This window comes from Hydrogenophaga sp. L99, assembly GCF_058731905.1.
Map to the genome: position 1 here is coordinate 2172449 of NZ_CM178972.1, position 56394 is coordinate 2228842.

Here is a 56394-nt window from a genome sequence, read left to right on the forward strand (position 1 = left end):
GACCCCTTCCTCGTGGAGGAACGGGAAGAGGTTCGCGTCGGGTTCAAACGGCGGCCGCGATGCAAAGTACGAGGAGAGCGCCTGATGCACTTCGGGACGCATCGGGACATCTCGATAAGAAATCTTCCCACGCCACTGCTTGGTCTCCTTAGCATGGATCACCTTGTTCTGCATGTCAATCTGGCCCCTGGTCAGTGTGTACGCCTCCCTGAGCCGCAGTCCCGTGTTCAGGATCAGCAGGTACAAGGTCAACAGCGCATCGCCTCCCTTGAGTTCGAGGCCGCGCGAGCGGTCCGGCCGCTCATAGCCCGACAGCACCGCCACAATCTTCTCGTGCTCCCCTGGCAGCAGGCGCCTGTCGCGCGCCACGTTCACCTTCACCTTGCCTCCCTTGGCTTTCGCCATCTGGGCATCGACGTCGGTATAAGTCGAGTAGCCCTTGGGCAGCAGCTTCACGGGGTTGCTTATCTTGACGTTCACGTTGTGCCGCAGGTACTCGTCAATGGCCCGGCTCAGCGCCTGAATGCGGTGCTTGATAGACGAAGGGGACAGGTTCTTCTCCACCTTCAGGAAACGGAGATAGCCGGTCAGCCATTTGTAGCTGGCGTCCGAGAACCGCACCGAACCCACCTCGCGTGTCAGCGTCTTGAGCGTGAGTATTTGCGAAGGCGCCGCGAAGCCGCTGTCCGACCACTCACCAAGAATGCGCAGCAAGCGCACGCCGTCGCCGGGAGACGTGGGGGCAGTCAGTTCTGCCGGCGGCGGGATGTCCGCGTGCTTCATCAGCTTCCACTGCTGCCCGTACGCAATGGCTTCGGCCTCGGTGTCGAAGGTGAAGTACTTGCGCCCGTTCGGAATCGATGGGTGCCTCAGCCCTATTTCCCACTTCCCGGATGGCTTGAGTCGGGGTTTTGCCATGCCACATCTCCATCATGTCAACGAGATGGATCATCGCATGATCTGATCGAGTTTCAGCCGCCATTTTGTGGCGTCTACAGGTGCTTTTGAGACGCTCCTCAAGTACCGAACTATCTGTAAGTTATTGATCTATAAAGATTTCAAAAACTACAGCAAACACAAAAATCAGCTACAAGATCGAACTGATTCAGCGGGCCGATACCCAGACCGGCCAAGGCCTGCGCTGAACACCCACCGAAACCCATTCATTCCCCATAAAAAACCCGGCAACGCCGGGTTTTTTGTTCGGGAAACCGTGCCAGTTACTCGGCAACCATCACTTCGACGCGACGCGCTTCGGCGTTGCTGCCCACGCTGTCCAGCATTTGCTCGGGCTTCTTGAGCTCCAGGCTGCTTTCGGCCACACCGGCACCCACCAGCGCGTCACGCACCGAGAAAGCGCGTTGTTTGGCCAGCTCGGCGTTCATGGCGGGGTCGCCCGTGGCGTCGTGAAAGCCCGACAGCACCAGCCGCTTGCCCGCCTTGGCCGCGGCAATGGCATCGCTCAGCGCGTCCAGAGCGCCGGTCGCGAGTTCGGCTTTGCCCGAGGCAAAGTAGAACTTGACCACACCGTTGTCCACCACCACGCTGGCGTCGTCAGCCGCGGGGGCCGGGGCCGCCACAACAGCCTCCACCGCTGGCGCAGTGGCGGCTGCTGCGGGCTCAGCACCGCTGCGGGCTTTGTGAATACCAATGCCGAGCGCCAGGCCAACCGCCAGCAAAATCGTGGCAACCAACACCACCGCTACTACGCGAACATCCTGGTCGTTATCTTGGGAAGACATGGGCAACACTCCGTGAAGAATAATAAAGAGAAGAAAACCGAAATGGATTTGAAGCCCGCCAGCCAACGGAATACACGTTAATCCAAACGACTGACAAGAACAGCCCGCGATTGTAAATGGCCTACCCTGACACCCGTCTTGCCCGCACACGGCCCACCACGCGGCCACCAGCCACCTGGGACCCTGCCCTGCGTGATGGCGCCCAGATGATGGCCACCACCCTGGCGCAGTGGCGTGCCCAAGGACCCCAACCCGATCTGTGGGTGTTTGCCTACGCCTCGCTGGTGTGGCGGCCCGAGTTTGAAGCGGCCGAGCAGCGGCTGGCTCGCGTTCATGGCCACCACCGCAGCCTGCAAATGTGGAGCCGCATCAACCGCGGCACGCCAGAGCGCCCGGGTTTGGTGTTTGCCTTGGTGTCGGGCGGCAGCTGCACCGGGCTGGCACTGCGGGTGCCCCACCACCAGGTCGAAGCCATGATGCCCACCCTGTGGGCGCGTGAAATGCCCAACCCGGTGTACGACCCCAAATGGTTGTCCTGCCAAACGGCCCAGGGCACGGTGCTAGCGCTGGCGTTCACGCTGTCGCGCCGCAGCCCGAGCTACACCGGCACGCTGGACGCCGCGCAATACCGCGACATTTTCAAACACGCCGTGGGGCGCTATGGCAGCACGGTGGACTATGCGCGCCAAACGCTGGATGGACTGCAACGGCACGGCATTCAAGACCCTGCGCTGCGCGCCTTGCTGCAACTGGCCGATTGACCCAGCACAAGACGGCGCACGAAGCGCACTTCTATACTGACTGCATGAACATTGCAGACCTCCGCAAAAGCTACGAAAAAGCCGAACTCAGTGAGTCGGCCTCACACACCGACCCGCTGCAACAGTTTGCGAAATGGCTGCAAGAAGCCATCAGCAGCGAAGTGCCCGAACCCAACGCCATGACCGTGGCTACCGTGGGCTCCGACCTGCGCCCCAGCACCCGCGTGGTACTGATCAAAGGTTACGACGAACGCGGCATCGTCTGGTACACCAACTACGCCAGCCGCAAAGGCCAGCAACTGGCCGGCAACCCCTATGCGGCGTTGCAATTCCATTGGGTGGAGCTGGAGCGGGTGGTGCGCATTGAAGGCACGGTTGAAAAAGTGAGCGACGAAGAAAGCGACGAATACTTTCACAGCCGCCCCCTGGACAGCCGCATCGGCGCCTGGGCCAGCCCGCAAAGCGAGGTGATTTCTGGCCGTACCGTGCTGGTGGCCAACGCCGCCCGCTACGGCGCGCAGTTCATGCTGCAGCCGCCGCGCCCACCCCACTGGGGAGGCTACCGGCTCAAGCCCGAGCAGTGGGAATTTTGGCAAGGCCGCAAAAGCCGCCTGCACGACCGGCTGCGCTACACCGCCCAGGCCGACGGTGGCTGGCTGCGCGAGCGCCTAGCGCCCTAATCACAGCAAGAAAACGTCAGGCCAGCAGTTCGATGGTTTGATCCGCGACCGCTTGCAACTGCACGGCGCTCACAAGCTGCGGCGCAATTTCAGCCAGCGGCACCAGCACAAACGCCCGCTCCAACATGCGGGGGTGCGGCACGGTTAGTGTGCGTGAATCGACGCGCGCAAGGCCATAAAGCAGCAAGTCCAGGTCCAGCGTGCGCGGTGCGTTGCGGTAGGGGCGCTCGCGGCCAGCAACGTTTTCAATCGCCTGCAGCGCGGCCAGCAAGCCCGGTGCGCTGAGCGTGGTCGCAACTTCGGCCACCGCGTTGATGTAATCGGGGCCTGTGGAATCGACCGGCGCTGTGCGGTACAGGCTGGAGCTGCGCACCCGCTGCACACCCGGCACCTGGCCCAGCGCCACCAGCGCAGCGCGCACAGTGTGCGCGGCATCGCCCAGGTTGGCGCCCAACGCAACAAAGGCCGTGACAGCGTCACGGCCTTCGGTCTGGGCATTGGCTGCGCGGTGCACCGCCAGGCTCAATCTGCGGTCGGGCTCTCGCTGCCCTGTCCGCCTTCGCCGTTGGGCTTGCGGCGGCGCCGACGGCGTTTTTTGGCCGGGGCAGACTCGCTTTCGCTGTCGGATGAAAACGCACTGCCAAAACCCACACTTGCCGGTGCTCTGTCGGCGTCTTGAGCGCCCTCACGGTCATCGCCGTCTTGGGCTGGCGCACGAAAGCGGGGATCAGGTGCCAACGCGTCCGCAGGCTCAGCGGCGGGCGATACCCCGCTGGCTTGGGCGGGATGATCGGCATCGGTGCGCTTCACGCGGCGGGCCTTGCCCGGCCCCGGTTTGGCCAGGCTTTCGCGGCGCTGGGCATCCACCATGTCTTCACGCACCTCGTCAGAAGCGTGCTGGAAAGTTTCCCACCAGTGAGCCAGTTCTTCTTCCACTTCGCCCACCTGGGCGCGCAGGCGCAAAAAGTCAAAACCAGCGCGGAAACGCGCCTGGTCGACCAGGCTGAACGGCGAGGTGCCCACGCGCTTGTCAAACCGCGGCTGCATCATCCAGATTTCACGCATGTCCGCGCCGAGCTTGCCGCGGCCCGACACGTCGCCAATGCGGGCGTCAAACGCTTCGTCCACCGCCTCTTGCAGCGCAGCAAACGGCGGTGGCGGGCGCTGGCCTGGGCGCGCATTGAGGCGCTGGCTCCAGCCCTTGCGCACGTCGGCCCAGAGCACGCAGGCCAGCAAGAAGCTGGGCGCCACGGGCTTGTTTTCGCCCACGCGGCGGTCGGTGTCTTGCAGCGCAAGCTTCACAAACGGGTCTTCGGCGCGCTGCACCACGACGTCGAGCAGTGGGTAAATGCCGGTGTTCAACCCCACCGCTTTCAGCTGGTCCACGCTGGCCAGCGCGTGGCCGGTTTGCAGCAGCTTGAGCATTTCGTCAAACAGGCGGCTCTGCGGCACATCGGCCAGCAGGTTGCGCGACGAGGCCAGTGGCTCCAGCGTCTTGGCGTCAAACTTGAAGCCCAGGCCGCTGAGCTTGGCGGCAAAGCGCACGGCACGGATGATGCGCACCGGGTCTTCGCGGTAGCGCGTGGCGGCGTCGCCAATCATGCGCAGGGTAAGCTTCTTGGCGTCGCGAATGCCGTTGTGAAAATCAACCACAACCTGCGATTCCGGGTCGTAGTACATGGCGTTGATGGAGAAGTCGCGCCGCGCGGCGTCGTGCTCGATCGGGCCCCACACGTTGTCGCGCAACACACGGCCGCTGGCGTCTACCGCATGCGTCATGCCGGCCAGCGCACCCTTGGACGTGCGCTCGTTGCCCGCCACCTGCTCGGCGTCGGCGCTGTCGAGGTAGGCGCGGAAGGTCGAGACTTCGATCATTTCGTGCTCACGGCCGCGGCCATAGACCACGTGCACGATGCGAAAGCGCCGCCCGATGATGAAGGCGCGGCGGAACAGGCCTTTGACCTGCTCGGGGGTGGCGCTGGTGGCCACGTCAAAGTCTTTGGGCCGCAGGCCCAGCAACAGGTCGCGCACGGCGCCGCCCACAATGTAGGCCTCAAAACCGGCTTGCTTGAGGGTGTGCACCACGTCGAGCGCGCGCTGGTCCACCAGGCTGCGGTCGATGCCGTGGACCGACACGGGCACGTCTTCGCGCTTGCCAAATGGGCTGGCCTTGCGGCTGGAGGCGCTGGATTTGCCCAGCAGCTTGTCGATGAATTTTTTGATCATTCGAATAGATTCAATATGCGCCAGCCCCGCTCGGTAGCAATGGCCTGGAGCCGGGCGTCCGGGTTGGTGGCCACGGGCTCGTGCACTTTTTCCAGCAGCGGCAGGTCGTTGATGGAGTCGCTGTAGAAGGTGCTGTGCTCAACGCTGGACCAATTCAGTCCACGCGCGGACAGCCATTGTTCCACACGCGCGACTTTGCCCTCGCGAAACGACGGTGTGCCGCGAATGGCGCCGGTGGGATTGCCCTGGGCATCGTGCTCCAGATCTATCGCAATCAGCTCGTCCACGCCAAAGGCTTTGGCGATGGGGCGGGTCACAAATTCGTTGGTAGCGGTGACGATGACGACCTCGTCACCCGCCGCCTGATGCGCCCGCACCAGGTCCAGCGCCGGCTCGCGCAGCGCGGGCAAGATGACGTCTTGCATGAAACGGTGGTGGGCTTCCTCGGCTCGCTGGCGGCCGTGCTCGCGGACCGCGCCGGTGGCAAAGCGCACGTATTCGGCGATATCGAGCGTGCCGGCTTTGTAGTGGGCGTAAAAAGTGTCGTTGGCGCGGGTGAAGCTGTCGGCATCGCGCCAGCCCAGACCCACCGTGAACTGGCCCCAGGCGTAGTCGGAATCCAGCGGAATCAGCGTGTGGTCCAGGTCAAACAGGGCCAGTCGAACGCGCTGGGCGGCAGGGGGGGTGGCAGTCAAGGCTTGGGTCGGTCGGTTCATTCGTTTTCGAGCATCGATTTGATCAGCGGTATGGTGATGGCCCGCTGGGTGCGCAAGGCGTAGGCGTCGAGCTGGTCCAGCAACAGCATGAGGCTGGAAAGGTCTCGGGAAAAACGGGTGAGCATGAAGTCCATCACCTCGTCGCCCAAAAACACACCACGTTCGTCGGCAGCCCGGCGCAACACCGAGCGCCGCTCGGCCTCACCCAGGGCGTGCAGTTGAAACACATGGCCCCAGCCCAGGCGGGTGCGCAGGTCTTCGCGCAGTTGCAGGTCGGCAGGCGGCCGGTCGGCTGTGGCCAGCACCCAGCGGGCCGGGCCGTGGGCCGGGTTCTGTGCATTGATAAACCAGTTGAACGCCGCGGCCTGCTGCTCGGCGGTGTAAAGGTGGCAGTCGTCCAGCAGCACCGCGTCCCAGTGGTCGTCGTATTCGCCAGGGTGCAGGCGGGTGGCGTCGATCCAGCCCACGCGGCTGCCATGCTCGCGCAGGGCTTCACGCACCGCGCTCAGCAGGTGCGTTTTGCCGCTGCCGCCCTCACCCCACAGAAAGGTGGGCACGGGGGAGCGCAACGGGTTGTCGGTCCACAGGCGCAGGTGCTCCAGCGCAGCTTCGTTGCCCGCCACGGCAAAGTTGGCCAGGGTAGGCACCGGTGCGAGACCAATGTCCAGCGCCATTTGTTTCATGGGAACGGGTGCGGCGCTCAAACGTCAGCCTTCGAAGATGCGGTGGCAGGCGGCGACTGGTCCAGATACAGCTTGCTGGCCATATAGCCGTGTTTGGCGCGCCGCATGGCCACCAGCAGCACGGCGCTGGCGGGCAGCGCAATGAGTACGCCCACGAAACCAAACAGATGGCCAAATGCGAGCAACGCAAAGATGACGGCAATAGGGTGCAGCCCAATGCGCTCGCCCAGCAGGCGCGGCGTGAGGTACATGCTTTCAATCACCTGCCCCACCAGGTACACAGCGCCCACCAGCGCCACACCCAACAGGCTTTGAAACTGCAACAAAGCCGCCAGCAGCGCCAGCACCAGCCCCAGACCAAAACCGAGGTAAGGCACAAACACCGCCAAGCCGGTGAACACCCCAATGGGCAGCGCCAGCTTGAGGCCTACCAGGGCCAAGCCCACGGTGTAGAGCACCGCCAGCACCCCCATGACGAGCAACTGACCCCGCAAGTATTGGCCGAGCACGCCGTCGGTTTCATCCAGAAAACTTTGCACACCCATGCGCCAGCGAGGGGGAATAAGCGTCTTGGCGCGCTCCACCAGGTTGATCCAGTCCAGCAGGAGGTAATAGGCCACGATGGGCATGAGGAACAAATTGCCAAACACCGCTGCGAGCGCACTGCCACCAATGCGCAGGGACGACAGCAAGCCTTCGACGAGTTCGCTTTCGTGGCCGGTGATGAGTTTGCCAAGCCATTCGCGCACCAGGCTCACGTCCACCTGTAGGTCAATGCCGAAGCGGGCGGCCACCGGCAGCAGGGCGGTGTTCAGCCCCTCCAGCAAGGCCGGCACTTGCTCCCGCAGCAGCGGCACTTGCTTGGTGATCACGGGCACGATCAGCAACAGCACCGCCAGCAGCACCAGCATCAGCGCTGCAATGGCCAGACCGGCGCCAAGCCAGCGCGGCACACGCTTGGCGTGCAGCCGCTCCACCAAGGGGTGCAGCGCATAGGCCAGCACACCCGCCAGCAGAAAGGGCATCAGCACCGGCGCCAGCAGCGACAGCAGCAGCCAACTCACGACGGCGATCACGGCCCAGAGTGCGGCGCGGATCTGGTTGGGGGTCAATGACATGGGTCGGTGCGTCGGGGTTGAACGGGTCGCGGGGGCAAACCCTTAAAATCTGGGGCAAATTCTATCGGGCCGCATTCAGGGTACCCGAAAGTCTTGCCCATTCTGTCCCAACGACCCGCCCGGCTCTCCCGCCGTGCCCTGCCCTTCATGACCCAAAGCACCACCCCCCTTTCGTACAAAGACGCCGGCGTTGACATTGTTGCTGGCGACGCGCTCGTCGAACGCATCAAGCCGCTGGCCAAAAAGACCATGCGCGAAGGCGTGCTGGCCGGCATCGGCGGCTTTGGCGCGCTGTTTGAAGTGCCCAAGCGCTACAAGGAACCGGTGCTGGTCAGTGGCACCGACGGCGTGGGCACCAAGCTCAAGCTGGCGTTTGAATGGAACATGCACGACACAGTGGGCATTGACCTGGTGGGGATGAGCGTGAACGACGTATTGGTGCAGGGCGCCGAGCCCTTGTTTTTCCTGGACTACTTCGCCTGCGGCAAGCTGGACGTGGACACCGCTGCCGCCGTGGTGGGTGGCATTGCCCAAGGCTGCGAGCTGTCCGGCTGCGCGCTGATTGGCGGCGAAACCGCTGAAATGCCCGGCATGTACCCCGCCGGCGAGTACGACCTGGCCGGTTTTTGCGTCGGTGCGGTCGAAAAAAGCAAGATTCTGACCGGTCAAAACGTGACCGCTGGCGACGTGGTGCTGGGTCTGGCCTCGCACGGCGTGCATTCCAACGGCTTCTCGCTGGTGCGCAAATGCATCGAACGCGCTGGCGCCAGCCTGCCAGAAACGCTGGACGGGCAGCCGTTCAAGCAGGCCATCATGGCCCCCACCCGCCTGTATGTGAAAAACGTGCTGGCCACGCTGGCCAAGCACCCCGTGAAGGCGCTGGCCCACATCACAGGTGGCGGCCTGCTGGAAAACATCCCGCGCGTGCTGCCCGAAGGCACCGCCGCCCACCTGACCAAGGGCAGCTGGCCCCAGACCGAGCTGTTCGCCTGGCTGCAAGCCACGGCCGGTATTGATGATGTGGAGATGAACCGCACCTTCAACAACGGCATTGGCATGGTGGTGGTGATCGCCGGGGAGGAAGCGGCCGCCTGTGCCGCCACGCTGCGCGAGCTGGGTGAAACGGTTTACGAGATCGGGGCCATCGGCGCGCGCGGCGAAGGCGCGGCCGTAACGGTGGTCTGACGCCAGGGCAGCTGGTTAGACCAGTTGCTCAGACATCAGCACCCGCACACCGGGTGTGCCTGCCAGCGCCGCCTGCAGCAGGTGGTGGGCAATACGAGCTGCGGGCACCACGCGGTAACGCCTGGGCAGCAAGGGCTGCAGCAGCGTTGACAGCCGCACCGCCAGCTGCTCGGCGGGGCGTTCTTGCTGGCGCTCGCCACCGATCAGGCCTGGCCGCGCACACGTGAGCGATGGGTAGCCCAGTGCTTGTAAATCCCGCTCCAGTTCGCCCTTGGTGCGCGAATAAAACACACGCGATGCCGGGTCAGCCCCCAAGGCTGAGTTGAGCGCGTAGGCCTTTGCGCCATGGCGCTGAGCCAGACGCGCCACCTGCAGCGGGTAGCCGTGATCCACACGGTAAAACGCAGCCTGTGAGCCTGCCGCCTTGATGGTCGTGCCGAGTGTGCAGATCACCGCCTCCACCGCCCACCAATCTGCGTCCTCCGGCAAGTGGTCAAAGTCCACCAGCGGGTTGAGCAGCTTGGGGTGTGGCGCCAGCGCGCGGCGCGTGGGCGCCACCACCTGGTGCACCCGCGCGTCTGCCAGCGCCTGCTGCAGCACGCAATGCCCCACCAGACCCGTGGCGCCCACCAGCATCAAACGTGACATAACGTGCTTCCTTGTGCAAAACGCCCATTGTGGTGCCGGCAAAAAAATCGGCAGCGGTCACCGGCGCTGGGCGTCGATCTTGTCCAGCAATGCGCGGTACCCCGGCAAACGGGGACCGCCCAGCGCCACGGCCTTCGAGGCCGCCTGGTGTGCCGCGCCCAGCTGTCCCGACTCAAGGCGCACCTGCGCCAGGTTGTTCCACGCGTCGGCGAAGTCTGGGTGAGCCTGGGTGGTGGACTCAAACGCGCGCGCGGCGTCTTCGCGGCGGCCCAGCGCGTAAGCGGTGTTGCCCAGGCCCAAGAGGCTGATGCGGTGCCCAGGCCAGGCAACCAGCGCCGTGGCGTAAGCGGTTTCGGCGGCTTGCGCGTCCACCCGCTCCAGCGGCGCCACGGCACTGGCCCAGGCGTCGGGTTGTGCGGTGGCCGGCAATTGGGTGGGTGGGCTGACCCGGAAAGCCCAGTGGTCCGACCGCGCCCAGGTGTGCTCGAAGGTCGACAAGGGCATGGCCATGCGAGCCGTGGTCCCCGAATGCAGCAAGATCTCGCGGCGATCGCGGTCAAAGCCCACCACCACCGCGTAATGCCACATGGGCGAGATAGGCAGCGACAGGTTTTGCAGCACCAGCACCGGATGGCCACTGGCCACTTCGGTCAGCACAGCCTGCAAGCTGGGCGCCAGCGGGTAGGCCACCAAGCCCTGGCGGCGCGCAGCCGCCAGCATTTCCAGCTGCAAGGCACCCTGGCGCCCAGGCAGGTAAACCTGCGGCGTGAGCTGTTCGGGCGTGACCGACTTGCCGGCCGCCTGCGCCACCATGGCCAAGGTGGCCGGACCACAGAGGTTGTCGTCTTGCGGGTGAAAAGGCACCCGATCCAACAACACGCGCTCGGGGAGTTGCGTGGGCCACTGCCGTTCCAGCTGCGCCAGTTGTGGGGTGGCAGCACAGCCGCCCAACAAGAGCGACGCACAAAGCAGAACCCCCGCCAAAGCGGGGGCTGCGTGGGGAGATCGACAGACGCTCATCGAATGCTGCGTGTGAACGGGAACACTTTGGTGAGGCCCATGATGTCGGTCACCAACAGGATCAGGAACACCGTGAACAGCACGCCTACCACGCCAGCACCAGCAGGCGCCTGGTCCACGCGGTCGGCCAGTTGGGCTACTTCGGCGTCGGACAAGGCCTGCACACGGGCAATGGCGTCGCTGGCGCTCACACCTTGCGCTTGCAGCGAGGTTTGAACGTCGTCCCGCGAGAAGAACGCCGTGACGCGCTCACGGTCGGCGTCGCCAGCAGCGGTCACCATGGCTTGCTCGGTGGACACCATGGAGGCTTGGGCCGTGAGGGGAACACCCGCCAGCATGACGCAAGGAATCATGACGGCGGCGACGAGGCGGTAGAGTTTTTTCAGCATGGTGGTGGTTCTCGTTGGGTTGGACTTTGCTGCAAAAAATGACAGCGCCAATGGCATTGTTGAAGGGCTTGGGGTGGCAGGTCAACCCCGGTTACACCCCCACACATGAGGCGCTCAAAATGTAAAAAAGTCTGTTCGCTGGCGCACAGAGCGCAGGTAAAACACAGCACCGCCCGCGCTTGCGCTGCGGTCATCAGCTCAGGGCGCGGCGCAGCTCCTGCAGGCGCTGGCCAATCGCATCGCGGTCCAGCGCGTCGTCGGTTTGCGCCAGGTAGGTGTCCAGATCGGCCACAGCAAGCCGGTTGTCACCCATTTCGGCCCATGCCAGGCCGCGGTCTCGGTATTCGGTCCAGGCATCGGGCAGCAAAATAAGCAGCCGGTCCAGCACCGCAATCAGACGCAGCCAGTCTTCTTGCGTGCGGTGCACTTCCTTCAGATTGCGCAACATGCGCGCCAAAATATCGCGCGGTGTCGCCGCCTGCAGGTAAAGCCCGACCGGCACGTCGAAATCGTCCACGAGACCGTTGCGGCGCTTGTAAGGCTCCAGCCGCTCAGACAGGTCTTCCCGGCTCAACGACTGCCCGGTGAACGGGTCGATCACCGCCTGGCCATTGGGCAAATTCACCTTGACCATGAAGTGACCCGGAAAATTGACACCCCGCGCCTTGAGCCCCAGACCCTGGGCCAGTTCCAGCCACAACACGGCCAGCGCAATGGGAATGCCGCGGCGCGTGCGCAGCACCACGTTGAGATAGCTGTTGTCGGGGTCGTAATAGTTGTTGACGTTGCCGCCAAACCCCATGTCCCGAAAGAAAAACTGGTTCAAGACGCGTAGCCGCTGCAGCGGGTCGGTCACATCCCCACAGCGCCGGCGAGCACGGGCCAGCAGTTGGTCCACGTCGCCCAGCACCTGCTGCACATCCAGGTCGGGGTACTCGTCTTGCGCAATGGACGCAGCAGCCTCCAACAGCGGCAAGCTGTCGTCATCACCCACCAGAGCAGCGAAATAACCCAGAGGCGTGGGCACAGAAAAGTCAAAGGCAGAGGACATGAGTTGCAACGCCAGTCAGCGCCATGAAGCGGCAATGGACCTTATTTTCTGACGAACTGGCGCAGATTCAAACCAGCCAGCAACAAGGCCAGAAAATACACCAGCACCCCGCCCCCCACACAAAGGGCCAGCAGGCCCACACGCTGCAAGGCTTGGCCCTCAAAGCCCAGCCAGGCGAAGCGGGCCGCAGCCCACATCAGAAACACCGCCAGCAGCGCGCTGGCCGCCACCACCTGCAAGCCAAAACGCGCCCATCCCGGGGTAGGCATGTAGGCACCGCGGCGCATCAGACCAATCAACAGCCACAAGGCATTGACCATGGCACCCAGACCAATGGCCAGCGCCAAACCCGCGTGGGCGAAATACGGCACCAGCAAAAAGTTCAGGCACTGCGTCAGCACCAGCACCACAATGGCGATCTTCACCGGCGTACGAATGTCCTGCCGAGCGTAAAAACCGGGCGCCAGCACCTTGATGGCGATCAAACCGATCAAGCCCGCGCCGTAGCCCATCAGCGCCACCGACGTCTGCTGCACATCGGCCGCCGTAAAAGCACCGTAGTGGTAAAGCACAGCCACCAAGGGCTTGGCAAAGGTCAGCAAAGCCACCGCACAGGGCACCGCCAGCAACACCACCAACCGAAGTCCCCAGTCCAGCAAGCCGCTGTAGCGCACAGCATCGTCAGCCGCCTTGGCCGCAGCCAACTGGGGCAGCAGCACCACACCCAGTGCTACACCCAGCATGGCCGTGGGGAACTCCATCAACCGGTCGGCATACGTCAGCCAGCTGACACTGCCGGTCACCAAATGGGACGCGATCTGGGTGTTGATCAGCAAGGAAATTTGGGCCACGCTCACGCCCAGCAGCGCTGGCAACATCAACGTGGTGACGCGCCGCGTACCCGGGTGGTTCCACGCCGCTTTCAGCGAAGACCAGCGCAACCGGACGTGAGGCAGCATACCCAACCGATGCAAAGCCGGGATCTGCACCGCCAGCTGCAGCGCACCACCCAGCAGCACGCCACCCGCCATGGCGTAAATCGGCTCGATACCCAGGCTTTTAAACCAAGGCGCGCCCCAGTAGGCGGCGGCAATCATCGCCACATTCAGCAACACCGGCGTGGCAGCCGGTACGGCAAAGCGCTTCCACGTGTTCAAAATGCCGGCCGACAACGCCACAAACGACATGAACGCGATGTAGGGGAACATCCAGCGCGTCATGAAAACAGCGGCCTCAAAGCCCTGCGGGCTTTGCTTCAAACCGCTGGCCATGGCCCACACCAACACCGGCGCGCCGGCGACCCCCAACACACAGGTGATGGTCAAGGCCCAGGCGAGCACCGTCGCAATCTGGTCCACCATCTGACGGGTCGCTTCATCGCCCTCCTTTTCACGCACACCGGCCAGCACAGGCACAAAGGCCTGGCTAAACGCCCCTTCCGCAAACAGGCGGCGCAGCAAATTGGGAATGCGAAAAGCAACGTTGAACGCATCGGTCAGCGCACTGGCACCAAACGTGGCGGCCATCAACAGCTCACGCACCAAGCCAGTGATGCGTGAAACCAGCGTCAACAAAGAAACGAGGGAGGCGGATTTGAACAGGGTCACCGGAGAAGTGTACCCAGCGCCCATGGAAGCAGTTTGAGCACGCCTCAGCCCAAAGAGGCACCAGACCCATCTGAGCTCGGCGGAGTGCTGCGAGACTGCGACTTAGAACATGCTAAAATCGCGGGCTTTGCTGGCATCATCTCCAAACATTTGAAGGAAAATTACCATGGCAACCAAGCCGAAGAAAAAAAACCCCCGTCTGGCGTCTGGCCGTAAACGCGTCCGCCAAGACGTCAAGATCAACGCCGCCAACACCTCGCTGCGTTCGAAGTACCGCACCGCCGTGAAAAACGTCGAAAAGGCCGTTTTGGCCGGCGACAAGACCAAAGCCACCGAACTGTTTGCCAAAATGCAAAAAGTGGTGGACATCGTTGCCGACAAAGGCATCTTCCACAAGAACAAAGCAGCTCGCGACAAGAGCCGTTTGTCCAGCAAGGTCAAAGCACTGGCTCTCGCCGCTGCCTGATCACACACCGGCCTGAACATTCAGGCCACAGCCCAGACCCGAAGGGTCTGCCGTTTGAAACCGGTGCGCTGCCAGCGAAAAAAAAGCAAACAACCGCCTTCGGGCGGTTTTTTGTTGTTCAAATGCCTTTCATAAAACGCCGCCTCCGGCTCAACCACGCAAAAGCCAGCCCTCGCGCAATCCCCCGCCCTATTCGGCGCACCTGGATGTGTGCGAAGGGCAACAAGTTGGTTGTCCCCGTGCGGCCAAAGAAAAAGGCCGCTAGGAGCATTTCCTAGCGGCCTTTGTCACAGGGTATGGTGGTGGAACACGGAACCGAACCCGCGTCCGTAATCCGAACTAAATAGTAACGCCTTGGCCTTGAGGACGTGGATTCGATGATTTGGCCAAAATCGTCCTGCGCTGCCACTGGGCTTCTTGGGTAGCGCGATCCGCAGCGACGACTGGGCCATTCCGCACATTGGCCTGAGCAGTCTCGGGGAAATCGTCGGCTGGGCGCGCACAGACGAGTTTCCGCCAAGGAACATGCGCACGAGCAAGGGGCTGCGGGCGCTCGGTTACAACGTGAGGATCGGTGTTTGATCTGCGGCCGTGGGCGGCGCCCGCAAGGTCCCGATCAACCCACCGTCCCCTGCGCCGGACCGGCCCGCCCTGGCATACCGTCCTTGAAGATTTGAGTCACATCAATCGGCCAGCAGGTCGCTGGATGTTGACTCTTGACTTTCGGCATGTTAGGCGCAATATCTTGCAAAGTCTTGCAAGAATTTCCTCGAGCGAGGCCGCGTGACGACGGAACTTGTGGGGGTGGTATGACAGCGCGCCAGCAGGCGATCTTCACACTCGACGAGTTGGCTACCTACTTAAAGGTCGGCAAGCGGACGCTTTACCGGCTCGCCGCGCACGGCGAAATTCCGGCCTTCAAGGTCGGCGGGACGTGGCGGTTTCGTCAAAGTGAAATCGATCAATGGATCAATGATCAGATCCAAGCAGGCAGAAAGAAGGAGGTGATACGCACAGATGAGCAGCCGAAGTCAGCGGAACACTCCGTGTCGTCTGGGCGCGCTGTCCGTCGCCGCAGGCAAACGGAGTGAGCGAGAGTCTTCAATTTTTCTTCTGGAGGTGTGACATGGACATTGACTTCAAGAAATTGGCTCCCTGGAACTGGTTCAAGAAGGAGCAGGAAGAACAACAGAGCACTGCCTCGCTCCCGGTGCAGCGCAATGACCTGCCGGTGGCGGGTGGGCCCGCCAGTCCCATCCTGCAATTGCATCGCGAGATCGACCGCCTGTTCGACGACGCGTTTCGAGGCTTCGGTTTCCCGACGCTGGCCATGCCACGCTGGCCGTCGGACTGGCCGGGCATGCTGAAGCCGGCGCTGGACATCCAGGAGACCGACAAGCAGTACAAGATCGCCCTGGAAGTACCCGGCATCGAGGAAAAAGACATCCAGATCACGCTCGACAACGACGTGCTGCTGGTGCGCGGTGAAAAGCGTCAGGAGCAGGAAACGAAAGACGGCGGTTTCCACCGGGTGGAGCGCTCCTACGGCAGCTTTCAGCGCGCTCTGAACCTGCCGGCCGATGCCAACCAGGACACGATCAAGGCCGCTTTCAAGAACGGCGTGCTCACGATCACGATGGAAAAGCGCGAGGCCAGTACGCCCAAGCAGGGGCGCTCGATCCCGATCAACGGCTGACGCGGGGCAGCGCGTTTTTCTCAAAAACCACAAAGAGATGAGGCACCGTGATCGGCGGTGCCTCGTCAGATCAATCTTTACAGGAGCATCAGCATGGCCAGAAAACAATGCCAAGTCTGCGGCCAGCCCGCCACGGTGCGGGTGGAAGCCAATCTCAATGGTCGCCACAGCACCATGCTGTTGTGTGACGATCACTATCGCCAACTGGTGCGCCAGCAAAAGCGCACCGTCTCACCGCTGGAAGCCTTGTTCGGCTCGCGCAGCGGGCTGTTCGAAGACTTCCTTGGCAGCGACTTCTTCCGCATCGGTGACGACGCACCGTCCATGGCGGCCGATACCGACGAGGTCGTCGATGCCTCGTTCGGCGAACCCGCCCCGGCCGGTACGGGCACCGCGCGCCGTCGCGGCAGTGGGCTCGCCAGCCGTATCAGCGAACAGTCCGAGGCCCTATTGCAGGAGGCCGCCCGACACGCTGCAGAGTTCGGGCGCGCCGAAGTCGATACCGAACACCTGCTGCTGGCGCTATCCGACAGCGACGTGGTCAAGACCATCCTGGGGCAGTTCAAGATCAAGGTCGATGACCTCAAGCGCCAGATCGAATCCGAAGCCAAGCGCGGCGATAAGCCGTTCGAGGGCGAGATCGGCGTGTCGCCCCGGGTCAAGGACGCGCTCAGCCGTGCTTTCGTGGCCTCCAACGAACTCGGCCACTCTTATGTCGGGCCGGAGCATTTCCTGATCGGGCTCGCCGAGGAAGGCGAAGGTTTGGCGGCCAACCTGCTGCGCCGTTACGGCCTCACGCCGCAAGCGCTGCGCCAGCAGGTAAGCAAGGTGGTCGGCAAAGGGGCCGAGGATGGCCGCGCCGAGACGCCGACCAACACGCCGGAACTCGACAAGTATTCGCGCGACCTCACCAAGATGGCGCGCGAGGGCAAGCTCGATCCGGTCATCGGCCGCGCGCAGGAGATCGAGACGACCATCGAAGTGCTGGCCCGGCGCAAGAAGAACAACCCGGTGCTGATCGGCGAGCCCGGCGTCGGCAAGACCGCCATCGTCGAAGGGCTGGCGCAGCGCATGGTCGCCGGCGAAGTGCCCGAGACGCTGCGCGACAAGCGTCTGGTCGAACTCAACATCAACGCCATGGTGGCAGGCGCCAAGTACCGCGGCGAGTTCGAGGAGCGCGTGCAGAAGGTGCTCAAGGAAGTGACCGAGCACCAGGGAGAGCTGATTCTCTTCATCGACGAGGTGCACACCATCGTCGGTGCAGGCCAGGGTGGCGGCGAAGGCGGGCTGGACGTGGCCAACGTGTTCAAGCCGATGATGGCGCGCGGCGAACTGAACCTGATCGGCGCCACCACGCTCAACGAGTATCAGAAGTACATCGAGAAGGACGCCGCGCTGGAGCGTCGCTTCCAGCCGGTGATGGTGCCCGAGCCGACGGTAGCGCAGACCATGATGATCCTGCGCGGCCTGCGCGACACCTTCGAGGCGCACCACAAGGTCAGCATCACCGAGGATGCGATCATCGCCGCCGCCGAGTTGTCGGACCGCTACATCACCGCGCGCTTTTTGCCTGACAAGGCCATCGACCTGCTCGACCAGGCGGCCGCACGCGTGAAGCTGTCGGCCACGGCCCGCCCGGTGGCGGTGCAAGAGCTGGAGTCCGAACTGCACCAGCTGCGGCGTGAGCAGGACTATGTGGCCTCGCGCAAGCAGTACGACAAGGCCGCCGAGCTGGGCAAGCACATCGAGGCCAAAGAGGCCGAACTCAAGAAGCTTGTCGAGGAATGGGAACGCGAGCGCGCCTCGGGCAGCGCCGAAGTCAAGGCCGAGCATGTCGCGCAGATCGTCTCGCGCCTGACCGGCATTCCGGTCAACGAGCTGACGGTGGAAGAACGCGAGAAGCTGCTGCATCTGGAGCAGCGGCTGCACGAGCGCCTGGTGGGCCAGGACGAAGCAGTGCGCGCGGTGGCCGATGCCGTGCGGTTGTCGCGCGCGGGCCTGCGCGAAGGCAGCAAGCCGGTGGCGACTTTTCTGTTCCTCGGGCCGACCGGCGTGGGCAAGACCGAGCTCGCCAAGGCGCTGGCCGAGTCCATCTATGGCGATGAAGGTGCTCTGCTGCGCATCGACATGTCCGAGTACGGTGAACGCCATACCGTGGCACGCCTGGTGGGGGCGCCTCCGGGTTACGTCGGCTACGACGAGGGTGGCCAGCTCACCGAGAAGGTGCGGCGCAAACCCTACAGCGTGTTGCTGCTGGACGAGATCGAGAAGGCTCACCCCGACGTCTACAACATCCTGCTGCAGGTGTTCGACGACGGGCGGCTCACCGACGGCAAGGGCCGGGTGGTGGATTTCACCAATACCATCATCATCGCCACCTCGAACTTGGGCTCGGACATCATCCAGCGTCGGCTGAAGGCCCGTGGCGCCGCCGGCGAGGAATACGAGAAGACCAAGGGCGAGGTGATGGACGTGCTGCGCGGACACTTCCGCCCCGAGTTCCTCAACCGCATCGACGAGATCATCGTCTTCCATGCGCTGGGCAAGGAGGAGATCCGCCATATCGTCGGCCTGCAGCTCGATCGTGTGGCCCGCAACGCCGCCAGCCAGGGCGTGACGCTCGCCTTCGATCAGACCTTGATCGATCACTTCGCGGAGGAAGGCTACAAGCCCGAGTTCGGCGCGCGTGAGCTCAAGCGGCTGATCCGCAGCGAGCTGGAAACTGCTCTGGCGCGCGAGATGCTGGGTGGCGGTATCGGCAAGGCCGATCACGCCAGCGCCCGCTGGGACGACAAGGCCGAACGGGTGGTCTTCGAGCGCCAGGAGCCACCCGCGAAGCCGGCCGAGCCTGAGAAGCCCGATGCCGCGAACGTGGCCGAGACGCCGCCGAGCGACGCGAGCAAGCCTGCGCGCAAGAAGAAGTCAGCGGGCGGCGAATCTTGAGTCATGGGGAGGCTGTCGTGTCCGACCCCAACGGGCTGACATGGGCAGCCACCCTCGTGTCGCTGGCGGTCGCTATCCCCACAGCGGGGCACGCGATCATCTACAAGCGTGACCCGCGATCGGCCACGCTGTGGGTACTGCTGATCGCCTTGTTGCCGCTTGCCGGTTCGCTGCTGTATGGGCTGTTCGGCATCAACCGTTACCAGCGGCGGGCGCGGCGGCTGTTTCCGGGGGCAGATCCTGCTGTTCGGCAGGACCTCGTGCCTACGATGCCCCAGGCCGTATCGGCGCCGTTTGCCGGCCTGGCGCACCTGGTGGGACGTGCCACCGGCCAGTCGCTGACCAGCGGCAACCGCATCGAGCCGCTCGTCGATGGCGAGCAGGCCTACCCGGCCATGCTCGCTGCCATCGAGTCGGCGCGGCACAGCGTCGCGCTGGCTTCGTACATCTTCGACAGCCAAGGCATCGGGGCGCAGTTCGTCGATGCGCTGCGCCGGGCTCATGAGCGCGGCGTGCAAGTGCGGGTGCTGATCGACGACGTCTATGCCCGCTGGTCGCCCCGCAGCGCCTACCGCGCCTTGCAACGCGCCGGCGTTCCGGCAGCTACGTTCAACCCGACGTTGATTCCCGCGCGCCTGCATGCCGCGCATCTGCGCAATCACCGCAAGCTGCTGGTGATCGATGGCGAGACGGGTTTCACCGGCGGCATGAACATCTTCGGTCCGTATTGGCGGCCCGATGCGCCGGGCCAGGCCTGTCACGATTTGCACTTTCGTCTGCGCGGGCCGGTGATTGCGCATCTGATGCGGTGCTTCACCGATGATTGGTGCGATACCACGGGCGAGCGGCTCAGCAAGGGTTACTGGGGCGAACCGCCCGTAACGGCTGATGAGCAAGGAACCAGTTGGGCGCGCGGCATCGAGGCCGGTCCCGATGAGGCCCTGGACAGGATGCGCTGGACCTTCATGGGCGCTTTGAGCGCGGCGAAGCATTCGGTGCGCATCTGGACACCTTACTTCGTGCCCGATCAGCCGATGATCGCGGCGCTGAGCACGGCCGCGTTGCGCGGCGTGCGCGTCGAGGTGCTGACGCCCGCAAACGGCGACCATCCCACGGTGCAATGGGCCGCGCGCGCCCACTACTGGCAGGTGCTGGAGCACGGTGTACGCATCTTCGAACGGCCTGGCCCGTTCGACCACAGCAAGCTGATGCTGATAGACGGCCAGTGGTGCTGCCTGGGTTCGGCCAATTGGGATGCGCGCAGCCTGCGCCTCAACTTCGAGTTCAATGTGGAGGTGTACGACACCGCGCTGTCTACGCGGCTGGAATCCCTTTTTGATGCCGCCCGTGATGCATCGAACGAGATATCGGCCATGGCGTTGCGCGCCCGCCCGCTGGCCATCCGCTTGCGCGACGGGGTGGCCCGTCTGTTCACCCCCATTCTCTAGCGGCACGACTTGCGAGGAACATTGCCCATGGAAAAGAAAGATCAATGGAACATTGGCTACTGGATCGTCGCCGGCCTGTTGCTGCTGACGCTGCAGAACTACTGGCAGGCGGCCAAGACCGTCGAGCCCGTGCCCTACAGCGAATTCGAGAAGGCGCTGGCCGAGGGGCGCGTCGCCGAAGTGCTGGTGTCGGACCGCACGGTCACCGGGCGCCTGAAATCGCCGGACAGCCGGGGCAAGACCACCATCGTGGCCACTCGCGTCGAACCCGACCTGGCCGAGCGGCTGTCCAAGTACGACGTGCCTTACGCGCGGGTGGTGGAAAGCACCTGGCTACGTGATGTGCTCTCCTGGATTCTGCCGGCGGTGGCCTTCTTCGGCGTCTGGTTCTTCCTGTTCCGCCGCTTCGCCGAGAAGCAGGGCATGGGCGGCTTCCTGAGCATCGGCAAGAGCCGTGCCAAGGTATTCATGGAGAAGAACACTGGCGTGACCTTTGCCGATGTCGCTGGTGTCGATGAGGCCAAGGCGGAGTTGGTTGAGATCGTCGATTTCCTCAAGAATCCGCAGGAGTATGGACGGCTCGGGGCGCGCATCCCGAAAGGTGTGTTGCTGGTTGGCCCGCCCGGCACGGGCAAGACCCTGCTGACCAAGGCCGTGGCGGGCGAGGCCGGGGTACCGTTCTTTTCCATCTCAGGCTCGGAGTTCGTCGAGATGTTCGTCGGCGTGGGTGCAGCGCGCGTGCGCGACCTGTTCGAGCAGGCCCGCGGGCAGGCGCCGGCCATCATCTTCATCGACGAGCTCGATGCGCTGGGCCGCGCGCGCGGCGTCGGCGGCCCCATCGGCGGCCACGACGAGCGCGAGCAGACCCTCAACCAGCTGCTCACGGAGATGGACGGCTTCGACAGCTCGGTCGGGCTGATCATCCTCGCCGCCACCAACCGCCCCGAAATCCTCGACCAGGCGCTGCTGCGCGCCGGTCGCTTCGACCGTCAGGTGCTGGTGGACCGGCCCGACAAGAAGGGACGGCTGGACATCCTGAAAGTCCACGTCAAGAAGGTGACGCTGGCTCAGGATATCGATCTCGAACAGGTGGCTGCGCTGACCACGGGCTTTTCGGGTGCAGACCTCGCGAACCTGGTCAACGAGGCCGCGCTGGCCGCGACCCGGCGCAAAGCGTCCGCCGTGGAGTTGCAGGATTTCACCGCCGCCATCGAGCGCATCGTGGCGGGCCTGGAGAAGAAGAACCGAGTGCTCAATCCCAAGGAGCGGGAAACCGTGGCCTATCACGAGATGGGGCATGCGCTGGTGGCGCTGGCGCTGCCCGGCACCGATCCGGTACACAAGATTTCAATCGTTCCGCGTGGCATCGGTGCACTCGGCTACACCCTGCAGCGGCCCACCGAAGACCGATTTCTGATGACACGTGCCGACCTGGAGCACAAGATCGCCGTGCTCCTGGGAGGGCGCGCGGCTGAGAAGCTCGTGTTTGGCGAGCTGTCCACAGGGGCTTCAGACGATCTCGCGCGGGCCACCGACATCGCCCGCGATATGATTACGCGCTTCGGCATGGATGAGGGCTTGGGGTACGTTGCTTTTGAGGCACAGAGGCCGCGTTTTCTTGATGCGCCTGAACTGGTACAGGGTGGCTGCCGGGTAGCCGAATCGACTCAGACACGCATCGACCAAGCCATCCGTGACATCGTGATGGGTGTGTTTGATCGTGCATACCGAATTCTCGAAATTAACCGAGAAGTGCTGGAGCGGTGCGCGCGCGAACTGCTCGCACGGGAAACGCTGGATGAATACAGCATCCGGCAACTGACGCAAGGGCTACAGCTCGAATCCCCATGTCACAGCGGCCCAACTGCCGGAGCCATTACTTCCTCTGTGTCCCAAGGAGCCCCCTCATGAGTGACAGCATTCATATCGTCTGCCCACACTGCCAATCCATCAATCGCGTGCCAGCCAACAAGTTGGCAGAGAAGCCCAATTGCGGGCGGTGCCAGCACCCGCTGTTCACCGGAGAACCCATTGATCTGACCACAGCGACCTTCGCCCGTCATCTGGAGCGCAGTGACCTGCCGCTGCTGGTTGACTTTTGGGCGCCGTGGTGTGGACCGTGCAAGATGATGGCGCCGCAGTTCGAGCAGGCAGCCTCCCTGCTTGAACCCAAGGTGAGGTTGGCCAAGGTAAATACCGAGGCCGAGCCTCACCTGGCCGCCCAGTTCGGTATTCGCAGCATTCCAACCCTGATTTTGTTCCGGGGGGGACATGAGGTTGCACGTCAGGCGGGCGCCATGGGCGCGCAGGACATTATGCGCTGGGTGGCTTCGCAATTGCCCCGGTGATTCAGGTGTGATCGAGTCGTCTTCTCGGACTCTCCGTTCCATTAACGTTTCATTGAAAGAGAGAGCGCAACGCTTATGAATAAAGAATCTGGCCACACGGCCCTTGACGAGATACGCTCCCAGTGGCGGTTGATGACGGTTTACGAGCGCTTCGAGCAGTTCGTTGCCATCACGCTTTCGGGCGTCATCGCGTTGGTAATTGTGATTTCGCTGATTCAGTTGATTCGGCTGGTGTTCACACTGCTCGTCATGGATGCGCTGAATCCACTGGATCATAAGGTTTTCCAGCTGGTGTTCGGTGCCACCATGACGCTGCTGATCGCCATGGAATTCAAGCATTCGATCGTCAAAGTGGCTCTGCGCAAGGAAAGCATCATCCAGGTCAAGACCGTCATTCTGATCGCGATCCTGGCACTGGCCCGCAAGTTCATCATCCTAGAACCCGACGTTGATCCTGCCAAAGTGGCCGCGCTGGCGGGGACGGTACTGGCCTTGGGTCTGACCTATTGGCTCATGCGTGAACGCGATGACCGCAAGAGCGAGTAATGGAGGCATGACCCCCTATGGTCTAGTCGGCCGACACGATGCCAGGTCGAGGCACCGCTGGCTCAATCGCTTTCAAACCGCGCTGCTGGTTTTGACCCTGGTGGGGATCGCAGCTGCCGCTGGCAGTCTGCTGTTCGGCGAGATTGGCCTTTGGCTGGCACTGGCAACATGCGCATTGACCCTGCTGATCGAACCTGTCGCCGCCTCCGCGATGACCTTGCGTCTGTATGGCGCCCGTCCCTTGCGCCCTGATGAAGCCCCCGCAATCTGGTCGTTGCTGCGAGCGCTCGCAGCTCGCGCAGGATTGCCGAACACGCCGGTTCCGTACTATGTGCCCAGCGACATCGTCAATGCCTTTGCCACCGGCTCCAGGCGCCTTGCCTCCATTGCCCTCACCGATGGCCTGCTCCGCAGCCTGAGTATGCGCGAACTGCAAGCCGTGCTGGCGCATGAAGTCGCGCACATCGCTCAAGAAGATCTTCGTGTCATGGGCTTGGCCGATTCGATCAGCCGGCTCACGAACCTGCTGGCGTTGTTGGGTCAGGTCGCGCTCCTGATCAGCATGCCAGCCTTGCTGGTCGGTGCAGCAGAAATTAACTGGATTGGCTTACTGTTGTTGGCCGCTTCGCCGCAACTTGCACTGCTCGCACAGTTGGGTCTGTCACGTGTGCGAGAGTTCGATGCCGACCGGATGGCAGTAGAGCTGACGGGAGATCCGCACGGGCTCGCCTCGGCGCTGGCGAAGATCGAGCGGGTGAGCCGCTCGTGGCGAGCCTGGTTGTTGCCCGGCTGGGGGAATCCCGAACCGTCCTGGTTGCGCACGCATCCGGCGACAGAGGATCGTATCGCGCGCCTGATGGCGTTGGCGCCTCAGCCATCGCAGGCCCTGCCGTACCAAACGGAATATCTCGCGCCAAGGTCGTTCGCCCCGATGCGCCCGCCACGCCGGGGCCTGAGCGGCCTTTGGCGCTAAATCACTCGAAAGGAACCCCCGCCATGGCTTACCACGATCCTTACCCACAACGCCCAGCTCCGGATCATTTCGTCCGGCGGTGGCTCTTCATCACTGCGTGCGTTGCCGCACTCATGCTGTTCTGGCAGTTCCTGCCCGCCATCGAGGCCTGGTTCAGCCCGCGCCAAGCCGCTGAGCGCACCGTCACGCCGCGTGGCGATCTGGCCGCTGACGAACAGGCCACCATCGAACTGTTCGAGAAATCCCGGGGATCGGTGGTCTACATCACGACGTCCCAACTGGTACGAGATGTCTGGACGCGCAACGTCTTTTCCGTGCCGCGCGGGACGGGTTCGGGTTTCATCTGGGATGACGCCGGTCATGTCGTTACCAACTTTCATGTGATTCAGGGGGCGTCGGAGGCCACGGTCAAACTGGCCGACGGCCGCGATTACCAAGCCGCGCTGGTCGGAGTGAGTCCGGCACACGATATCGCGGTGCTCAAAATCGGCGTCGGCTTCCAGCGCCCGCCCGCCGTTCCGGTCGGCACCAGCGCAGACCTCAAGGTGGGACAAAAGGTGTTCGCCATCGGCAACCCCTTCGGCCTGGATTGGACACTCACCAACGGCATCGTGTCCGCGCTAGATCGATCGCTGCCCGGAGAATCTGGCGGAGTGACCATCGAACACCTGATTCAAACCGATGCCGCTATCAACCCCGGCAACTCGGGTGGGCCGTTGCTCGATTCCGCCGGCCGTCTGATCGGCATCAACACAGCGATCTACAGCCCTTCCGGTGCATCGGCTGGGATTGGCTTCGCCGTACCGGTGGACACGGTCATGCGTGTGGTGCCACAACTTATCAAGACCGGCAAATACATCCGTCCGGCGCTTGGGATCGAGGTAGACGAGCAGCTCAACCGCCGATTGCAGGCACTGACCAGTACCCAAGGCGTGTTTGTGCTCCGTGTCGCCCCTGCCTCAGCGGCGCAAAAGGCGGGGCTGAGCGGTATCACCGTTGGCCCCGAAGGCATCGTGCCGGGAGACCGTATCACAGGCATAGACGGCGCTCCCGTCGACGATGTCGCCAAACTGCTCGCACGGCTTGACGACCAAAAGGTAGGAGATGTTGTGGTCTTGTCAGTCGAGCGGGCCGGTAAGCCACGGGAAGTGCGCGTGGAGTTGCAACCTGGCGCCTGATCTGGAGTTGATGACTTCTGGGGATCGGCAAAGAATAACGATGGGATGCATGAAGTATTCGCGCCGCAGAAACTCGATGCCCTACACTTTGGTGTCCAGTAAGGAAATTTCAGCCTCTCGTCGCGCGAAGAGTCCCGGCAGCACTTTGCCGCCACCATAGACCCATCGACGCAGCTCTGTTGCGGCTGCACTCCAGTCTCGTTGGTTGATCCGCCGTCGCAGCGTCGAGGTCTGCAGCCGCCCCGCCCCGAGGTTGAACGTGAAGTCCACGATGGTCGCGATCCGGCTCTCGGGCTCGGTGGCCAGCACAGGGCAGTAGCGCAGCGTCGCCGCCAGAGCCGTCTGCAGATCTCGCGCCAGATAGGCCTCGGCTTCTGCCTCCGTGATCGGCGGATGCTTCGGATCGCAGAAGTGGCCGTAACCAATCGTCCAGAAGCCTGCGGGGCAGATGTAGGGAATGGCAGTGATCTCGATTCCACGCTTCACCTTACGACAAGCGAAATCCTGGACGGCGAGGAGCGCAAACCGATCAACTTCACACTACCCCGGCATTCACTCGCCATACCTCATTGCCCCAGCTTCCGTCGCAGAGTATTATGTCATCAATTTGATGATGTAAACTGCCTAGAAATGAGCAATCGAACAACCAATTTCGGTCTAACCGTCATCTTCCGTGGGTGAGGATCACCTGACCATGCATCCCCAGCGCGTTGAGAGCTTGAGCCACGCCCAGCGCGAGCGGCTGGCCTACATCGACTTCCGGCTCTACTTCTTCGGTGAGATTGGCCGCCCCGACCTGATCGACCGTTTTGGCGTTGCTCCGGCAGGGGCGACACGCGATTTGGCGCTGTACCGGGAAATCGCGCCGCAGAACATCACCTTCGACGGCAGCAACAAGATCTACCTGTTGCCGCCGCCCGAAAACTGACCCACCCCAGGCCACTGTGCCGACTGAAAACTGACCCAGGTGTTTAACTTGCCTTGCTCAATTATTGGGCAGGGGGCAAAGAGGGTGATCACCATGGAAATGTTGGGAAGAATTCGTCGGATGTACCTGCGCGACAAGATGTCGTTGCATGAGATCGCCAAGCGCACGGGCCTGTCGCGCAACACGGTACGAAGCTGGCTGAGGACGCCAGAAGAGGTGAAGGAGCCGGTCTACAAACGCAAGCCGGGATTCAACAAGCTCGGTGCCTATGTGGCCGAGCTGGTGCTCTCGCTCAAGGCCGATGCTCAGCGGCCCAAGCAGGACCGGCGAACGGCGCGCGCGCTGTTTTCGCAAATCAAGGCCAGCGGCTATGAAGGTGGCTACACCCGCGTCACGGATTTCATTCGAGGCTGGCGTGCCGATGCAGGCAAGGGCGTCCAGGCGTTCGTGCCGCTGAGGTTTGAAATGGGCGAGGCGTTTCAGTTTGACTGGAGCGAAGAGGGGCTGGTGGTGGGCGGCATCTACCACCGCATGCAGGTTTCGCATATGAAGCTGTGTGCCAGCCGCGCGTTCTGGCTGGTGGCCTACCCCAGCCAGGGACACGAAATGCTGTTTGATGCTCATACGCGTTTGTTCGCGGCGCTGGGCGGCGTGGCCCGCCGGGGCATCTACGACAACATGAAGACGGCGGTGGACAAGGTTCAGCGGGGTAAAGGTGGACAAGGCGGTAAAGGCCGCGTCGTCAACGCCCGCTTTGCCGTGATGTGTGCGCATTACCTGTTTGACGCCGACTTCTGCAACGTCGCCAGCGGCTGGGAGAAAGGCGTGGTGGAGAAGAACGTGCAGGACAGCCGCAGGCGCATCTGGCTGGACGCGCAGCAGCGCAAGTTTGGCAGCTTTGCCGAACTCAACGCCTGGCTGGGCGAGCGCTGCCGCAGCCTGTGGGATGAGGTGCGCCACCCCGAGCACAAGGCGTTCAGCGTGGCCGAGATGCTGGAGCAGGAGCGTGCAGAACTCATGCCGATGCCGACGGCCTTTGATGGCTATGTGGAACGCTCGGCCAAGGTGTCGAGTACCTGCCTGGTGGCGGTGGCGCGCAACCGGTACTCGGTGCCGTGCGAGCTGGTCGGCCAGCGCGTGAGCACCCGGCTGTACCCGGGCCGGGTGGAGATCGCGAGCTGCGACGAGGTGATTGTGGCCCGGCATGAGCGGCTGCCCAACCGGGGCCATATCTGCTATGACTGGCAGCACTACATCACGCTGATCCAGCGCAAGCCCGGCGCGCTGAGAAACGGCGCGCCCTTTGCCGACATGCCGGCTCCCCTGCAGCGCCTGCGTCAGGGCCTGATGCGGGTTGAAGGCGGTGACAAGACCATGGCCCAGGTGCTCAACTGCGTATCCAGCCACGGGCTGGACGCTGTGCTGGTGGCGGTCGAATTGGTCATCGAGTCCGGCGCGCTCAGCACCGAGCACGTACTCAACGTTTTGGCGCGTCTGAACGCCGTGGAGCCGCCGCCCAATGTGCAGAGCACTCTGGAGCTCAAGGAGGCGCCGTTGGCCGACACCGGGCGCTACGACAGACTGCGCGGTGACGCCATGGAGGAAATCAGCCATGCGTGATGTCGCTGCCGAACTGAAAGAGCTGCGCCTGAACGGCATGGCTGAGGCCTGGGCAGAGCTGATGACGCAGGAGGGGCCGCCAAGCGATGTTGGCGTTCAAACGTCGCGCTGGTTGATCGAGCACCTGCTGAAGGCTGAGCATACGCAGCGGGCCTTTGCGTCGGTGCGCCACCAGATGAAGGCAGCGAAGTTCCCGTTGCATCGCGACCTCGCAGGCTTCGACTTTGAGGTCTCCAAGGTGGACCAAAAGCTGGTGCATCAACTGGCCACGATGGCGTTCACGGAGGCGGCACAAAACGCGGTGCTCATCGGCGGCCCGGGCACAGGAAAGACGCATCTGGCCACCGCCATTGGCGTGACCGGCATTGTGGCCAAGGGCAAGCGTGTGCGCTTCTATTCCACGGTTGATCTGGTCAATGAACTGGAGCGTGAAAAGCACGAGGGCAAGGCCGGGCGCATCGCACTGGCGCTGAAGCGTCTGGACCTAGTCATCCTGGACGAATTGGGGTACCTGCCCTTCAGCCAGGCGGGCGGTGCGTTGCTGTTCCATTTGCTCTCCAAGCTGTACGAGCACACCAGCGTGGTCATCACCACCAACCTGAGCTTCTCGGAATGGTCGGCGGTGTTCGGCGACGCCAAGATGACCACGGCGCTACTGGACCGGCTGACGCACCATTGCCACATCGTGGAGACCGGAAACGAGTCCTACCGCTTCAGGCACAGCACCCTGGAGGCCAAGTCACGCATCAAGGCCCGGGAGACCTCACGCAAAGGCCGCTCGACCACACCAGTACCCCCGGGGGCGGACGAGCCGTTATGAAAGGGCCAATCGCTACACTTATCCACAATTGCTGAAAGAAAATTCAGCAGTCCGCCCTGGGTCAATATTGGATCGGCAGGGTGGGTCAATATTCAATCGGCGCCAACAGTCGACCTCCACCCCATTGGGCAGTCGAGCGTGAAGCCGAACCTTGAGCGCAGCAGCGACAGGCACAGCACCGGGTGGTGCAAGTCGCAGCGGCACAAATGTATCGCCGCCGCCCATCGCTACAGTCGGCATGTTGGCCCGACCGGCCTTCATGTCCGTGCCCATGCGCTGGGTGATCCAGCGGCGCAGCAAGTTGGCGTTGATGCCGTATTGCAGCGCCATGCGCGCCACGGAAACGCCGGGCTGCATGCAGGACTGAACAAGCTCCGCTTTGGCAACTGGGTCGTATGCACAGCGCCCATCACGCTTTCGTCCGCTGACCAATCTGCTCTTCAACTCTGCACTGATCTCTGTCATAGGTGTCCACCTTGTTGTACGTGGACACGTAGCATCTCCGATCAGCCTTGCCTTTAAAAGACGGGGTTCATAGAGCGCTTACCAACGACCGCCACAGCCGAGGCGGCTCACGCTTCGTACACGAGCAGCTTCGCGTGGGCCAGACCATCGCTATCGGTGCGCCGCGCAACCACTTCCGGCTGGACGAGGCCGCGCCACGCAGCGTGCTGCTGGCCGGGGGCATTGGCATCACACCGGTCTACGCCATGCTGCGGCGCCTCGCAGCGCTCGGGCGCGAGGCGCAGCTCGTCTATTGCGCGCGAAGCCGCTCTGAGGCGGCCTTCCTGGCCGAGATCGAAGCGCTGGTTGAGACTCACGACTCCCGACTTTCTCTGAGATGTCATTTCGACAACGAGCAAGGTGGCCCACCTGACCTCGAACGCCTGCTCGCCGACCATCCGCCGGGCACCCACTTCTATTGCTGCGGCCCCGGCCCCATGCTCGATGCCTATGAACGCGCCTGCGAGCGCTTGGGCCAGCAGAACGTACACCTGGAACGCTTTGCCGCCACCCCGACGACCGCACCCGCGATTCCCGCCAGCGGCTACACCGTGGAACTGCGCAGAAGCGGCCGAACGGTCCAGGTGCCGCCCGGTGTGACCCTGCTCGACGCACTCATTGAGGCGGGCCTCAGCCCCGACCACAGCTGCCGCGAGGGCGTGTGTGGCGCCTGCGAGACCAAGGTCATCTCGGGCGATATCGATCACCGCGACCAACTGCTGTCCAAGCAGGAGCGCGCGGCCAACAAATCCATGATGATCTGCGTCTCTTCCTGCCGCTCGGGCTGCCTTGTACTTGATGCTTGACGTCAGTACTTCGGTCAGAGCCATCACTCAGTCGCGGCCGACAATGAACCGCTCCGGGAATGAACTGTCCCCCTAGTACTTGGACGGTCAGGCTTTTAAGCGGACTTCAACGTTATCCCAGGACAACCCCCGATTTTCGAAAACCTGAGCTCACTATTGCTCAACGGGTTTGTCTTGGAAACGCATGGAAAAATCCACGGCCTTGACATCCTTGATCAGCGCTCCGACAGAGATTCGGTCCACACCCGTTTCGGCGTACGTCCGAAGGTTTTCAAAGATGACTCCGCCAGATATCTCTAGACTGCATCGCCCTTTGGACAACTTCACAGATGCTCTGATGTCTCCGAGAGACATATTGTCCAGCAACACCATCTTTACGCCAGCGTCGAGGGCCTCCTCCAGTTGCCGAAGGGTTTCGACTTCTACTTGAATGAACGAGACAAGAGACTCGACCTTAAGCGCAGCATTGAACGCAGCAGTCAGTCCTCCAGCCGCAGCGATGTGATTCTCTTTAATCAAAATCGAATCGAACAGCCCCATGCGGTGGTTCATTCCGCCTCCGCATCGCACTGCATATTTTTGTGCCGTCCGCAATCCAGGTATCGTTTTTCTGGTGTCCAGAATGCTCGCGGCAGTACCCTCCACCGCTTTGACATACTGAGCCGTTTTGGTCGCAACCGCACTGAGTGTTTGCAGCCAGTTCAAACATGTTCGCTCAGCGGTCAGTAACTCTCGAGCCAGGCCTTGGATCTCAACGACTTTTTGACCAGGTTCACACCGTTCACCGTCATTGAGAAACCAGTGAATCTGGGCTGCAGGAGCGGATTGACGAAACACCTCGTCGACCCAGAGACGACCACAGATGACGGCTGATTCCCTGCAGATGATGGTGGCAACTGCCCTACGATCCGCTGGGATGAGCGCCGCTGTCAAGTCTCCCGTGCCCACATCCTCTTCTAGTGTGCGTTGGACATCCGCGTGGACTTGTTCGTCAAAGGTCTTCATGTGAAAAAGTGTTGGATATGTTTTAGGTTTGCTCAGGAGCAGACTCGTTGCTCCTGATGTTACGACGCAGAACCACAGGCTTCCCGCCAAGTGAGCGTTTGCACATCCAGTGCGCCAAGGCTGAGTCGAGGTAGTCCGCATGACCAGGAAACCAGGTGGCCAGCTCGCTACCCAGTCGGCGGCACACAGCCACGTTGCCGCTGGCCAGTTGTTGCCCGACCTCATAGATGCTTTTCAACACGGCGGCGTGTTCGTTGATGTGACACTCGCTGGCAGGAAAGTCGGTTTCGCGCATCCAGCGGTTTTCCATCTCGAAATGGTCTTCACAGTGCCGGGCAAGCGTGTTGAGTACGCCCTCCAGGTCGGCTTCTTCTGCCCGTTGAAGCGCCGCCACGCATTCGACGAACTCCCGGTGTACCAAATCCATGGGTTTAAACCCAAGAAGGTAGCCATCATCCCAACTGATTGCTGAATTCATTGGTCACGTTACTCATAAAAATAAAACAGTTCATCCCTGCTCCAAGTGGTCAGATGCGGTTACTTGGTGATGAGCAACACGGAGAGCACGGTCAGCAGCCCCAGCAGCAGACGCCGAAACACGGCTTCACTGAGCCGATGACGAAGCAATCTTCCCGTTCGAAGGCCGACGAACATGGGAATCAGGGCTAGGCAGGAAAGAGCGACTTCCTCCCAACCAAAGCGGCCGTACCACATCATAGTCCCATACATGGGAACAGAGCCCAGAAGGTAGATGATACTGATGGACCTGATGAACTCGTCTTTATGCAGTTTGAGTGCCAAAAGATAGGCAATGAGAATGGGGCCGGTCAATGTCGAGACGCCGGCCATTACGCCTGCGACCCCGCCAACCAGAGGCCCCATCCACCGCTCCTGATCGGGATTCACCCGAAAAGTTGCTCCAATGGCCATCATCCCTACGGCGACCATCACCACGACTGCCAGCAGAACATTGAAGCCCTGCACTGACAGGTTCCTCGTCAAATGGATAGCGGCAAGTGTCGCGACGAACTGGCAGACCATCAAGCCACCAAAACGCCGCATTCCTTCATTCAGCCTCTTGCCTTCAACAGCCTGCCACAGGTTCGAAAGCAGGACCGGCATGACGAGCAGCCCCATAGCCTTTGGTGCCGGGAGAAGAAGCGACAACAAGGGAAGCACCACAAGCGGCAGCCCCACTCCCAGTGTTCCCTTGACAAGTCCCCCCAGCACGATGGCGCCAGAACAGGCGAGCCACAGTGCTACGAGGGGCATACCAGCCCCATCGGCATACATTACTCAGCTTTGAGTTCGGCGTACTTGCCTGCTTTTGCCATCGCTTGATTCTCTTGCTCGATGACTTTCCGGTAGGCATCACCACCAGCACCGATAGGTTCGATGCCGGCTCCCTGGAACTTCTCGATGACATCTGGCAGTTTCACAATTTGTGCGATCTCATCAGCCACCCGTTTGGAGATCATAGGTGGAGTCCCCGTTCGTGCCAGCACGCCAACGGAGACTGAAAAGTCAAACCCCGGGACGGTTTCTGCAATCGAAGGAATATCGGGAACCGAAGCCGAACGCTTGGGTGCGTTACTGGCCAGAACGATGACCTGATCGTTCTTTACAAAACCCAACATGGAAGGCAAAGCGGCAAACAGGAAGTCGACTTGTCCGCCTACTAGGGCGGGCGCCGACTGACCCGATCCACGAAATGGAACGTGGACCATGGAAAGTCCGAGCTCCGACTTCAAAGCCTCCATCGTAAGGTGATGCGTGCTTCCAATCCCCGAAGACCCATAGGTAAACGCTCCGGGCTCCTTCTGGGCGCGAGCCACAAACTCCTGAAAGGTCTTGATTCCCGATTTGGGGTGCGCCACCAAGAACAATGGCGAGCGGGCAATCAGCGACACAGCCTGCAGATCCTGTCCGACAGCGTACTTGGCCGCCTTGTTGATCTGTGGGGTAATCGAAAGCATGGAGCCATCGGACACGATGAAGCTGTAACCGTCAGCCGGCAGCCTAGTGAGTGTTTGTATCGCCACGACGCCGTTGCCCCCGGGCTTGTTTTCCACCACAAAGCCCTGCTTCATCCGCTCCGATAGCTTTTGCGCGATGACCCGCGCCACGGTGTCAGGCAAGCCGCCAGGAGCATAGGGCACGATGAACTTGACCGGGCGGTTGGGGAAGTCACTCGTCTGCGCTTGCGAAAGACTGGACGCAAGGATGGTCGTCACAGCCAAGGCAGCAAAAAAACGTCGTTTCATGGATTGTCTCCGTTGGTAGGGTTGAAGCGGATCAGCAAGCACTTCTGCCTTGCCCCCGGAAAGAGCATGTGCGACAGTGCTTGTTTTTTTCTTAGCTAACTAAGATAATCAATTTTTCCCTCTTGTTTGACCTTTGTCAAGAGTGGATACCACCATGTTTTCTAAGCAAGATCACAGACCATGACTACAGACGAGACAATGCGCCCCCTCTTGGTGACCCACAAGGAGTTCATCGCTACAGACACCGTTCTTTTCGAACTGAAATCCCCTGACTCTTTGCCTCTGGCCCGCTTCACGGCGGGAGCGCACATTGCTGTACGGGTTCCCAATGGGGCGATGCGCCACTACTCTCTGTGCAGTAACCCCGATGAGGCAGACCACTATCAGCTCGCGGTCAAACGAGAAGCGGACGGCCGGGGGGGATCGCAGAGTCTGGTCGATGAGGTGAACGTGGGGGATACGCTCATGGCCGGCACCCCAAGCAATTTGTTCGGGCTGAGCGACAAGGCGAAGAGTTTCATCCTCGTAGCGGGCGGCATAGGCATTACGCCGATGCGCGCCATGATCCATTCACTGCGAGCGGAAGGCTTGCGCAGTTTCAAGCTCTACTACCTGACTCGCACACCTGAGTCAGCCGCCTTTCTGAACGAGCTGCGCTCGCCTGAACTTGCCAGCAGTGTGGTTGTCCATCACACCCACGGCGATCCCGCAAAGACATTCGACTTGTGGTCCGTTTTCGAGAAACCTCAGGCGGGTGTGCATGTCTACTGCTGTGGCCCCAAGCGTTTGATGGATGAGGTCAAGGACATGACTGGGCACTGGCCCAGCAGTGCGGTGCATTTCGAGAGCTTCGGTGCGGATACGAAACCCCACGCAGACGACAAACCATTCGAGGTCGAGTTGGCCAAAGCTGGCAAGACGCTACTGGTACTGGCCAACCGCAGTATCCTGGACGCGTTACGAGACCATGGCATCAGGGTGCCGAGTTCGTGTGAGAGCGGAACATGCGGCTCATGCAAAGTCCGGTTGCTCAAGGGTGAGGCGGATCACCGAGATCTGGCATTGCTCCCGGAAGAGCAGGAAGATCACATCATGGTTTGCGTCTCCAGAGCGAAGTCCGACACGCTTGTCCTCGACCTGTGATGGCAACGATGCAACCGATCAAGCTTGGCGTCCTAGGACTTGGACGCGCATTTACGTTGATGATTCCAACCCTCAGCAAAGACCCCCGCATCGATCTGGTCGCTTGCTTCGATACCAATGCAGGTGCTTCAGCGGCTTTTTCGAAAGCGTTCGGTGGTGTCGCGCACACCTCTGCAGACGCACTCTGCGCTGACCCGAACGTCGAATGGATCTATGTCGCAACGCCTCACCAGTTGCACGAAGAACATGTACGTCTTGCTGCCAAGCATGGGAAACACGCGCTCGTCGAAAAGCCCATGGCGTTGTCGCTTTCGGAATGCGAGCGCATGCGGGAGACCTGCGAACAAGCAGGCACACAGCTGATCGTGGGTCACAGCCACAGTTTCAATGCCCCAGTGTTGCGCGCGCGCTCAATCATTGAGTCGGGGCGGTTTGGTCGTGTCCGCATGATTCAAGCCATGAACTTCACCGACTTCCTCTACCGGCCAAGACGTCCGGAAGAACTGGATACAACGAAAGGGGGTGGTGTTGTCTTCAGCCAGGCGGCACACCAGATCGATATCGTTCGATTGCTTGCCGGAGGAGAGGTCGCTTCCGTCTACGCTAGAACCGGGGGGTGGGACCGGCAGCGCCCCACCGAGGGAGCGTACACCGCCATTCTGAACTTTCGTTCCGGCGCCTTTGCCAGCGTGACCTACAACGGGTACGGTTTCTTTGACACCGACCCGTGGATGGGCGGCGTCGGCGAGATGGGGTGGCCAAAGAACACCGACACCCACCGACTCACCCGAGAAAAGTACCTGAGTACACAAGACGAAATTGCCGAAGCCCGTCGGAAAGCCAACCGGAATTTTGGTGGACCGGACTACGTACCAGATCTTAGAGGCGCACCTACCGCCTTTCAACACTTCGGGCCTGTCATCGCCTGCTGCGAACAGGCAGACCTCCGTTTGACGCCCTATGGCGTAGAAATTCACGACGTCCATGGCGTACACCTTGATGCGCTGCCACCGCAGGCGGTTCAACGTTCAGAGGTCGTGGACGAAATGTGGTCAGTGGCCAGGGAAGGTGCAGCGCCTACCCATTCTGGCGCCTGGTCCATGGCAACGATGGAAGTGTGTCTGGCGATCCTCGAATCGAGCAAGAAAGGAGGCGCTATCATTTTGGAGCACCAAGCCGCAGTACCCGCCATTCGGCGTTGACGCTCCCAATGACCAGCAAATCCATAGAAACACAAAGCCTTCTTCATCACTGGCGAGAATCGGTCCCCAACGATCGTCTCGCCCATCTAGTCCGTGATGTTGCGCGGGCTCAGATGCGTGCGCTTCAGTATCGTCTATCACCCTTCGGCGTGTCATTTGGACACTGGACGTTCCTCCGAATCCTTTGGATTCGCGACGGACTGACCCAGAAGGAGCTGAGCGATCTGGCGGGCGTGATGGAGCCGACGACCTTCTCGGCCGTGAAAGCCATGGAGCGAATGGGTTTCATTGAACGCAGGCACCTTCCCGGCAACAAGAAGAACATGCACGTTTACTTGACCGATGCTGGGCGCTCACTTGAACATGTACTTGTGCCCTTGGCGGAAGAGGTCAACGAGATCAGTGCCGATGGACTTCCCGATCGCACGCTTTCTTTGGTGAGGAATGCGTTGGTGAGGATGATTGAAAACTTGGCACATGAAGAAGAAACCCGCGCCACTCTAGTGGGCGACGCGGGCGACTGAAGCGCAGTAGGTCACCAATCTTCGGTTGCTTGCATGGGCAAGAGCGCCTCAGATGCTGTAACTCTCGTAGGTAGACGGGTGAAAGAGCTCATCCAAACCCACTTTTCTGCACGACAAGCCTTGCGCATGGTGGTGATGCAAGAACGCTTCAATCGTCTTTCGATTGGGCTCCACCCCGTATGACCAGAAGTCGTTTCCAAGCGTTTCACGTGCCGCCTTGAGCTGTTCTTCCACAAACGGCAGCGTTACCTTGGTGGCAGAGGTATCCGCCAGGAGCTCCAAGGCCTTCGCCTTGGATTCACCAAAGGCCTTGAAAACGGCTGCCGGCAACCAGCGGTTCTGCTCTGCGAGCTCTTTGCGAATGCCCACCACGTGCATGATGGGAAAGATGCCTGTCCGCCGGTAGTAGTCCTTTGCCACCGTAGTCGGATCATCGAACAGCCAAGCCACATTTGGGTTACTCAACGCCGCTCCGCTGGGTGGTCGTGGTGCGATAAAAGCATCGATCTCACCTTTGTCGAGCAGGTCGGAGATGGTATGCCCTGCCGGAGCGGCCTCAATGGTCACGCCCGGAGGAAGATCCAGTTTGATCTTCTCCGGACGTCCGGGCGTGTCGATTCCGCCTCTGACCCAGGTCACGTCCTCGGGATTCACGCCATAGTCGTCCTGCAAGATCGACCGTGCCCAAACCACCGCAGTCAGTTGATACTCCGGCACGCCAATACGGCAGCCCTTGAGGTCTTCAGGCTTTTTGATGCGGTCCTTCCGAACATAGATAGAGGTATGCCGGAAGGCGCGTGACAGAAAAACCGGCACGGCGATATAAGGGCTCTCGCCTTTGGCGTGCTTGACCAGGTAGCTGGAAAAGGAGAGCTCGGTAATGTCGAAATCCCGGCTCCGCATGGCCCGAAAAAACATCTCCTCGGGATTCAGCAACATGTACACCGGGTCGCATCCATCGATCTGGACACGCCCGTCGTACAGAGCACGGTTTCGGTCGTAGTCGCCCATGGCGACCGATATGTGCAGCTTTGACATCAAGCGTTCGCCCCCTCTGTCACCACGTAGGAGCGATCCATCTCTGGACTGTCCTGACCTTCAAGCCATACGTAGCTCACTTCATGGGTACGCCAGTCGACTGTCTTGGGAATGACGCCCTGGAACGAACACACTTCTTTCGGGATGCGCTTCTCTCCGGTTCCGATGGCCTCGCCTGTCGCCTGGAAAGCTTGAACAGCGTCCACCATCTGTTTGCGAAACTCGACGATGGCCATGTCGCTGGCACCCAGCCGGTCGTGGCTTCGATCGGCGATTTTCCCCATGGTGATCCACATGGCCATATCCTGATTCGGAATGCCGGAGATGCCCGTGAAGTTTCCGCTCTTCATCGCCTGACGGTCTTGCCAGTAGCGATTTTCGTAGTTGCGCAGCGGACGGTATTGCTCATCCAGGTCCACCCCCACGGTCTGGCCCAGGAACTTGCGCCAGGTCGCCGTCTCCGGGGTCTGCGACGGATGACCCCAACCAATGAAGTAGAAGCAGGTATTGGTGTCATCCACCGGCACATTCACGTTCGCCACGTTGTACAAGTTGTTGGGCGGGATCAGCACCGTCCATGGCGCAACGAAAACCGTCGTACGCACATAGTCGTGCGTCTGCGCGTTGAAGATCGGCCGTCGCACCGCAGCGTAACGGAATCCGAAGCTGGCGCGCTGCACTTGCATCCGCGGCGCTTTGTCGGTCGAGGGGCGCAACCAGTTTTTGTCCGTGGCTTTGGCACCATCGACACGCGCAGGGACCATGTCCGAGCTGTGCAGACTCGAGCTGTGGGCAGAGTCAATCGCACCTTCAAGGATCTGAGCCCAGTTCACAGGAATGATCACCTTGGCAACGCTCACACGCGTGTCCGCCGTGGGCGCCCAACGGGGAGGCTCGAACTCCGGCATGGTCTCAGCCGCCCCCATGTAGGCCCAGACGAAACCACCCCACTCCTTGGTCGGATAGGCCTTGTGCTTGACCTTCTCCAGCATGCCACTGGCCTCGGGCTCGGAAGACATTTCCGTTACGTTGCCGCTCACATCCATCTTCCATCCGTGATAGAGACAGCGAAGACCACCCTCTTCGTTGCGGCCAAACACGAGCGATGCCCTGCGGTGAGGACAGTATTCATCCATCACACCAACTTCGCCGTCCGTGTTTCGGAAAACCACGAGATCTTCTCCGAGGATGCGGGCTTTGACGGGTGTCCCATCTGGCTCGGAGACCTCTTCGATTAGACAGATAGGAACCCAATGCCGGCGCATCAGTTGCCCCATGGGTGCACCGTTTTCAACACGGCACAGCAGATCGTTTTCTTCATGCGTAATCATGGAAATCTCCTGTAAGGATGGGAAAGTGCAAGGAGGCACTGCGTTGAAGTATACTTCGATATCTAAGTATTTTTTCAAGGGTTATCCCTTACCACTGCCTCTGCCAGTCTCTTTGTCTCAGCAACCACCTAGGGCGAAGGCCCTCTACAGCATGAGAAAGCTTCCTTACAAATTCAGTTCGCTCGCGTTTGCGTTCTACATGGCAACCATCATTGCCTTCATGATGTGTCTGCTCCTAACGGCCATCAACACCGGAGTTGACACCCAGTTCATTCAACGGGTACTGAGTACCTACGTAATCGCCATGCCAGTGGCCTTCGCATGCGTCGTCTTGGTACGTCCGCTGGTCCTCTATCTCGTCTCAAAGACCGTGGCCACGAACGCAGGTGACACATGAAATGACTTCGGCATCATCTGAGCACTGTCCAATTCAGACGCGGTCACGATCAGAAAGGACAGCCATCAACCGTGATGACTGCGCATTCAGTCCCGTTGTAGTGCGCTCAGCTTGGCCCAAGGACGCCAAGAACGCGAACTTCCGCGAGGCTACTGCGTACTCAAACCAGACGTGTTTGATGTAGTCCTCTGGTGGGCCACATCACTGTCGGAGCAACAGGCATTTGAGAAAAAATGAAAACATTCAGGGAAAACAATGGAACTGAGGCACCTTCGGTGCTTCTTGGCGGTCGCTCAGGAACTGCATTTCGCCAGAGCCGCCGAGAAGCTTCACATTGAGCAATCGCCACTTTCGAGAGCGATCAAGGAACTGGAAGGAGAGCTGGGTGTCCGCCTCTTCGACCGCAACACGCGCAGCACGCGTCTGACCCGTGCGGGTCAGGTCTTCATGGATCACGTGCCGCGCGTGTTCGTAGCGCTGACCCAGGCGCGCGACAGTGTTCGGGCCGTGTCGGCCGGGTATCAAGGGCAGCTACGCATCGCCTTGTCCGAAGGCATCTCGCAGGCCCGCTTCACAGCATTGCTATCGTGTTGCCGTGAGGAAGAACCAGATACGGAGATCCGGCTTTACGAGGTTCCGCTGTCACAGCAGATCAGAGGCCTCGAAGCCGACTTGTACGACGCCGGGTTCTCCCACTCATCGGAAGTTGGTGAAACACTCCTTGCCATACCAGTGTGGAACGATCCGATGGTCGTGGCCGTGCCTGCGCGCCACCCCTTGTTGGCTCACAAGACGCTGCCTCTGGATGAAGTGCTGCGCTATCCGCTGGTGCTTTGCGACCCCGAGGTGTGCGAGGGCTGCAGCCGCCAGATGGCACGCGTGCTGCGCGCAACGGATCGCGAACCCATCGTAGCCGAGAAGGTCACCAGCCAAGAGCTGATGGTGACCCTGGTAGCAGCAGGCTACGGTCTGGGCTTCTCGACCGAGGCTCATGTTTCGACCTGCGGCCATCCGGAGATCGTCACAAGGCCGCTGGCTGGCCGCACACCGATGTTGACCACCTACCTGATCCACCGCATCGGCACCCCGTCTGAGACCTTGCGACGTTTCGTGGAAAGAGCCCGTGTCGCTGCGCCCGGTCGGGCGACTGACGACGCGTTGGACAGATTGCCAGGGAGTAGCACATGAGAAAGCTTCAAAACTTGACCGCAACCTTGGTGGTCGCCGCCGCAGCTTTGCTGCTGTCGGCCTGCGGCAAGCCGCAGCCCACCGATTCGCTGGAATCGTTGATGGCCGATCCAGAACGGTTGAAGCTGCTGCGAGAGCAGTGCAAGACCGAGCGCACCAAGCTGGGCGACGAACTTTGCGACCGCGTGGCCGAGGCCACGAAACGGCGATTTTTCGGGGACGGCAAGGTGCCGTACAACCCACCTAAGGAATCGCCCAAGTTCTGAACTTGCGCTCGTCGCCACACTCGGTGACGCGTATTTCGTGCATAGGCGCTGTACTACTTGCAGCGCGGCAAGGGGCCCTGACACGCGGCGGCACGCTGCCACTTGCATTCTTGCAGGCCGAGCTGCGAGCCTGCCGATTTCGGACTTTGACCCACCGATAGCCAGCCTTGATCCTCATGCGTGCGACACAGCTTCGTGCCGCGCGAACGGCCCCGTATGGCGGGCCACTGGATCGGAGGTCAAGGTGCAGGCTCAAGGCGCAAGCCACCAGGGGGTTCTCTACGGTCAAATCGCGGCGGTGCTGGGCGTCGTCGTGGTGGGCGTGTGGGGAGCGACCCAGTGGACCGCTGCGGCGCTGGGCCATCAGGCACGCCTGGGCACTCCGTGGTTCGAGGTCTTCGGCTCGCCGGTCTACCACCCCTGGCGTCTGTTCGAATGGTGGTTCTTCTTCGACGCCTACGCACCCGATGTCTTCGACGTGGGCGGCGCGATAGCAGGCGGCAGCGGCCTGGCCTCAGTGGGCGTAGCGGTGGGCATGTCGGTCTGGCGCTCGCGGCAGTCGCGGCTGGTCACCACCTACGGAACCGCTCGCTGGGCCACAGCAGATGACGTGCGGCATGCGGGCCTGCAACGCCCCAGCGGGGTGTTCCTTGGACAACATGGCTCGCAGTACCTGCGCCACGACGGGCCCGAACACGTGCTGGCATTCGCGCCCACACGTTCGGGCAAGGGCGTCGGCCTGGTGGTGCCCACGCTGCTGTCCTGGCCCGGCTCGGCCGTGGTCCACGACATCAAGGGCGAGAACTGGCAGTTGACGGCCGGATGGCGCTCGCGTGTTGCCGCCGCCCGAAAACTGACCCACCCCAGGCCACTGTGCCGACTGAAAACTGACCCAGGTGTTTAACTTGCCTTGCTCAATTATTGGGCAGGGGGCAAAGAGGGTGATCACCATGGAAATGTTGGGAAGAATTCGTCGGATGTACCTGCGCGACAAGATGTCGTTGCATGAGATCGCCAAGCGCACGGGCCTGTCGCGCAACACGGTACGAAGCTGGCTGAGGACGCCAGAAGAGGTGAAGGAGCCGGTCTACAAACGCAAGCCGGGATTCAACAAGCTCGGTGCCTATGTGGCCGAGCTGGTGCTCTCGCTCAAGGCCGATGCTCAGCGGCCCAAGCAGGACCGGCGAACGGCGCGCGCGCTGTTTTCGCAAATCAAGGCCAGCGGCTATGAAGGTGGCTACACCCGCGTCACGGATTTCATTCGAGGCTGGCGTGCCGATGCAGGCAAGGGCGTCCAGGCGTTCGTGCCGCTGAGGTTTGAAATGGGCGAGGCGTTTCAGTTTGACTGGAGCGAAGAGGGGCTGGTGGTGGGCGGCATCTACCACCGCATGCAGGTGTCACACATGAAGCTGTGTGCCAGCCGTGCTTTCTGGTTGGTGGCCTACCCCAGCCAGGGGCACGAGATGCTGTTTGATGCCCATACGCGTTCGTTCGCGGCGCTGGGCGGCGTGGCCCGCCGGGGCATTTACGACAACATGAAGACAGCGGTGGACAAGGTCCAGCGAGGCAAAGGTGGACAAGGTGGTAAAGGCCGTGTCATCAACGCCCGCTTTGCCGTGATGTGTGCGCATTACCTGTTTGACGCCGACTTCTGCAACGTCGCCAGCGGCTGGGAGAAAGGCGTGGTGGAGAAGAACGTGCAGGACAGCCGCAGGCGCATCTGGCTGGACGCGCAGCAGCGCAAGTTTGGCAGCTTTGCCGAACTCAACGCCTGGCTGGGCGAGCGCTGCCGCAGCCTGTGGGATGAGGTGCGCCACCCCGAGCACAAGGCGTTCAGCGTGGCCGAGATGCTGGAGCAGGAGCGTGCAGAACTCATGCCGATGCCGACGGCCTTTGATGGCTATGTGGAACGCTCGGCCAAGGTGTCGAGTACCTGCCTGGTGGCGGTGGCGCGCAACCGGTACTCGGTGCCGTGCGAGCTGGTCGGCCAGCGCGTGAGCACCCGGCTGTACCCGGGCCGGGTGGAGATCGCGAGCTGCGACGAGGTGATTGTGGCCCGGCATGAGCGGCTGCCCAACCGGGGCCATATCTGCTATGACTGGCAGCACTACATCACGCTGATCCAGCGCAAGCCCGGCGCGCTGAGAAACGGCGCGCCCTTTGCCGACATGCCGGCTCCCCTGCAGCGCCTGCGTCAGGGCCTGATGCGGGTTGAAGGCGGTGACAAGACCATGGCCCAGGTGCTCAACTGCGTATCCAGCCACGGGCTGGACGCTGTGCTGGTGGCGGTCGAATTGGTCATCGAGTCCGGCGCGCTCAGCACCGAGCACGTACTCAACGTTTTGGCGCGTCTGAACGCCGTGGAGCCGCCGCCCAATGTGCAGAGCACTCTGGAGCTCAAGGAGGCGCCGTTGGCCGACACCGGGCGCTACGACAGACTGCGCGGTGACGCCATGGAGGAAATCAGCCATGCGTGATGTCGCTGCCGAACTGAAAGAGCTGCGCCTGAACGGCATGGCTGAGGCCTGGGCAGAGCTGATGACGCAGGAGGGGCCGCCAAGCGATGTTGGCGTTCAAACGTCGCGCTGGTTGATCGAGCACCTGCTGAAGGCTGAGCATACGCAGCGGGCCTTTGCGTCGGTGCGCCACCAGATGAAGGCAGCGAAGTTCCCGTTGCATCGCGACCTCGCAGGCTTCGACTTTGAGGTCTCCAAGGTGGACCAAAAGCTGGTGCATCAACTGGCCACGATGGCGTTCACGGAGGCGGCACAAAACGCGGTGCTCATCGGCGGCCCGGGCACAGGAAAGACGCATCTGGCCACCGCCATTGGCGTGACCGGCATTGTGGCCAAGGGCAAGCGTGTGCGCTTCTATTCCACGGTTGATCTGGTCAATGAACTGGAGCGTGAAAAGCACGAGGGCAAGGCCGGGCGCATCGCACTGGCGCTGAAGCGTCTGGACCTAGTCATCCTGGACGAATTGGGGTACCTGCCCTTCAGCCAGGCGGGCGGTGCGTTGCTGTTCCATTTGCTCTCCAAGCTGTACGAGCACACCAGCGTGGTCATCACCACCAACCTGAGCTTCTCGGAATGGTCGGCGGTGTTCGGCGACGCCAAGATGACCACGGCGCTACTGGACCGGCTGACGCACCATTGCCACATCGTGGAGACCGGAAACGAGTCCTACCGCTTCAGGCACAGCACCCTGGAGGCCAAGTCACGCATCAAGGCCCGGGAGACCTCACGCAAAGGCCGCTCGACCACACCAGTACCCCCGGGGGCGGACGAGCCGTTATGAAAGGGCCAATCGCTACACTTATCCACAATTGCTGAAAGAAAATTCAGCAGTCCGCCCTGGGTCAATATTGGATCGGCAGGGTGGGTCAATATTCAATCGGCGCCAACAGACATCGTCGTGGTCTACAAGATCGACCGCCTGACGCGCAGCTTGGCCGACTTCTCCAAGATGGTCGAAGTGTTCGAGCGCCACGAGGTGTCCTTCGTGTCAGTCACCCAGCAGTTCAATACCACCACCTCGATGGGTCGGCTGATGCTCAACGTCCTGCTGTCCTTTGCCCAGTTTGAGCGCGAGGTCACTGGCGAGCGCATCCGCGACAAGATCGCCGCCGCCAAACGCAAGGGGATGTGGATGGGCGGTGTCCCGCCCCTGGGCTACGACGTCGACAACCGCCTCCTGGTCATCAACGAGGCGGAGGCGGCTGTGGTGCGCCGTATCTTCGAGGAGATGCTGACCATCGGCTCTCCGACCCAGATCGCCGTCAATCTCACCGCCGACGGCATCACAACCAAGGCCTGGACGACGCAGGAGGGCCAGACCCGCAACGGCACGCGCATCGACAAAAAGTACCTGCACAAGCTGCTGCGCAACCGCATCTACCTGGGCGAGTTGTCGCACAAGGGGAACTGGTACCCCGGCGCTCACCTGCCGATCATCGACCGGGAACTGTGGGACAAGGTTCACGCGGTGCTGGCCAGGGATGGGCACGCCCGGTCGGTGGAAACCAAGATCCGGTCGCGCACCGACGCCTTGCTGCGTGGCCTGCTGTACGCCCCCTCGGGCGAACGGATGTACCCAACCTACTCACGCAAGAACGGGCGCAAGTACCACTACTACGTGTCCAAGTCGGAAAGCCGGTTCGGGGCACCGGGCAAGAGCTACGAACGCCTGCCTGCACCGGAGATTGAGGCGGCAGTGGTGGCCCAAATCCGCACGGTGCTGACCAGCCCAGAATCCATCGCATCGGTGGTGCGCCACATCCAGCGCAACGGCGGACAGGTCGATGAAGCCACCACGGTGATGGCGATGGGACGGCTCAACGACGTGTGGGATCAGTTGTTCCCGGTCGAGCGCCATCGCATCGCCAACCTGATGATCGAGCGCATCGACCTCGTCCACGTCGGCGAGGTGCAGGGTATCAAGGTGAAGTGGCGGGAACTGGGGTGGGACGCCCTGATCGGTGAATTCGCCCCGAGAGGGATCGGCGCAGAACTGGTGGAGGTCGAGGCCTGATGGACGACACACTGGAAACCTTCGTGCCACTGACATTCCGCCGCCGGGGCGCGCGGCGCGTGGCCGCCGATGACCGCCACGTCCACGATGTGACGCTGTTGGAGGGGGTGGCACGCGGTTTCTACTGGCAGCACCTCGTGGACACCGGCGAGATGAAGAGTGGCTCGGAGATCGCCCGGGCCGAAGGCTTACACCCCTCGGTCACCAACGAACTGATGCGCCTGAGCCTGCTCGCGCCCGACATCCTCGAACTGCTGATGACCGGACGGCAGCCGCGCCGGATGAACCTGATCTGGTTCCAGCGCAACCCGCTGCCGGTGGATTGGGAGGCGCAACGCCAGATCGTGAAGCGCTTTGAGGAGGACGCATGAGCAAGAAGCACCGGGGCCGGTTCAAGGGTGATCCGGTCACTTATCAACTACCGAGCCCGGCTGGCGGCGTACAACTGGAAACCTTCGTACCCTGGACACTGGTGAAGCGGGGCTTGAAGAAGCAGGTCATCACGCCCTTGGACGCACCACAGGAATTCCTCTCCGAGGCCACCCGGGAGCGGGAAGCCCGGTCGGCCGCGCAGGACACCGCGTTGATGCGGGCGCTCGGACTGGCGCACCACTGGCAACGCCTGCTGGATGAGCAGCGGGCGGCATCAGTAGCCGAGATCGCCGAGGCCGAAGGCATGGACGTGACGCAGGTACGCCGGGTCATGCGGCTGACGCTCCTGGCCCCGGATGTCGTGGAACGGCTGGCGGGTTCGCCTGACGCCGTGCTGGAGAAGGTTATGCGCCGCCCCTGGCCCAACGGCTGGGGCGACCAGATGCGCGTGCTCGTGCCACCCGGGTGAGCGCGTCGCGCTCAGCGCCAGCAACCGCCTACGGGCGGTTTTTTGTGGCCGCTCGGGATTCGGTCGCCACCGCTACAGGAGTTGCCAACCACAACCGACCGCATCTAAACCCGCGCCAGCAAAGGAAGTGGCCTCGAGAACGCTCGCGTGACCACCAGAGAAAACGGAGAACAGAGAGGCGTCAGCGGGGGCGAAAACGCCGACTTCGCAGGGGTGGCGCTCGCGAGACCAAGCCCGGGAGCCGCGCCAACGCTGGGGGAACGGGCAAAAAAAATCCCAACCGATGAGGGTTGGGATTTTGGGTATTGGTGGAGCTGGGGGGATTTGAACCCCCGTCCGCAAGCCTTCTTCGAGCAGTTCTACATGTGTAGCCATCTGGTTTGAGTCTCACATTTTGTATCGCACAGTGGCACGCTATACAAAACGCCAGCAACCTATTGTCTTGCCATGCGCTAAGTTACCCAACGCACGACCAGCCTATTAAATTATCTTTGCAGCCTGGACTCTCGCGGCTTGCGCCGTCTGAACCCTTGCCCAGCCCATAGGCCTGCTGTTGCAAAGCTCACCGGCAATTAAGCGGCGAGTGCGAAACGTTCGTCGTTTGCAGTTAGTTTTTTTCTGCGGTTTAACGAGGTGACAGAACCTCGACATGCCCTGCTGCGCGTCCGAACCCACGTCGAAACCAGTGCAGCCCCTGAACGTTCAAGTTTAAGGCATTTCCAGCAATTTCAAGACCCCTACCGGAGAAGTTACCTCGGCATCAGCGCCCCAGCTGGAAACGTCGGCGCCCATGCCGAGATAACCGTATCGCGCAGCCACAGTAAACATGCCAGCGGCCCGGCCGGCCGCGATGTCTCGCTCGTCATCGCCTACATACAAACATACCGCAGGCGGCAGATTGAGGCGGCGGGCAGCCTCTAGCAGAGGCTCAGGATGGGGTTTGGCATGGGGTGTGGTGTCGCCGCTGATAATGGTGCTGGCCGTGTCGAACAGCGGCATGGCTCGCGTCAACGGCAGGGTGAAGCGCTGCGACTTGTTGGTGACAACACCCCAGAGAAATCCACGTCCGCGCAGCACGTCCAGCAACTCCCCCACCCCTGAAAATGCTTGCGTCCGCTGCGTCAAGCAAGCCTCGTAATGTACAAAAAACTCTTCTTTGTGCGCTTCGTAGTCTTTGTGCTCGGGCGACATGTCAAATGCGACGTGCAACATACCCCGCGCACCAGCACCTGCCATGGGCCGGTAAAGCTCCAGCGGCAAAGAAGGCAGTCCACGGCCGGTACGCATCAGGTCGGCCGCAGCGCCCAGGTCAGGGGCACTGTCGATCAGGGTTCCATCCAGATCAAACAATACCGCGCGGATACCGCGGAACACACCCCCGGTCATGGCTTTCGGGTCGCAAACATGTAGTTCACGCTGGTGTCTTGGCTCAACCAGTACCGGCGGGTCAAGGGGTTGTATTCCATGCCGCGGGTTTCGCTCAGATCCAGGCTGCTTGACCGGCAGAACCCGGCCAGCTCACTGGGACGGATCATCTTGGCGTATTCGTGGGTGCCTTTGGGAAGCAACTGCAATACGTACTCAGCGCCAATGATGGCAAACAGAAACGACTTGGGGTTGCGGTTGATGGTGGAGAAGAATACCCAACCACCAGGCTTGACCAAATCGGAACAGGCTTTGACCACAGAAGCCGGATCGGGCACGTGCTCCAACATTTCCATGCAGGTCACAACGTCAAAACTGCCAGGCTGCTCAAGCGCTATGGCCTCAGCACTGACTTCGCGGTAGGTCACGTTGCGGGTCCCAGCCTCCAGCGCGTGAAGTTGGGCCACGCGCAAGGCTTTGACAGATAGGTCAATGCCCGTAACCAGCGCACCCTTGCGCGCCATGGAGTCGGACAAGATACCGCCGCCGCACCCCACATCCAGCACATTCTTGCCATTCAAATTCACGAGTCCGTCAATCCAGTTCAGCCGCAGAGGGTTGATCTGATGCAAGGGACGAAACTCACTCTCGGGGTCCCACCAGCGGTGGGCCAGGTCGGAAAATTTGGCCAGTTCGGCCGGATCGGCATTGACGTGTGTGTTCATGGTGTGATTATCGGGCGGCCATAAAAAAACCGCGCCGAAGCGCGGTTTTTTTCGCCTAAGCGGTGGGTCGATTAGTTGGCGCGGGTGCCGACAACTTCCACTTCCACGCGGCGGTTCTTGGCGCGGCCTTCGCGGGTGCTGTTGTCAGCAACCGGCTGGGTCAGGCCCTTGCCTTCGGTGTAAATGCGGTTGCTTTCGATGCCCTTGCTCACCAAGTAAGCCTTGACAGCTTCAGCGCGGCGGTTCGACAGAGCCTGGTTGTAGCCAGCAGCGCCGGTGGAGTCGGTGTGACCCACAGCGATCACGACTTCCAGGTTGATGCCACCGACTTTGCCAGCCAGATCGTCCAGCTTGGCTTTGCCTTCAGGCTTCAGCACGGCTTTGTCGAAGTCGAAGAAGGCGTCAGCAGCGTAGGTCACCTTGGCAGCAGCTGCCGGGGCAGGAGCTGGTGCTGGAGCAGGTGCGGGCGCAGCGGCAGGAGCTGGTGCGGGCGCAGGTGCTGGAGCAGGTGCAGCGGCCTTGGGCACGATGGCGCCGTCGCAAGTTGCGGCTGCGGTTGCTGGGGTCCAGTTGGCATCGCGCCAGCACAGTTCGTTGGTGCCGTTTTTCCAAACGGTGCCGTCAGCTGCACGCCAGTTGTCAATCGTTGCGCCCACAGCGGAGTGCCCAGCGGCGGCAGCAGCAGATGCCATGGCAGCGGTTGCAATCAGCATTGCCACTTTGTTCAATTTTTTCATGGTATTCCTCTAGGTAAACCGCAGACAAACTGCGTAAATCAATGACGCTGAGAGTGACCACCACTCAAAACGTTGGGTTTTATTGTGCCACAAGCCAGCGACAGGCTGCCAGATGATGGCAACCCGGCCTGTGAGCACTTCCAACGAAGGCCCCCTATTCGTTGTTGATGCACCACAAACAATGAATTTCGAAGCCCGTGGTGGACACCCTTAAAATGCTGGGTTGCCTTTAGGCTCTTACATGGATACCTGCACCTGCTCATGACACAGTTTGCCAAAGAGACACTGCCCATCAGTCTTGAAGAAGAGATGCGCCGCAGCTACCTCGATTACGCCATGAGCGTGATCGTGGGACGTGCCCTGCCTGATGCCCGCGACGGCTTGAAGCCCGTACACCGGCGGGTTTTGTTTGCCATGCACGAGCTGAACAACGATTGGAACCGTCCATACAAAAAATCGGCGCGTATCGTGGGTGACGTGATTGGTAAATACCATCCGCACGGGGACAGCGCGGTGTACGACACCATCGTGCGCATGGCGCAAGACTTTTCGCTGCGCCACATGTTGGTGGACGGCCAAGGCAACTTCGGTTCGGTGGACGGCGACAACGCGGCAGCCATGCGTTACACCGAAATCCGCTTGTCGAAGATCGCGCATGAGATGCTGGCCGACATTGACAAGGAAACGGTCAACTTCGGCCCCAACTACGATGGTTCGGAAAAAGAACCGCTGGTCTTGCCGTCGCGACTGCCGAATTTGCTGGTGAATGGGTCGTCTGGTATTGCCGTGGGCATGGCTACCAACATTCCGCCACACAACCTCAACGAGGTGGTGGACGCCTGCCTGCACATGCTGAAGAGCCCCGAGGCGACGATCGACGATTTGATGGAGATCATTCCGGCGCCCGACTTCCCCACGGCCGGCATCATTTACGGCATCAACGGGGTGAAAGACGGCTACCGCACCGGCCGCGGCCGCGTGGTGATGCGCGCCAAGTGCCATTTTGAAGACATTGACAAGGGGCAGCGCCAGTCGATCATCGTGGACGAGCTGCCCTACCAGGTCAACAAAAAGACGCTGCAGGAACGCATTGCCGAGCTGGTGCACGAAAAGAAAATCGAAGGCATCAGCCACATCCAGGACGAGTCAGACAAATCGGGCATGCGCCTGGTGATCGAACTCAAGCGGGGCGAAGTGCCCGAAGTGGTGCTGAACAACCTGTACAAGCAAACCCAGTTGCAGGACACCTTTGGCATCAACATGGTGGCGCTGATCGACGGTCAGCCGCGCCTGTGCAACCTGCGCGAGCTGATTCAGGTGTTTCTGGAGCACCGCCGCGAGGTGGTGACGCGGCGCACGGTGTTCAACCTGCGCAAGGCGCGCGAGCGCGGCCACGTGCTGGAAGGCCTGGCTGTGGCGCTGGCCAACATCGACGAATTCATCAAAATCATCCGCGAGAGCCCTACCCCACCGGTGGCCAAGGCCGAACTGATGACCCGCAGCTGGGACAGCCAGCTGGTGCGCGAAATGCTGACGCGCTCGCGTCAGGACGGCGGTGTGATCAATGCCGACGACTACCGACCCGACGGCCTGGAAAAGGAATTCGGTATGGGTGGCGACGGCCTGTACCGGCTGTCGGAAACGCAAGCGCAAGAAATCTTGCAAATGCGTCTGCAGCGCCTGACCGGCCTGGAGCAGGACAAGATTGTGGCGGAGTACAAGGAGGTCATGGGCGTCATTGACGACCTGTTGGACATCCTGGCCAAGCCTGAGCGCGTGTCCACCATCATTGGTGAAGAGCTGACCGAAGTGAAGATGGAGTTTGGCCAGACCAAACTGGGCGCCCGGCGCAGCGAGATCGAGCACAGCGCGCAAGACCTGAGCACCGAAGACCTGATCACGCCCACCGACATGGTGGTGACGCTGAGCCACAGCGGTTACATCAAGAGCCAACCTTTGAGCGAATACCGCTCCCAAAAACGCGGCGGTCGCGGCAAGCAGGCCACGGCCACCAAAGAAGACGACTGGATCGACCAGCTGTTTATTGCCAATACACACGACTACATCCTGTGTTTCTCCAACCGTGGCCGGCTGTATTGGCTGAAGGTGTGGGAAGTGCCTGCTGGCTCGCGCGGCTCTCGGGGTCGTCCCATCGTCAACATGTTCCCGCTTCAAGAAGGCGAGAAGATCAACGTGGTGCTCCCGCTCACAGGCGCGGCACGCAGCTTCCCTGAAGACCGCTATGTGTTCATGGCAACGTCCATGGGCACGGTCAAGAAAACGGCACTCAACGAATTCAGCAACCCGCGCAAGGCCGGCATCATTGCGGTGGACCTGGACGAAGGCGACTACCTGATTGGCGCTGCGCTGACCGACGGACAGCACGATGTGATGCTGTTCAGTGACGGTGGCAAAGCTGTGCGGTTTGATGAGAACGACGTGCGCCCCATGGGCCGCAATGCGCGCGGCGTGCGCGGCATGATGATCGAAGAAACCCAGAACGTGATCGCCATGCTGGTGGCCGAGCGCGACGAGGCGCCCGAGGGCGCAACACCTGAGACCACCCGCTTGAGCGTGCTGACGGCCACCATCAATGGCTATGGCAAGCGCACCCCGATTGCGGAATACACCCGCCATGGTCGCGGCACCAAAGGCATGATCGCCATCCAGCAAAGCGAGCGCAACGGCAAGGTGGTGGCAGCCACGCTGGTGCACACCGACGACGAGATCATGCTCATCACGGACAAGGGTGTGCTGGTACGAACGCGGGTGAGTGAGATCCGCGAAATGGGCCGAGCCACGCAAGGCGTGACCTTGATCGCACTGGACGAGGGTTCCGAGCTTTCAGGCCTGCAGCGCATTGTGGAAAACGACGCCAACGTGCCAACCGACGAGGTGGAACCAACGGACGACAGCGAGGGCAGCGAGCCGGAAGGAACGCCTGCACCTTGACGGAACCCACCGTGCGCCGCCTCACACCGGGGCAGCACGGTGCTCTTAGCACCCCCTGGCCACCTTGCAGCGTGGCCTGAGCCACCGATTTTTTGCCATGAACCGCCCTTACAACTTTTCCGCCGGCCCTGCCGCCATGCCCACCGAGGTGCTGCAACAAGCGGCGACGGAAATGCTGGACTGGCAGGGCAGCGGCATGGGCGTGATGGAGATGAGCCACCGCGGCAAGGAGTTCATGTCCATCATTGCCGCAGCAGAAGCCGATTTGCGAGAGCTGCTGGCTGTGCCAGCACATTTCCGCATTTTGTTCATGCAAGGCGGTGGCCTGGCTGAAAACGCCATCGTGCCGCTGAACCTCTCACGCGGTGGCGCAGTGGACTTTGTGGTGACGGGCAGCTGGAGCCAGAAATCGTTCAAAGAAGCGCGCAAGTACTGCCAGCCGCATCTGGCAGCGAGCAACGAAGTCGACGCCCATACCTCCCTGCCCGCCCCGGGCGGATGGCAGCTGAGCGCCGAGGCGCAGTATGTGCACCTGTGCAGCAACGAGACCATCCACGGCGTGGAAGTCCATGAGCTGCCCGACCTGAAAGCCTTGGGCAGCAACGCACCGCTGGTGATCGACTTTTCCTCCCACGTCGCCTCGCGCAGCGTGGACTGGTCGCGGGTGGGCCTGGCGTTTGGCGGTGCCCAGAAAAACCTGGGGCCAGCCGGCCTGACGCTGGTAGTGGTGCGCGAAGACCTGCTGGGCCACGCGCTGTCCATCTGCCCCAGCGCGTTTGACTACAAAACCGTGGCCGACAACGGCTCGATGTACAACACGCCACCCACTTACGCCATTTACATGGCGGGGCTCACCTTTCAGTGGCTCAAACGCCAACGGGAAGGCAACCTGAGCGGGGTGGCCGCCATGGAGCACCGCAACCTGGCCAAAGCCGACCTGCTGTATGGATTCATTGACCAGTCGCAGCTGTATCTGAACAAGGTGGCCAAAGACTGTCGCTCACGCATGAACATTCCGTTCTTTTTGCGCGACGAAACCCGCAACGACGCCTTCCTGGCCGGCGCCAAGGCGCGTGGCCTGTTGCAGCTCAAGGGCCACAAATCGGTGGGGGGCATGCGCGCCAGCCTCTACAACGCCATGCCGCTCGCGGGTGTGCAGGCGCTGGTGGCGTACATGCGCGAATTCGAACAACAACAGGCCTAAGCCAAACCCAGGACCATGAGCCAACAACCTATCCAGTCCGAAGCCCTGGCGGGCCTTCGCGTGCAGATCGACTCCATCGACAAACAGCTGCTCAGCCTGCTCAACCAGCGCGCGCATGTGGCCGAACAGGTGGGCGAAATCAAACGGGCCGAGGGCTCGCCGTTCTTCCGTCCGGATCGAGTGGCCCAGGTCATCGACAAGATCACCCAAGCCAACACAGGGCCGCTGAAAAACGAGCATGTGGCGTCCATCTGGCGCGAAATCATGTCGGCTTGCCTGGCCTTGGAAGCGCCCCAGCGCGTCGCGGTTTTGGGTCCCCAGGGCACCTTTTGCGAGCAAGCGGCCATTGAATTTTTTGGCAGCGCGGCCAACCTGATTTACTGCGCCAACTTTGACGAAGTCTTCCATGCCACGGCCGCCGGCACGGCGCAGTACGGCGTGGTGGGTATGGAAAACTCCACCGAAGGCGTGGTGGCGCGATCGCTCGACCTTTTCTTGCGCTCGCCGGTGCATGTGGTCGGTGAAGTCAGCCTGTTGATTCGCCACAACCTGCTGCGCCAAACCAATTCGGACGCAGGCATTGACGTGGTGATGGCGCACCCGCAAGCGTTGGCGCAGTGCCAGGGCTGGTTGAGCCAACACCTGCCACTGGCCGAGCGCCGTGCGGTGTCCAGCAATGCCGAAGGCGCACGCCTGGCCGCCACCAACCCGACCTGGGCGGCCCTGGCCAGCGAACGCGCGGCCAGCCAGTTTGGCCTGCACATCGTGCACCACGCCATTCAGGACGAGGCCTACAACCGCACACGTTTTGCGGTGATCTGTCTGCCGCAAACCCTGGCCACGCCGCCAGCTTCAGGCAAAGACTGCACCAGCCTGGTGGTGTCGGTGCCCAACCGGCCCGGTGCCGTGCACGACCTGCTGGTTCCGCTGAAGAACAACGGGGTGTCCATGACCCGCTTCGAATCGCGTCCAGCCAAGTCGGGGCAGTGGGAATATTATTTTTATATCGATCTGGCGGGTCACCCCTCGCAGCCTCACGTGGCCGCAGCCCTTGAGGAACTCAAAGGGCTTTGCGCCTTCTACAAGGTGCTGGGCGCCTACCCGGTGAACGAATGAACCGCAGCCCCTTCATCAACCCGACAGCAACACGCACCAAGGCCGGTGTTGCAGCTTGGAGCGCCGTGACTGCGCTCTGGATGGAATCTTATGTTTGAACAACTCGGCCTGATCGGCTGCGGCCTGATGGGCGGCTCGTTCGCGCTCGCGCTCAAACGCGCCGGACTCGTGAAGCGCGTCGTGGGTTACAGCAAATCGCCCTCCACCACCGAGCGTGCACGCCAAATGGGTGTCATCGATGTGGAAGCGCCGTCAGCCCTGCTGGCGGTGTCGGGCGCCGATCTGGTGCTGCTGGCCGTACCCGTGGCCGCCACCGAAGCTACTTTCAAGGCCATTCGCCACCTGGTGCGCGGCGACACGCTGGTGATGGACGTGGGCTCGACCAAACGGGAGGTGATTGATGCCGCGCGCCGGGTGCTGCGCGACCAGGTGGGCATGTTTGTGCCCGCGCACCCCATCACGGGCAAAGAACTGTCGGGCGTGGAGCATGCCGACGCTGACCTGTACACCGGGCGCCAGGTCATCCTGACGCCGATTGAGCGCACCCTCACGGTGCAGCTCAACAAAGCGCAGGCCGTGTGGACGGCGCTGGGCTGCCACGTCAAGCAGATGTCGCCCGAGGCGCATGACGCGGCCTATGCCGCGGTCAGTCATCTGCCGCACATGATCGCGTTTGCGCTCATGAATGCCATCCAGGGCCAAGCCCAGGGCGAAGAATTTTTGTCGCTCGCCGGCCCGGGGTTTCGCGATTTCACCCGCATCGCAGCCAGCGACCCCAGCGTGTGGCGCGATATTCTGGTGTCCAACCGGGAAGAGCTGCTGGCACAGTCCAAGCATTTTCAGCGCGCCCTGCACGCGCTTGAAGTGGCCATCACATCGGGCAACCCAGACGCGCTGGAAGCACTGATCGAACAAGCCAGCAGCACCCGCGCCCAATGGCGCATGACCGCCATCAAGCCGCAAAGCTGAGCGCGCCTGCGGCGCTGGCCACATCCATTTCTGCATGTTTTCCATCGATCATCTCGACATCCCGCCGCTGACCAGCGCGGGCGGCACCGTCCAGCTGCCAGGCTCCAAAAGCATTTCCAACCGCGTGTTGTTGCTGGCTGCGCTCAGCGTGGGCCACACCGACATCGTGGACCTGCTCGACTCCGACGACACGCAGGTGATGCTGGCGGCGCTGGCCCAACTGGGGTGCCGCATCGAACCCCAAGCCGACGGTGCGCTGCGTGTGCACGGTCTCGGGGGGCAGCTTGCCGTGCGGGAGGCCCAGCTTTTTCTGGGCAACGCCGGCACCGCCATGCGCCCCCTCACCGCCGCGCTCGCGCTACTGGCCTCGCAGCACGGCGGTGCCTTTGAGCTCAGTGGCATCGCCCGTATGCACGAGCGCCCCATTGGCGACCTGGTAGATGCCCTGCGCCAGCTCGGTTGTCCGGTGGCTTGCCTGGGCACCGAAGGCTACCCTCCGATCAAGTTGGGCAACGGTGTACCCCAAACGCTGTCCCTCGACGAACCCATTCGTGTGCGCGGCGACGTCTCCAGCCAGTTCCTGACCGCCCTGCTGCTGGCGCTCCCCCTGGTTGCTCAGCATCGCCCCGTCGTCATCGACGTCGTGGGCGAACTGATCTCGCGCCCCTACATCGAAATCACGCTGAACCTGCTGGAAAAATTCGGCGTCCAGGTGCAGCGCGACGGCTGGCAGCGCTTCACCATCCCCGCAGGCAGCCGCTACGCCTCGCCCGGGCGCATTCCGGTTGAAGGCGATGCCTCGTCGGCCAGCTACTTCATTGCGCTGGGCGCGATTGCCTCGCCCGCACCGGGCACCGATGGCGTCACCATTGAAGGCGTGGGCCTGGGCTCGATCCAGGGTGACATCCGTTTTGTCGAAGCCGCCCGGCTCATGGGCGCCGACATCTCCGGCGACGCAAACGCCCTGCACGTGCGGCGAGGCGCCTGGCCCCTGAAAGCCATTGACCTCGACTGCAACCACATCCCCGATGCGGCCATGACGCTGGCGGTGATGGCGCTTTACGCCGACGGCACCACCACCCTGCGCAACATTGCCAGCTGGCGCGTGAAGGAAACCGATCGCATTGCCGCCATGGCCAACGAATGCCGCAAACTGGGTGCCACGGTGGAAGAAGGCGCTGACTTCATCCGCATCACCCCGCCCACAGCCTGGACCACCGGCAGCATCCACACCTACGACGATCACCGCGTGGCCATGTGCTTCTCGCTCGCGGCCTTCAACCCGGCGGGACTGCCAGTACGCATTGAAGACCCCAAGTGCGTGGGCAAAACATTTCCGGACTATTTCGAAACGTTGTTCAGCGTCTGCAAGACCCACGCAGCACGCATTCCGGTGATTTGCGTCGACGGCCCCACCGCCTCGGGCAAGGGCACGCTGTCTGCCGAAGTGGCGGCGAAACTGGGTTACCACCTGCTGGACTCGGGCGCGCTCTAT

55 protein-coding genes, 1 other RNA gene and 2 pseudogenes (2 of these 58 only partly in view) are annotated in these 56394 nt (G+C 61.8%); 34 read left to right on the top strand and 24 right to left on the bottom strand.

Features of this window, described 5'->3' with window-relative positions; genetic code table 11:
- A protein-coding gene (locus tag AC4QBL_RS10380) for a tyrosine-type recombinase/integrase (protein ID WP_472908338.1) crosses the window boundary here: on the bottom strand, positions 1–918 show its 5' portion. The gene continues 309 nt to the left of window position 1, outside the view; 918 of the gene's 1227 nt are visible here — the first part of the coding sequence; the start codon lies at positions 916–918; the stop codon falls past the left edge of the window.
- A 302-nt stretch (positions 919–1220) separates the two neighbouring features.
- Complete coding sequence (locus AC4QBL_RS10385; protein ID WP_472899852.1) at positions 1221–1742, bottom strand: OmpA family protein; 522 nt, start codon at positions 1740–1742, stop codon at positions 1221–1223.
- 206 nt (positions 1743–1948) lie between these two features.
- On the opposite strand from AC4QBL_RS10385, the gene AC4QBL_RS10390 reads away from it, so the two are divergent.
- A complete protein-coding gene (locus AC4QBL_RS10390) occupies positions 1949–2503 on the top strand; it encodes a gamma-glutamylcyclotransferase (RefSeq protein WP_472908354.1) in 555 nt (184 codons plus the stop codon).
- A gap of 44 nt (positions 2504–2547) precedes the next feature.
- Entirely contained in the window at positions 2548–3183 is a 636-nt protein-coding gene (pdxH, locus tag AC4QBL_RS10395) for a pyridoxamine 5'-phosphate oxidase (protein ID WP_472908339.1), read from the top strand.
- A 16-nt stretch (positions 3184–3199) separates the two neighbouring features.
- On the opposite strand, the gene folK is transcribed toward pdxH, so the two are convergent.
- Genes folK through AC4QBL_RS10420 form a run of 5 tightly spaced genes read right to left on the bottom strand, consistent with a single transcriptional unit; the run spans position 3200 to position 7926 of the window.
- Entirely contained in the window at positions 3200–3709 is a 510-nt protein-coding gene (folK, locus tag AC4QBL_RS10400) for a 2-amino-4-hydroxy-6-hydroxymethyldihydropteridine diphosphokinase (protein WP_492131581.1), read from the bottom strand.
- On the bottom strand, positions 3706–5409 hold the full coding sequence (gene pcnB / locus AC4QBL_RS10405) for a polynucleotide adenylyltransferase PcnB (RefSeq protein WP_472908341.1): 1704 nt from the start codon (positions 5407–5409) through the stop codon (positions 3706–3708). The genes folK and pcnB overlap by 4 nt, the downstream gene beginning before the upstream one ends.
- Positions 5406–6104: a histidinol-phosphatase gene (locus AC4QBL_RS10410; RefSeq protein WP_472908342.1), complete on the bottom strand. Its 699-nt coding sequence runs from the start codon at positions 6102–6104 to the stop codon at positions 5406–5408. Before AC4QBL_RS10410 ends, pcnB begins: the two co-directional genes overlap by 4 nt.
- A gap of 17 nt (positions 6105–6121) precedes the next feature.
- Complete coding sequence (hda, locus tag AC4QBL_RS10415; protein ID WP_472899857.1) at positions 6122–6808, bottom strand: DnaA regulatory inactivator Hda; 687 nt, start codon at positions 6806–6808, stop codon at positions 6122–6124.
- A gap of 17 nt (positions 6809–6825) precedes the next feature.
- The gene (locus AC4QBL_RS10420) at positions 6826–7926 is read right to left on the bottom strand and encodes an AI-2E family transporter (RefSeq protein WP_472908343.1); all 1101 of its coding nucleotides are present in this window, start codon (positions 7924–7926) and stop codon (positions 6826–6828) included.
- Between the two features lie 147 nt (positions 7927–8073).
- On the opposite strand from AC4QBL_RS10420, the gene purM reads away from it, so the two are divergent.
- Entirely contained in the window at positions 8074–9111 is a 1038-nt protein-coding gene (purM, locus tag AC4QBL_RS10425) for a phosphoribosylformylglycinamidine cyclo-ligase (protein WP_472908344.1), read from the top strand.
- A gap of 15 nt (positions 9112–9126) precedes the next feature.
- Here the strand turns inward: purM and AC4QBL_RS10430 are convergent, their stop codons facing one another.
- From AC4QBL_RS10430 to murJ, 5 genes are all read right to left on the bottom strand, one after another.
- Positions 9127–9759, bottom strand: coding sequence for a Rossmann-fold NAD(P)-binding domain-containing protein (locus AC4QBL_RS10430; RefSeq protein ID WP_472908345.1), 633 nt, complete (start codon positions 9757–9759; stop codon positions 9127–9129).
- Between the two features lie 57 nt (positions 9760–9816).
- Complete coding sequence (locus tag AC4QBL_RS10435; protein ID WP_492131582.1) at positions 9817–10713, bottom strand: PA2778 family cysteine peptidase; 897 nt, start codon at positions 10711–10713, stop codon at positions 9817–9819.
- Between the two features lie 62 nt (positions 10714–10775).
- Complete coding sequence (locus AC4QBL_RS10440) at positions 10776–11168, bottom strand: PA2779 family protein (RefSeq protein ID WP_472908347.1); 393 nt, start codon at positions 11166–11168, stop codon at positions 10776–10778.
- A 193-nt stretch (positions 11169–11361) separates the two neighbouring features.
- The gene (locus tag AC4QBL_RS10445) at positions 11362–12219 is read right to left on the bottom strand and encodes a SirB1 family protein (protein WP_472908348.1); all 858 of its coding nucleotides are present in this window, start codon (positions 12217–12219) and stop codon (positions 11362–11364) included.
- 41 nt (positions 12220–12260) lie between these two features.
- Positions 12261–13826 (bottom strand): murein biosynthesis integral membrane protein MurJ, encoded by a 1566-nt coding sequence (murJ, locus tag AC4QBL_RS10450; RefSeq protein ID WP_472908349.1) that lies wholly within the window; start codon positions 13824–13826, stop codon positions 12261–12263.
- Between the two features lie 166 nt (positions 13827–13992).
- Here murJ and rpsT point away from each other — a divergent pair, with 166 nt between their 5' ends.
- The 10 genes from rpsT (at position 13993) to AC4QBL_RS10500 (ending at position 25424) form a co-directional block, all read left to right on the top strand.
- Positions 13993–14292, top strand: coding sequence for a 30S ribosomal protein S20 (gene rpsT, locus AC4QBL_RS10455; RefSeq protein WP_304839857.1), 300 nt, complete (start codon positions 13993–13995; stop codon positions 14290–14292).
- 809 nt (positions 14293–15101) lie between these two features.
- Positions 15102–15383: a methylation-associated defense system helix-turn-helix domain-containing protein MAD1 gene (gene mads1, locus AC4QBL_RS10460; RefSeq protein WP_008906267.1), complete on the top strand. Its 282-nt coding sequence runs from the start codon at positions 15102–15104 to the stop codon at positions 15381–15383.
- Between the two features lie 35 nt (positions 15384–15418).
- Positions 15419–15988: an Hsp20/alpha crystallin family protein gene (locus AC4QBL_RS10465; protein ID WP_472908350.1), complete on the top strand. Its 570-nt coding sequence runs from the start codon at positions 15419–15421 to the stop codon at positions 15986–15988.
- Between the two features lie 93 nt (positions 15989–16081).
- A complete protein-coding gene (clpK, locus tag AC4QBL_RS10470) occupies positions 16082–18931 on the top strand; it encodes a heat shock survival AAA family ATPase ClpK (RefSeq protein WP_009238724.1) in 2850 nt (949 codons plus the stop codon).
- A gap of 17 nt (positions 18932–18948) precedes the next feature.
- Positions 18949–20379, top strand: a complete 1431-nt coding sequence (gene cls, locus AC4QBL_RS10475; RefSeq protein WP_472908351.1) for a cardiolipin synthase — start codon at positions 18949–18951, stop codon at positions 20377–20379.
- A 27-nt stretch (positions 20380–20406) separates the two neighbouring features.
- Positions 20407–22290 (top strand): ATP-dependent zinc metalloprotease FtsH, encoded by a 1884-nt coding sequence (gene ftsH / locus AC4QBL_RS10480; RefSeq protein ID WP_009238722.1) that lies wholly within the window; start codon positions 20407–20409, stop codon positions 22288–22290.
- Complete coding sequence (gene trxC / locus AC4QBL_RS10485) at positions 22287–22727, top strand: thioredoxin TrxC (protein WP_009238721.1); 441 nt, start codon at positions 22287–22289, stop codon at positions 22725–22727. The genes ftsH and trxC overlap by 4 nt, the downstream gene beginning before the upstream one ends.
- Before the next feature lie 75 nt (positions 22728–22802).
- A complete protein-coding gene (locus AC4QBL_RS10490; protein WP_009238720.1) occupies positions 22803–23273 on the top strand; it encodes a phosphate-starvation-inducible PsiE family protein in 471 nt (156 codons plus the stop codon).
- 7 nt (positions 23274–23280) lie between these two features.
- The gene (locus tag AC4QBL_RS10495; protein WP_009238719.1) at positions 23281–24246 is read left to right on the top strand and encodes a zinc metalloprotease HtpX; all 966 of its coding nucleotides are present in this window, start codon (positions 23281–23283) and stop codon (positions 24244–24246) included.
- A 23-nt stretch (positions 24247–24269) separates the two neighbouring features.
- Positions 24270–25424: a S1C family serine protease gene (locus AC4QBL_RS10500; RefSeq protein WP_472908352.1), complete on the top strand. Its 1155-nt coding sequence runs from the start codon at positions 24270–24272 to the stop codon at positions 25422–25424.
- 81 nt (positions 25425–25505) lie between these two features.
- Here AC4QBL_RS10500 and AC4QBL_RS10505 read toward each other — a convergent pair whose 3' ends face one another.
- Entirely contained in the window at positions 25506–25910 is a 405-nt protein-coding gene (locus AC4QBL_RS10505; protein WP_009238717.1) for a lysozyme, read from the bottom strand.
- 208 nt (positions 25911–26118) lie between these two features.
- On the opposite strand from AC4QBL_RS10505, the gene AC4QBL_RS10510 reads away from it, so the two are divergent.
- From AC4QBL_RS10510 to istB (AC4QBL_RS10520), 3 genes are all read left to right on the top strand, one after another.
- Entirely contained in the window at positions 26119–26352 is a 234-nt protein-coding gene (locus AC4QBL_RS10510; protein WP_472908353.1) for a BrxR family helix-turn-helix transcriptional regulator, read from the top strand.
- A gap of 93 nt (positions 26353–26445) precedes the next feature.
- Positions 26446–27972, top strand: coding sequence for an IS21 family transposase (gene istA, locus AC4QBL_RS10515; protein WP_472906857.1), 1527 nt, complete (start codon positions 26446–26448; stop codon positions 27970–27972).
- Positions 27965–28792, top strand: coding sequence for an IS21-like element helper ATPase IstB (gene istB, locus AC4QBL_RS10520; RefSeq protein WP_472902295.1), 828 nt, complete (start codon positions 27965–27967; stop codon positions 28790–28792). The genes istA (AC4QBL_RS10515) and istB (AC4QBL_RS10520) overlap by 8 nt, the downstream gene beginning before the upstream one ends.
- An 18-nt stretch (positions 28793–28810) precedes the next feature.
- Here istB (AC4QBL_RS10520) and AC4QBL_RS10525 read toward each other — a convergent pair whose 3' ends face one another.
- Positions 28811–29257: a transposase gene (locus tag AC4QBL_RS10525; RefSeq protein WP_492131583.1), complete on the bottom strand. Its 447-nt coding sequence runs from the start codon at positions 29255–29257 to the stop codon at positions 28811–28813.
- Between the two features lie 134 nt (positions 29258–29391).
- Between AC4QBL_RS10525 and AC4QBL_RS10530 the strand changes: the two genes are divergently transcribed.
- Entirely contained in the window at positions 29392–30102 is a 711-nt protein-coding gene (locus AC4QBL_RS10530) for a PDR/VanB family oxidoreductase (protein ID WP_333710628.1), read from the top strand.
- Positions 30103–30255: 153 nt separating this feature from the next.
- Here the strand turns inward: AC4QBL_RS10530 and nadC are convergent, their stop codons facing one another.
- Genes nadC through AC4QBL_RS10550 form a run of 4 tightly spaced genes read right to left on the bottom strand, consistent with a single transcriptional unit; the run spans position 30256 to position 33371 of the window.
- A complete protein-coding gene (gene nadC / locus AC4QBL_RS10535; RefSeq protein WP_472908414.1) occupies positions 30256–31107 on the bottom strand; it encodes a carboxylating nicotinate-nucleotide diphosphorylase in 852 nt (283 codons plus the stop codon).
- 22 nt (positions 31108–31129) lie between these two features.
- The gene (locus AC4QBL_RS10540) at positions 31130–31585 is read right to left on the bottom strand and encodes a bacteriohemerythrin (RefSeq protein ID WP_472908415.1); all 456 of its coding nucleotides are present in this window, start codon (positions 31583–31585) and stop codon (positions 31130–31132) included.
- Between the two features lie 59 nt (positions 31586–31644).
- On the bottom strand, positions 31645–32379 hold the full coding sequence (locus AC4QBL_RS10545; protein ID WP_472908416.1) for a TSUP family transporter: 735 nt from the start codon (positions 32377–32379) through the stop codon (positions 31645–31647).
- A gap of 20 nt (positions 32380–32399) precedes the next feature.
- Positions 32400–33371: a Bug family tripartite tricarboxylate transporter substrate binding protein gene (locus tag AC4QBL_RS10550; protein ID WP_472908417.1), complete on the bottom strand. Its 972-nt coding sequence runs from the start codon at positions 33369–33371 to the stop codon at positions 32400–32402.
- Positions 33372–33551: 180 nt separating this feature from the next.
- Between AC4QBL_RS10550 and AC4QBL_RS10555 the strand changes: the two genes are divergently transcribed.
- The 3 genes from AC4QBL_RS10555 to AC4QBL_RS10565 are packed head-to-tail and all read left to right on the top strand — an operon-like array spanning position 33552 to position 36240.
- The gene (locus tag AC4QBL_RS10555; protein WP_105749405.1) at positions 33552–34514 is read left to right on the top strand and encodes a PDR/VanB family oxidoreductase; all 963 of its coding nucleotides are present in this window, start codon (positions 33552–33554) and stop codon (positions 34512–34514) included.
- Complete coding sequence (locus AC4QBL_RS10560) at positions 34514–35716, top strand: Gfo/Idh/MocA family protein (RefSeq protein ID WP_056277453.1); 1203 nt, start codon at positions 34514–34516, stop codon at positions 35714–35716. The genes AC4QBL_RS10555 and AC4QBL_RS10560 overlap by 1 nt, the downstream gene beginning before the upstream one ends.
- Positions 35717–35724: 8 nt before the next feature.
- Positions 35725–36240 (top strand): MarR family winged helix-turn-helix transcriptional regulator, encoded by a 516-nt coding sequence (locus tag AC4QBL_RS10565; RefSeq protein WP_056277456.1) that lies wholly within the window; start codon positions 35725–35727, stop codon positions 36238–36240.
- 48 nt (positions 36241–36288) lie between these two features.
- Here AC4QBL_RS10565 and AC4QBL_RS10570 read toward each other — a convergent pair whose 3' ends face one another.
- Together AC4QBL_RS10570 and AC4QBL_RS10575 are read right to left on the bottom strand one after the other, a co-directional pair.
- Positions 36289–37278 carry a substrate-binding domain-containing protein gene (locus AC4QBL_RS10570; RefSeq protein ID WP_056277459.1) on the bottom strand — a complete coding sequence of 330 codons (990 nt, stop codon included), beginning with the start codon at positions 37276–37278 and terminating at the stop codon, positions 36289–36291.
- Positions 37278–38609 (bottom strand): Rieske 2Fe-2S domain-containing protein, encoded by a 1332-nt coding sequence (locus tag AC4QBL_RS10575; RefSeq protein ID WP_056277461.1) that lies wholly within the window; start codon positions 38607–38609, stop codon positions 37278–37280. The genes AC4QBL_RS10570 and AC4QBL_RS10575 overlap by 1 nt, the downstream gene beginning before the upstream one ends.
- A gap of 223 nt (positions 38610–38832) precedes the next feature.
- Here AC4QBL_RS10575 and AC4QBL_RS10580 point away from each other — a divergent pair, with 223 nt between their 5' ends.
- From AC4QBL_RS10580 to AC4QBL_RS10620, 9 genes and pseudogenes are all read left to right on the top strand, one after another.
- A complete protein-coding gene (locus AC4QBL_RS10580) occupies positions 38833–39006 on the top strand; it encodes a DUF2798 domain-containing protein (RefSeq protein WP_492131659.1) in 174 nt (57 codons plus the stop codon).
- A gap of 255 nt (positions 39007–39261) precedes the next feature.
- Positions 39262–40194: a LysR family transcriptional regulator gene (locus AC4QBL_RS10585; protein WP_234265497.1), complete on the top strand. Its 933-nt coding sequence runs from the start codon at positions 39262–39264 to the stop codon at positions 40192–40194.
- Entirely contained in the window at positions 40191–40460 is a 270-nt protein-coding gene (locus AC4QBL_RS10590) for an EexN family lipoprotein (RefSeq protein ID WP_056277470.1), read from the top strand. Before AC4QBL_RS10585 ends, AC4QBL_RS10590 begins: the two co-directional genes overlap by 4 nt.
- A 244-nt stretch (positions 40461–40704) precedes the next feature.
- Positions 40705–41295: pseudogene (locus AC4QBL_RS10595) on the top strand (type IV secretory system conjugative DNA transfer family protein); the annotation flags it as partial.
- Between the two features lie 115 nt (positions 41296–41410).
- A complete protein-coding gene (istA, locus tag AC4QBL_RS10600) occupies positions 41411–42937 on the top strand; it encodes an IS21 family transposase (RefSeq protein ID WP_492131584.1) in 1527 nt (508 codons plus the stop codon).
- Positions 42930–43757 (top strand): IS21-like element helper ATPase IstB, encoded by an 828-nt coding sequence (istB, locus tag AC4QBL_RS10605; protein ID WP_472902295.1) that lies wholly within the window; start codon positions 42930–42932, stop codon positions 43755–43757. Before istA (AC4QBL_RS10600) ends, istB (AC4QBL_RS10605) begins: the two co-directional genes overlap by 8 nt.
- A gap of 105 nt (positions 43758–43862) precedes the next feature.
- A pseudogene (locus AC4QBL_RS10610) lies at positions 43863–44990 on the top strand (recombinase family protein); the annotation flags it as partial.
- Positions 44990–45361, top strand: a complete 372-nt coding sequence (locus AC4QBL_RS10615; RefSeq protein WP_301753278.1) for a site-specific recombinase resolvase — start codon at positions 44990–44992, stop codon at positions 45359–45361. The pseudogene AC4QBL_RS10610 and the gene AC4QBL_RS10615, both read left to right, overlap by 1 nt.
- Positions 45358–45831, top strand: a complete 474-nt coding sequence (locus AC4QBL_RS10620; RefSeq protein ID WP_472906858.1) for a hypothetical protein — start codon at positions 45358–45360, stop codon at positions 45829–45831. The genes AC4QBL_RS10615 and AC4QBL_RS10620 overlap by 4 nt, the downstream gene beginning before the upstream one ends.
- 306 nt (positions 45832–46137) lie before the next feature.
- Here AC4QBL_RS10620 and ssrA read toward each other — a convergent pair.
- The 4 genes from ssrA to ompA form a co-directional block, all read right to left on the bottom strand.
- Positions 46138–46526, bottom strand: a transfer-messenger RNA (tmRNA) gene (ssrA, locus tag AC4QBL_RS10625).
- 13 nt (positions 46527–46539) lie between these two features.
- Entirely contained in the window at positions 46540–47205 is a 666-nt protein-coding gene (locus tag AC4QBL_RS10630) for an HAD-IA family hydrolase (RefSeq protein WP_472906997.1), read from the bottom strand.
- Positions 47206–47213: 8 nt separating this feature from the next.
- Entirely contained in the window at positions 47214–47921 is a 708-nt protein-coding gene (gene ubiG / locus AC4QBL_RS10635; protein WP_472906859.1) for a bifunctional 2-polyprenyl-6-hydroxyphenol methylase/3-demethylubiquinol 3-O-methyltransferase UbiG, read from the bottom strand.
- A 71-nt stretch (positions 47922–47992) separates the two neighbouring features.
- Positions 47993–48658: an outer membrane protein OmpA gene (gene ompA, locus AC4QBL_RS10640; RefSeq protein ID WP_472906860.1), complete on the bottom strand. Its 666-nt coding sequence runs from the start codon at positions 48656–48658 to the stop codon at positions 47993–47995.
- 261 nt (positions 48659–48919) lie between these two features.
- Between ompA and gyrA the strand changes: the two genes are divergently transcribed.
- The 5 genes from gyrA to AC4QBL_RS10665 all read left to right on the top strand — a co-directional run.
- Entirely contained in the window at positions 48920–51610 is a 2691-nt protein-coding gene (gene gyrA, locus AC4QBL_RS10645; RefSeq protein WP_472906861.1) for a DNA gyrase subunit A, read from the top strand.
- A gap of 97 nt (positions 51611–51707) precedes the next feature.
- Complete coding sequence (gene serC / locus AC4QBL_RS10650) at positions 51708–52814, top strand: 3-phosphoserine/phosphohydroxythreonine transaminase (protein ID WP_472899869.1); 1107 nt, start codon at positions 51708–51710, stop codon at positions 52812–52814.
- Positions 52815–52829: 15 nt separating this feature from the next.
- Entirely contained in the window at positions 52830–53930 is a 1101-nt protein-coding gene (gene pheA, locus AC4QBL_RS10655; RefSeq protein WP_472899870.1) for a prephenate dehydratase, read from the top strand.
- A 90-nt stretch (positions 53931–54020) separates the two neighbouring features.
- On the top strand, positions 54021–54899 hold the full coding sequence (locus tag AC4QBL_RS10660; protein ID WP_472899871.1) for a prephenate dehydrogenase: 879 nt from the start codon (positions 54021–54023) through the stop codon (positions 54897–54899).
- A 34-nt stretch (positions 54900–54933) separates the two neighbouring features.
- On the top strand, positions 54934–56394 hold the 5' portion of the coding sequence (locus AC4QBL_RS10665) for a bifunctional 3-phosphoshikimate 1-carboxyvinyltransferase/cytidylate kinase (RefSeq protein WP_472906862.1). It continues 582 nt past the right edge of the window; 1461 of the gene's 2043 nt are visible here — the first part of the coding sequence; the start codon lies at positions 54934–54936; its stop codon lies off the right edge, out of view.

Bases quoted from the DNA above. Each gene is read 5' to 3' on its own strand.
- AC4QBL_RS10385 (WP_472899852.1), bottom strand. From the start codon at position 1,742: ATGTCTTCCCAAGATAACGACCAGGATGTTCGCGTAGTAGCGGTGGTG.
- AC4QBL_RS10390 (WP_472908354.1), top strand. From the start codon at position 1,949: ATGATGGCCACCACCCTGGCGCAGTGGCGTGCCCAAGGACCCCAACCC.
- pdxH (WP_472908339.1), top strand. From the start codon at position 2,548: ATGAACATTGCAGACCTCCGCAAAAGCTACGAAAAAGCCGAACTCAGT.
- pcnB (WP_472908341.1), bottom strand. From the start codon at position 5,409: ATGATCAAAAAATTCATCGACAAGCTGCTGGGCAAATCCAGCGCCTCC.
- hda (WP_472899857.1), bottom strand. From the start codon at position 6,808: ATGAAACAAATGGCGCTGGACATTGGTCTCGCACCGGTGCCTACCCTG.
- AC4QBL_RS10420 (WP_472908343.1), bottom strand. From the start codon at position 7,926: ATGTCATTGACCCCCAACCAGATCCGCGCCGCACTCTGGGCCGTGATC.
- purM (WP_472908344.1), top strand. From the start codon at position 8,074: ATGACCCAAAGCACCACCCCCCTTTCGTACAAAGACGCCGGCGTTGAC.
- AC4QBL_RS10430 (WP_472908345.1), bottom strand. From the start codon at position 9,759: ATGTCACGTTTGATGCTGGTGGGCGCCACGGGTCTGGTGGGGCATTGC.
- AC4QBL_RS10440 (WP_472908347.1), bottom strand. From the start codon at position 11,168: ATGCTGAAAAAACTCTACCGCCTCGTCGCCGCCGTCATGATTCCTTGC.
- AC4QBL_RS10445 (WP_472908348.1), bottom strand. From the start codon at position 12,219: ATGTCCTCTGCCTTTGACTTTTCTGTGCCCACGCCTCTGGGTTATTTC.
- rpsT (WP_304839857.1), top strand. From the start codon at position 13,993: ATGGCAACCAAGCCGAAGAAAAAAAACCCCCGTCTGGCGTCTGGCCGT.
- mads1 (WP_008906267.1), top strand. From the start codon at position 15,102: ATGACAGCGCGCCAGCAGGCGATCTTCACACTCGACGAGTTGGCTACC.
- AC4QBL_RS10465 (WP_472908350.1), top strand. From the start codon at position 15,419: ATGGACATTGACTTCAAGAAATTGGCTCCCTGGAACTGGTTCAAGAAG.
- clpK (WP_009238724.1), top strand. From the start codon at position 16,082: ATGGCCAGAAAACAATGCCAAGTCTGCGGCCAGCCCGCCACGGTGCGG.
- ftsH (WP_009238722.1), top strand. From the start codon at position 20,407: ATGGAAAAGAAAGATCAATGGAACATTGGCTACTGGATCGTCGCCGGC.
- trxC (WP_009238721.1), top strand. From the start codon at position 22,287: ATGAGTGACAGCATTCATATCGTCTGCCCACACTGCCAATCCATCAAT.
- AC4QBL_RS10490 (WP_009238720.1), top strand. From the start codon at position 22,803: ATGAATAAAGAATCTGGCCACACGGCCCTTGACGAGATACGCTCCCAG.
- AC4QBL_RS10495 (WP_009238719.1), top strand. From the start codon at position 23,281: ATGACCCCCTATGGTCTAGTCGGCCGACACGATGCCAGGTCGAGGCAC.
- AC4QBL_RS10500 (WP_472908352.1), top strand. From the start codon at position 24,270: ATGGCTTACCACGATCCTTACCCACAACGCCCAGCTCCGGATCATTTC.
- AC4QBL_RS10510 (WP_472908353.1), top strand. From the start codon at position 26,119: ATGCATCCCCAGCGCGTTGAGAGCTTGAGCCACGCCCAGCGCGAGCGG.
- istA (WP_472906857.1), top strand. From the start codon at position 26,446: ATGGAAATGTTGGGAAGAATTCGTCGGATGTACCTGCGCGACAAGATG.
- istB (WP_472902295.1), top strand. From the start codon at position 27,965: ATGCGTGATGTCGCTGCCGAACTGAAAGAGCTGCGCCTGAACGGCATG.
- AC4QBL_RS10525 (WP_492131583.1), bottom strand. From the start codon at position 29,257: ATGACAGAGATCAGTGCAGAGTTGAAGAGCAGATTGGTCAGCGGACGA.
- nadC (WP_472908414.1), bottom strand. From the start codon at position 31,107: ATGAAGACCTTTGACGAACAAGTCCACGCGGATGTCCAACGCACACTA.
- AC4QBL_RS10540 (WP_472908415.1), bottom strand. From the start codon at position 31,585: ATGAATTCAGCAATCAGTTGGGATGATGGCTACCTTCTTGGGTTTAAA.
- AC4QBL_RS10545 (WP_472908416.1), bottom strand. From the start codon at position 32,379: ATGCCCCTCGTAGCACTGTGGCTCGCCTGTTCTGGCGCCATCGTGCTG.
- AC4QBL_RS10550 (WP_472908417.1), bottom strand. From the start codon at position 33,371: ATGAAACGACGTTTTTTTGCTGCCTTGGCTGTGACGACCATCCTTGCG.
- AC4QBL_RS10555 (WP_105749405.1), top strand. From the start codon at position 33,552: ATGACTACAGACGAGACAATGCGCCCCCTCTTGGTGACCCACAAGGAG.
- AC4QBL_RS10560 (WP_056277453.1), top strand. From the start codon at position 34,514: ATGGCAACGATGCAACCGATCAAGCTTGGCGTCCTAGGACTTGGACGC.
- AC4QBL_RS10565 (WP_056277456.1), top strand. From the start codon at position 35,725: ATGACCAGCAAATCCATAGAAACACAAAGCCTTCTTCATCACTGGCGA.
- AC4QBL_RS10570 (WP_056277459.1), bottom strand. From the start codon at position 37,278: ATGTCAAAGCTGCACATATCGGTCGCCATGGGCGACTACGACCGAAAC.
- AC4QBL_RS10575 (WP_056277461.1), bottom strand. From the start codon at position 38,609: ATGATTACGCATGAAGAAAACGATCTGCTGTGCCGTGTTGAAAACGGT.
- AC4QBL_RS10580 (WP_492131659.1), top strand. From the start codon at position 38,833: ATGTGTCTGCTCCTAACGGCCATCAACACCGGAGTTGACACCCAGTTC.
- AC4QBL_RS10585 (WP_234265497.1), top strand. From the start codon at position 39,262: ATGGAACTGAGGCACCTTCGGTGCTTCTTGGCGGTCGCTCAGGAACTG.
- AC4QBL_RS10590 (WP_056277470.1), top strand. From the start codon at position 40,191: ATGAGAAAGCTTCAAAACTTGACCGCAACCTTGGTGGTCGCCGCCGCA.
- istA (WP_492131584.1), top strand. From the start codon at position 41,411: ATGGAAATGTTGGGAAGAATTCGTCGGATGTACCTGCGCGACAAGATG.
- istB (WP_472902295.1), top strand. From the start codon at position 42,930: ATGCGTGATGTCGCTGCCGAACTGAAAGAGCTGCGCCTGAACGGCATG.
- AC4QBL_RS10615 (WP_301753278.1), top strand. From the start codon at position 44,990: ATGGACGACACACTGGAAACCTTCGTGCCACTGACATTCCGCCGCCGG.
- AC4QBL_RS10620 (WP_472906858.1), top strand. From the start codon at position 45,358: ATGAGCAAGAAGCACCGGGGCCGGTTCAAGGGTGATCCGGTCACTTAT.
- ubiG (WP_472906859.1), bottom strand. From the start codon at position 47,921: ATGAACACACACGTCAATGCCGATCCGGCCGAACTGGCCAAATTTTCC.
- ompA (WP_472906860.1), bottom strand. From the start codon at position 48,658: ATGAAAAAATTGAACAAAGTGGCAATGCTGATTGCAACCGCTGCCATG.
- gyrA (WP_472906861.1), top strand. From the start codon at position 48,920: ATGACACAGTTTGCCAAAGAGACACTGCCCATCAGTCTTGAAGAAGAG.
- serC (WP_472899869.1), top strand. From the start codon at position 51,708: ATGAACCGCCCTTACAACTTTTCCGCCGGCCCTGCCGCCATGCCCACC.
- pheA (WP_472899870.1), top strand. From the start codon at position 52,830: ATGAGCCAACAACCTATCCAGTCCGAAGCCCTGGCGGGCCTTCGCGTG.
- AC4QBL_RS10660 (WP_472899871.1), top strand. From the start codon at position 54,021: ATGTTTGAACAACTCGGCCTGATCGGCTGCGGCCTGATGGGCGGCTCG.